This is a genomic window from Corynebacterium sp. MSK004, assembly GCF_030232515.1.
Lineage (GTDB): Bacteria > Actinomycetota > Actinomycetes > Mycobacteriales > Mycobacteriaceae > Corynebacterium > Corynebacterium hesseae.
On sequence record NZ_JASPKB010000001.1, the window covers coordinates 1 to 57,063 of the forward strand.

At 60.6% G+C, this 57,063-nt stretch carries 54 protein-coding genes, 1 tRNA gene and 1 pseudogene (1 of these 56 only partly in view); 20 read left to right on the forward strand and 36 right to left on the reverse strand.

The features are described 5' to 3' along the window. Positions 1–731: 731 nt before the first annotated feature. Positions 732–1,397 (forward strand): hypothetical protein, encoded by a 666-nt coding sequence (locus tag QP999_RS00005; protein ID WP_101732514.1) that lies wholly within the window; start codon positions 732–734, stop codon positions 1,395–1,397. Here the strand turns inward: QP999_RS00005 and QP999_RS00010 are convergent. Then, complete coding sequence (locus QP999_RS00010; RefSeq protein WP_284847314.1) at positions 1,387–1,770, reverse strand: hypothetical protein; 384 nt, start codon at positions 1,768–1,770, stop codon at positions 1,387–1,389. The genes QP999_RS00005 and QP999_RS00010 overlap by 11 nt on opposite strands. A gap of 9 nt (positions 1,771–1,779) precedes the next feature. Here QP999_RS00010 and QP999_RS00015 point away from each other — a divergent pair, with 9 nt between their 5' ends. The 4 genes from QP999_RS00015 (at position 1,780) to QP999_RS00030 (ending at position 6,606) form a co-directional block, all read left to right on the forward strand. Next, on the forward strand, positions 1,780–2,265 hold the full coding sequence (locus QP999_RS00015; protein ID WP_284847315.1) for a hypothetical protein: 486 nt from the start codon (positions 1,780–1,782) through the stop codon (positions 2,263–2,265). Further along, the gene (locus QP999_RS00020) at positions 2,262–3,320 is read left to right on the forward strand and encodes a site-specific integrase (RefSeq protein ID WP_284847316.1); all 1,059 of its coding nucleotides are present in this window, start codon (positions 2,262–2,264) and stop codon (positions 3,318–3,320) included. Before QP999_RS00015 ends, QP999_RS00020 begins: the two co-directional genes overlap by 4 nt. Before the next feature lie 125 nt (positions 3,321–3,445). Next, on the forward strand, positions 3,446–4,372 hold the full coding sequence (locus QP999_RS00025; protein ID WP_284847317.1) for a tyrosine-type recombinase/integrase: 927 nt from the start codon (positions 3,446–3,448) through the stop codon (positions 4,370–4,372). 146 nt (positions 4,373–4,518) lie between these two features. Next, positions 4,519–6,606 (forward strand): hypothetical protein, encoded by a 2,088-nt coding sequence (locus QP999_RS00030; protein WP_284847318.1) that lies wholly within the window; start codon positions 4,519–4,521, stop codon positions 6,604–6,606. A 231-nt stretch (positions 6,607–6,837) separates the two neighbouring features. Here the strand turns inward: QP999_RS00030 and QP999_RS00035 are convergent. Both QP999_RS00035 and QP999_RS00040 read right to left on the reverse strand, forming a co-directional pair. Beyond that, a tRNA-Met gene (locus QP999_RS00035) sits at positions 6,838–6,914 on the reverse strand. 157 nt (positions 6,915–7,071) lie between these two features. Next, positions 7,072–10,050: a UPF0182 family protein gene (locus tag QP999_RS00040; protein WP_070520226.1), complete on the reverse strand. Its 2,979-nt coding sequence runs from the start codon at positions 10,048–10,050 to the stop codon at positions 7,072–7,074. Positions 10,051–10,173: 123 nt separating this feature from the next. On the opposite strand from QP999_RS00040, the gene QP999_RS00045 reads away from it, so the two are divergent. The 3 genes and pseudogenes from QP999_RS00045 to QP999_RS00055 form a co-directional block, all read left to right on the forward strand. Beyond that, on the forward strand, positions 10,174–10,764 hold the full coding sequence (locus tag QP999_RS00045) for a PPA1309 family protein (protein WP_101735981.1): 591 nt from the start codon (positions 10,174–10,176) through the stop codon (positions 10,762–10,764). Between the two features lie 93 nt (positions 10,765–10,857). After that, complete coding sequence (locus QP999_RS00050) at positions 10,858–11,538, forward strand: beta-N-acetylglucosaminidase (RefSeq protein WP_284847581.1); 681 nt, start codon at positions 10,858–10,860, stop codon at positions 11,536–11,538. A 168-nt stretch (positions 11,539–11,706) separates the two neighbouring features. Further along, positions 11,707–11,826, forward strand: a pseudogene (locus tag QP999_RS00055) (IS3 family transposase); the annotation flags it as partial. A gap of 44 nt (positions 11,827–11,870) precedes the next feature. Here QP999_RS00055 and QP999_RS00060 read toward each other — a convergent pair. Together QP999_RS00060 and QP999_RS00065 are read right to left on the reverse strand one after the other, a co-directional pair. Beyond that, positions 11,871–12,458, reverse strand: coding sequence for a hypothetical protein (locus QP999_RS00060; protein ID WP_284847319.1), 588 nt, complete (start codon positions 12,456–12,458; stop codon positions 11,871–11,873). A gap of 268 nt (positions 12,459–12,726) precedes the next feature. Then, positions 12,727–13,803, reverse strand: coding sequence for a YlbL family protein (locus QP999_RS00065; RefSeq protein WP_070532446.1), 1,077 nt, complete (start codon positions 13,801–13,803; stop codon positions 12,727–12,729). Between the two features lie 93 nt (positions 13,804–13,896). Between QP999_RS00065 and QP999_RS00070 the strand changes: the two genes are divergently transcribed. After that, entirely contained in the window at positions 13,897–15,315 is a 1,419-nt protein-coding gene (locus QP999_RS00070; RefSeq protein WP_284847320.1) for a zinc-dependent metalloprotease, read from the forward strand. On the opposite strand, the gene QP999_RS00075 is transcribed toward QP999_RS00070, so the two are convergent. After that, the gene (locus tag QP999_RS00075) at positions 15,312–15,809 is read right to left on the reverse strand and encodes a M48 metallopeptidase family protein (RefSeq protein ID WP_070520212.1); all 498 of its coding nucleotides are present in this window, start codon (positions 15,807–15,809) and stop codon (positions 15,312–15,314) included. The genes QP999_RS00070 and QP999_RS00075 overlap by 4 nt on opposite strands. Positions 15,810–15,883: 74 nt before the next feature. On the opposite strand from QP999_RS00075, the gene QP999_RS00080 reads away from it, so the two are divergent. Further along, positions 15,884–16,714 (forward strand): hypothetical protein, encoded by an 831-nt coding sequence (locus QP999_RS00080; protein WP_284847321.1) that lies wholly within the window; start codon positions 15,884–15,886, stop codon positions 16,712–16,714. Here the strand turns inward: QP999_RS00080 and QP999_RS00085 are convergent. The 8 genes from QP999_RS00085 to QP999_RS00120 all read right to left on the reverse strand — a co-directional run bounded on the left by QP999_RS00085 (position 16,711) and on the right by QP999_RS00120 (position 29,009). Beyond that, on the reverse strand, positions 16,711–18,765 hold the full coding sequence (locus tag QP999_RS00085; protein ID WP_070624436.1) for an ATP-dependent DNA helicase UvrD2: 2,055 nt from the start codon (positions 18,763–18,765) through the stop codon (positions 16,711–16,713). The two genes, QP999_RS00080 and QP999_RS00085, sit on opposite strands and share 4 nt — an antisense overlap. After that, a complete protein-coding gene (locus QP999_RS00090) occupies positions 18,737–19,468 on the reverse strand; it encodes an NAD(+) diphosphatase (protein WP_070624435.1) in 732 nt (243 codons plus the stop codon). The genes QP999_RS00085 and QP999_RS00090 overlap by 29 nt, the downstream gene beginning before the upstream one ends. Further along, positions 19,468–20,580, reverse strand: a complete 1,113-nt coding sequence (locus tag QP999_RS00095; RefSeq protein ID WP_070520204.1) for a potassium channel family protein — start codon at positions 20,578–20,580, stop codon at positions 19,468–19,470. The genes QP999_RS00090 and QP999_RS00095 overlap by 1 nt, the downstream gene beginning before the upstream one ends. Before the next feature lie 42 nt (positions 20,581–20,622). Then, on the reverse strand, positions 20,623–23,835 hold the full coding sequence (locus QP999_RS00100) for an ATP-dependent helicase (protein WP_284847322.1): 3,213 nt from the start codon (positions 23,833–23,835) through the stop codon (positions 20,623–20,625). Continuing rightward, positions 23,828–26,896 carry an ATP-dependent helicase gene (locus QP999_RS00105; protein ID WP_284847323.1) on the reverse strand — a complete coding sequence of 1,023 codons (3,069 nt, stop codon included), beginning with the start codon at positions 26,894–26,896 and terminating at the stop codon, positions 23,828–23,830. Before QP999_RS00105 ends, QP999_RS00100 begins: the two co-directional genes overlap by 8 nt. A 111-nt stretch (positions 26,897–27,007) precedes the next feature. Further along, on the reverse strand, positions 27,008–27,781 hold the full coding sequence (locus QP999_RS00110) for a hypothetical protein (RefSeq protein WP_070520200.1): 774 nt from the start codon (positions 27,779–27,781) through the stop codon (positions 27,008–27,010). A gap of 32 nt (positions 27,782–27,813) precedes the next feature. Further along, positions 27,814–28,755, reverse strand: coding sequence for a DUF3152 domain-containing protein (locus QP999_RS00115; protein WP_284847324.1), 942 nt, complete (start codon positions 28,753–28,755; stop codon positions 27,814–27,816). A 32-nt stretch (positions 28,756–28,787) separates the two neighbouring features. Further along, positions 28,788–29,009 carry a DUF3107 domain-containing protein gene (locus QP999_RS00120; RefSeq protein ID WP_070520196.1) on the reverse strand — a complete coding sequence of 74 codons (222 nt, stop codon included), beginning with the start codon at positions 29,007–29,009 and terminating at the stop codon, positions 28,788–28,790. Between the two features lie 104 nt (positions 29,010–29,113). On the opposite strand from QP999_RS00120, the gene QP999_RS00125 reads away from it, so the two are divergent. Continuing rightward, positions 29,114–30,502 carry a DEAD/DEAH box helicase gene (locus QP999_RS00125; protein WP_070532469.1) on the forward strand — a complete coding sequence of 463 codons (1,389 nt, stop codon included), beginning with the start codon at positions 29,114–29,116 and terminating at the stop codon, positions 30,500–30,502. Continuing rightward, entirely contained in the window at positions 30,499–31,800 is a 1,302-nt protein-coding gene (locus QP999_RS00130) for an Rv3212 family protein (RefSeq protein ID WP_284847325.1), read from the forward strand. Before QP999_RS00125 ends, QP999_RS00130 begins: the two co-directional genes overlap by 4 nt. A 10-nt stretch (positions 31,801–31,810) precedes the next feature. On the opposite strand, the gene QP999_RS00135 is transcribed toward QP999_RS00130, so the two are convergent. Beyond that, positions 31,811–32,269 (reverse strand): hypothetical protein, encoded by a 459-nt coding sequence (locus QP999_RS00135; RefSeq protein WP_284847326.1) that lies wholly within the window; start codon positions 32,267–32,269, stop codon positions 31,811–31,813. Between the two features lie 590 nt (positions 32,270–32,859). On the opposite strand from QP999_RS00135, the gene QP999_RS00140 reads away from it, so the two are divergent. Next, the gene (locus QP999_RS00140) at positions 32,860–33,117 is read left to right on the forward strand and encodes a WhiB family transcriptional regulator (RefSeq protein ID WP_010189168.1); all 258 of its coding nucleotides are present in this window, start codon (positions 32,860–32,862) and stop codon (positions 33,115–33,117) included. A gap of 85 nt (positions 33,118–33,202) precedes the next feature. Then, positions 33,203–33,277, forward strand: a complete 75-nt coding sequence (locus QP999_RS13430) for a 50S ribosomal protein bL37 (RefSeq protein WP_100227335.1) — start codon at positions 33,203–33,205, stop codon at positions 33,275–33,277. A gap of 59 nt (positions 33,278–33,336) precedes the next feature. On the opposite strand, the gene rsrA is transcribed toward QP999_RS13430, so the two are convergent. Continuing rightward, positions 33,337–33,609 carry a mycothiol system anti-sigma-R factor gene (gene rsrA, locus QP999_RS00145; protein WP_070520186.1) on the reverse strand — a complete coding sequence of 91 codons (273 nt, stop codon included), beginning with the start codon at positions 33,607–33,609 and terminating at the stop codon, positions 33,337–33,339. Beyond that, positions 33,609–34,214, reverse strand: coding sequence for a sigma-70 family RNA polymerase sigma factor (locus QP999_RS00150; protein WP_284847327.1), 606 nt, complete (start codon positions 34,212–34,214; stop codon positions 33,609–33,611). The genes rsrA and QP999_RS00150 overlap by 1 nt, the downstream gene beginning before the upstream one ends. 37 nt (positions 34,215–34,251) lie before the next feature. Here QP999_RS00150 and ybaK point away from each other — a divergent pair, with 37 nt between their 5' ends. Next, positions 34,252–34,755 (forward strand): Cys-tRNA(Pro) deacylase, encoded by a 504-nt coding sequence (ybaK, locus tag QP999_RS00155; protein WP_284847328.1) that lies wholly within the window; start codon positions 34,252–34,254, stop codon positions 34,753–34,755. 188 nt (positions 34,756–34,943) lie between these two features. Here the strand turns inward: ybaK and QP999_RS00160 are convergent, their stop codons facing one another. Together QP999_RS00160 and QP999_RS00165 are read right to left on the reverse strand one after the other, a co-directional pair. Next, complete coding sequence (locus QP999_RS00160; RefSeq protein WP_210386357.1) at positions 34,944–35,633, reverse strand: hypothetical protein; 690 nt, start codon at positions 35,631–35,633, stop codon at positions 34,944–34,946. Between the two features lie 124 nt (positions 35,634–35,757). Further along, positions 35,758–36,420, reverse strand: a complete 663-nt coding sequence (locus QP999_RS00165) for an SOS response-associated peptidase (protein ID WP_070597306.1) — start codon at positions 36,418–36,420, stop codon at positions 35,758–35,760. On the opposite strand from QP999_RS00165, the gene aroA reads away from it, so the two are divergent. Beyond that, a complete protein-coding gene (gene aroA, locus QP999_RS00170; protein WP_070530829.1) occupies positions 36,419–37,723 on the forward strand; it encodes a 3-phosphoshikimate 1-carboxyvinyltransferase in 1,305 nt (434 codons plus the stop codon). The two genes, QP999_RS00165 and aroA, sit on opposite strands and share 2 nt — an antisense overlap. Continuing rightward, entirely contained in the window at positions 37,716–38,738 is a 1,023-nt protein-coding gene (gene rsgA / locus QP999_RS00175) for a ribosome small subunit-dependent GTPase A (RefSeq protein WP_070530831.1), read from the forward strand. The genes aroA and rsgA overlap by 8 nt, the downstream gene beginning before the upstream one ends. 228 nt (positions 38,739–38,966) lie before the next feature. Here rsgA and QP999_RS00180 read toward each other — a convergent pair whose 3' ends face one another. From QP999_RS00180 to QP999_RS00195, 4 genes are all read right to left on the reverse strand, one after another. Further along, positions 38,967–39,413, reverse strand: coding sequence for a hypothetical protein (locus tag QP999_RS00180; RefSeq protein ID WP_284847329.1), 447 nt, complete (start codon positions 39,411–39,413; stop codon positions 38,967–38,969). A 53-nt stretch (positions 39,414–39,466) separates the two neighbouring features. Next, positions 39,467–39,808 (reverse strand): hypothetical protein, encoded by a 342-nt coding sequence (locus QP999_RS00185; protein ID WP_070597299.1) that lies wholly within the window; start codon positions 39,806–39,808, stop codon positions 39,467–39,469. Positions 39,809–39,893: 85 nt separating this feature from the next. Continuing rightward, a complete protein-coding gene (locus QP999_RS00190; RefSeq protein WP_180952063.1) occupies positions 39,894–40,400 on the reverse strand; it encodes a DUF6912 family protein in 507 nt (168 codons plus the stop codon). A gap of 12 nt (positions 40,401–40,412) precedes the next feature. Further along, on the reverse strand, positions 40,413–40,823 hold the full coding sequence (locus QP999_RS00195; protein WP_070522579.1) for an HAD-IA family hydrolase: 411 nt from the start codon (positions 40,821–40,823) through the stop codon (positions 40,413–40,415). Between the two features lie 123 nt (positions 40,824–40,946). Here QP999_RS00195 and QP999_RS00200 point away from each other — a divergent pair, with 123 nt between their 5' ends. Then, entirely contained in the window at positions 40,947–41,468 is a 522-nt protein-coding gene (locus QP999_RS00200; protein ID WP_284847330.1) for a hypothetical protein, read from the forward strand. On the opposite strand, the gene QP999_RS00205 is transcribed toward QP999_RS00200, so the two are convergent. From QP999_RS00205 to QP999_RS00245, 9 genes are all read right to left on the reverse strand, one after another. Further along, positions 41,465–41,824, reverse strand: a complete 360-nt coding sequence (locus QP999_RS00205) for a hypothetical protein (RefSeq protein WP_070564902.1) — start codon at positions 41,822–41,824, stop codon at positions 41,465–41,467. The two genes, QP999_RS00200 and QP999_RS00205, sit on opposite strands and share 4 nt — an antisense overlap. 146 nt (positions 41,825–41,970) lie before the next feature. Then, positions 41,971–44,523 (reverse strand): preprotein translocase subunit SecA, encoded by a 2,553-nt coding sequence (secA, locus tag QP999_RS00210; protein WP_284847331.1) that lies wholly within the window; start codon positions 44,521–44,523, stop codon positions 41,971–41,973. Between the two features lie 276 nt (positions 44,524–44,799). Continuing rightward, positions 44,800–45,444, reverse strand: a complete 645-nt coding sequence (gene hpf, locus QP999_RS00215) for a ribosome hibernation-promoting factor, HPF/YfiA family (RefSeq protein ID WP_070522571.1) — start codon at positions 45,442–45,444, stop codon at positions 44,800–44,802. Between the two features lie 171 nt (positions 45,445–45,615). Then, positions 45,616–46,296 carry a ComF family protein gene (locus tag QP999_RS00220; protein ID WP_070522568.1) on the reverse strand — a complete coding sequence of 227 codons (681 nt, stop codon included), beginning with the start codon at positions 46,294–46,296 and terminating at the stop codon, positions 45,616–45,618. 21 nt (positions 46,297–46,317) lie between these two features. Beyond that, on the reverse strand, positions 46,318–48,027 hold the full coding sequence (gene lpqB / locus QP999_RS00225; protein ID WP_070522565.1) for an MtrAB system accessory lipoprotein LpqB: 1,710 nt from the start codon (positions 48,025–48,027) through the stop codon (positions 46,318–46,320). Continuing rightward, positions 48,024–49,676: an MtrAB system histidine kinase MtrB gene (mtrB, locus tag QP999_RS00230; protein ID WP_070530846.1), complete on the reverse strand. Its 1,653-nt coding sequence runs from the start codon at positions 49,674–49,676 to the stop codon at positions 48,024–48,026. The genes lpqB and mtrB overlap by 4 nt, the downstream gene beginning before the upstream one ends. A 90-nt stretch (positions 49,677–49,766) precedes the next feature. Continuing rightward, entirely contained in the window at positions 49,767–50,453 is a 687-nt protein-coding gene (gene mtrA / locus QP999_RS00235; RefSeq protein ID WP_070522560.1) for an MtrAB system response regulator MtrA, read from the reverse strand. Between the two features lies 1 nt (position 50,454). Then, the gene (locus QP999_RS00240) at positions 50,455–51,075 is read right to left on the reverse strand and encodes a dTMP kinase (protein WP_070522557.1); all 621 of its coding nucleotides are present in this window, start codon (positions 51,073–51,075) and stop codon (positions 50,455–50,457) included. 33 nt (positions 51,076–51,108) lie between these two features. After that, the gene (locus QP999_RS00245; protein WP_070522555.1) at positions 51,109–51,462 is read right to left on the reverse strand and encodes a DUF4259 domain-containing protein; all 354 of its coding nucleotides are present in this window, start codon (positions 51,460–51,462) and stop codon (positions 51,109–51,111) included. Positions 51,463–51,839: 377 nt separating this feature from the next. Between QP999_RS00245 and QP999_RS00250 the strand changes: the two genes are divergently transcribed. Continuing rightward, positions 51,840–52,772, forward strand: coding sequence for a DNA-directed RNA polymerase II (locus QP999_RS00250; protein WP_284847332.1), 933 nt, complete (start codon positions 51,840–51,842; stop codon positions 52,770–52,772). A 30-nt stretch (positions 52,773–52,802) separates the two neighbouring features. Here the strand turns inward: QP999_RS00250 and manA are convergent, their stop codons facing one another. Next, positions 52,803–54,032: a mannose-6-phosphate isomerase, class I gene (manA, locus tag QP999_RS00255; RefSeq protein ID WP_284847333.1), complete on the reverse strand. Its 1,230-nt coding sequence runs from the start codon at positions 54,030–54,032 to the stop codon at positions 52,803–52,805. 9 nt (positions 54,033–54,041) lie between these two features. Next, positions 54,042–54,995, reverse strand: coding sequence for an exopolyphosphatase (locus tag QP999_RS00260; protein WP_232770576.1), 954 nt, complete (start codon positions 54,993–54,995; stop codon positions 54,042–54,044). 29 nt (positions 54,996–55,024) lie between these two features. Between QP999_RS00260 and cobA the strand changes: the two genes are divergently transcribed. Then, positions 55,025–55,753: a uroporphyrinogen-III C-methyltransferase gene (cobA, locus tag QP999_RS00265; protein WP_284847334.1), complete on the forward strand. Its 729-nt coding sequence runs from the start codon at positions 55,025–55,027 to the stop codon at positions 55,751–55,753. A gap of 22 nt (positions 55,754–55,775) precedes the next feature. Here cobA and QP999_RS00270 read toward each other — a convergent pair whose 3' ends face one another. Together QP999_RS00270 and QP999_RS00275 are read right to left on the reverse strand one after the other, a co-directional pair. Then, positions 55,776–56,792, reverse strand: coding sequence for a sulfite exporter TauE/SafE family protein (locus QP999_RS00270; protein WP_070522543.1), 1,017 nt, complete (start codon positions 56,790–56,792; stop codon positions 55,776–55,778). Then, positions 56,785–57,063: the final stretch of a sirohydrochlorin chelatase gene (locus QP999_RS00275; RefSeq protein ID WP_070564874.1), read on the reverse strand. It continues 414 nt past the right edge of the window; 279 of the gene's 693 nt are visible here — the last part of the coding sequence; its start codon lies off the right edge, out of view; it ends in the stop codon at positions 56,785–56,787. Before QP999_RS00275 ends, QP999_RS00270 begins: the two co-directional genes overlap by 8 nt.

Sequence of the window (57,063 nt, forward strand, 5' to 3'; positions counted from 1 at the left end):
GAAGCACTCACATCAGCTACACTGACCCGAGCAGCATAGCTAACCCCCGACGTGTCTACTTTCCGGGGGTCAGGCCCAAGCCCGTCGATTGCTAGAGAGTTTCAATCGGCGCTTCAGTGACGTTCTGATGGAGGAACAACAGCACGCTATCAACTGAGGGGTGGGCATTGTTCGTGCCCGCGCCCACTCCTTGAGCGCGTGTCATATTGACTCACGCGCCACTGAACACACTCCGCGCCTACCAAATCGCATCACTCTCAAACCACTTCAACTCGCGCCCGAAGACACAAACGCGCACGAAAAGATTTTTCAAGAAATTTTTCTCCCTGCTCACACGCTGTTTTCCTACGTTCTCGCGCACTTGCAAAACGCAATAATGCGATATCGCCAGTTTCACGCTCCGGCGCTCGCTGGTTGATTAATACCACCTCACCACCAACCCCATCCTGCACCAACGCACACTTGCGAACCGAAACAGACGTGTAATTAATCGTCTACCTGCACCTACTAGGTAATTGCGCTTTATATTTATTAACACCTACTAGGTAGTCACACCCGTGCCACCTCGAACGATCCACCAGTGCGCACCAACAAGCACGATCCGCACATTTCGACGTATCTAAATCCTTTGTCCTGCGGTTGAGTTGTTCATGTCACCGCAACGACACACAAACTTCTTGACAGTCGAGAAGTGTTGCGGACCGACGAACAAGTAAAGGAATTGTGTACTGATGAAAACGACTACAACTAACAACCGCTCCCAGCAACAACGAGCAGCGAAGAAACCACCAGTGTTTCCCGTGCAGGTACGAATGGCGCACTCGGAAAAGTGGAACATCCGTGGAAATCCGAAATCCACCCACAATCCTGATCACCCGATTGTGGTCCTAGAAGATGACCCAATCTCGCTCATCGAGCAGGTATGCGAACTCGTTCCTCCTATGCCAACAGGGAAGAAGGGACTGATCTATACCGATTGGACCACCAACGTTCACCCAACAGAACTTCTTTTTAAGATCGGGAAAGATGCCGAATCGGGAAACACCTCGCTCAACAGTCCTGTGATCTACTCGGGATCGCCTTCGATGCAATACAACGGCGGGATCTTCCTCTATCACGACGGAACACTAGATGACATTTGGCATCAATTGGCTTATGCGCTGCACTCGATTGCAGGTGGTGGGTTTATCGTTCTGCCGGATGCATCTGGGTTTGCGAAGTTTTGCATGATCGCGGTGATGAACGGGTGGGAGAACTTCTTACCCGGTGAGTCATTTGCTGACTTGGCTGCTCGCTTAGACGAAGAGGAGGGGCGCGAGTCTGAAGGTGTATCTCAAAATGACTTACGCCCCATACCTGCGCCAATCCCACCCGCGCCACATGCCACTACCGGCTAAAACGCTTCCGGTATTCCTCCCAGCGCTTCCGGTCACGCTCTTGCAAGCGCTTGTGCTCATGCTCGCGCCAGAACTCCGGCGCGTCCTTATACGGGCGCGCCTTCTCCGGTGCCCATAACGGGCGCGACATAGCGACCTCTAACCGGGCAATAGTTTCACTATCCGCCCATCTCCTGGCACGAATCATGTCCATGATCACCGGAAGATCCACGCCGACCATTTCAGCGAATCGCTTGTAGGTAGGCGGGGTAATCCGCCCGCGCTCCATCTGGACATGGATCTCCCGATCCAGGTTGCGCGCAAGGGTGATCAGTTTCCAGTCCAGCGGGGACGGGGAGAACTGTTCTTCCAATTCCTCATCAGTCAACTGCATCCAGTTCGGATGACGTTTTCCGAACGGCATCCGCTTTTTACGTCCGGGGCTACCCGGTTCTACCTCACTCATCAGGAGGTGATCTCCACACAACAACTATCCATAAAGAAAGGCTTATCTATGCTCAACATCAAACCGTGGCTCGCTGATTTTCTCGGCGTGCTGCCCCCACAAACGAAAACCGCTGGTGTGTTCAAGTCGCGCCAGAAGTTCCCCATTAATCCAGCGCTCACCCCGGATGACGCGCCCAATGGATGCGTGAGAAATCCCGGAACTGCGGGCGAAATCGTGCATGGAATTAATCACTCCCGCCCGTTCCAGCGTTTCCAGCATGCACTCTATATTCCTTGCGACCTCAACGGCGCGAGCAAGCACGGGGTCATCAACTTCGACCTGGCTAAATCGCGTCCCCTGATTACACCCCGCGAGATCGCGGGGACGAGTGGTTGGAGCGCGTCCGGACATGCCCACCAGTCTACGGGGGTGGCAGCATGAGCACGCAATACACACTCGATGACGCGCGCAACCAGGTAGGCGCTTACGTCCCCTCCCCCACTACGGTCTCCCCTGACGATTGGGAGCAATTGCGCCCCACGATCACGAAAATGGTCATAGACGTGTTCTCCTACGCCGACAAGAACCCTCACACGGTGAAACTCACGCGCGATAACGTGACGAACTTCCTCACTGTGCTCACTGGACACACCGCGCGCATCCTTGCAGAACACGGCAGTCTTGACGATGTTGACTTATTCGATCCGGAAACCATTGCATGGAGCGTGAATCAACTACATCTCAAGCAAGCGACGAAAGAAGAACGAAAACGACACCTCACCACTATTGGCAACGTCCTTACCGCTATCGGAACACGTACCTGGAAAACGAACGCTCGTCACACTGATGAGCAGTACAAGCCGTACTCACCCGATGAAGTATCCGAGATAATCCGTTCGCTCGATGCACAATCAACGCCCTTAAAGCGCGAGTGCGTGCGCGTGGCGGTCACACTTGGACTTGCAGGTGTGACAACCGATGAAATCATTCTTATTCGCGCTCGTGATGTGCATGACGGTTTTATCGTGTCCGTTGACGTGAACGGGCGAACACACGCGATTGCCCCGTCACTGTCTGATCGTTTTCTTCAGATCGTCCACGAACGTGAACCCGATGAGTTTGTGTTCTGCCCCTCTCGCAAGCGAGATCCACAAGCGGTGTCCGAATACATGTACCGATTCAAACGTGGACCGAATCTTCCGCCAGTCAACGTGCGAAGACTCGTCGCGACATGGCGTGTCAACCTAATCAAGAGCGGGATTTCATATGAAGCGTTCCATGCTCTTACAGGCAAGTCCATGCACATCTACCAGCGCACCCGTGCGATTGCACCACTTGATACAGGCGCTCTCGTGGAGTTTGCAGCGATTGCAACGGATTTAACGCTAACCGGAAGAAACGTGGTGTCCGACTCTCGTGTGCATCGTCCGGAAGAGCCAAGTACCAAAAAGTGTCAACCTACGGAGTTGACAATAATCGAGGGAGGGCGCAATTAATGCTCCTGACCTTGACATATCCCATTGTGGCATGGCAGACTCTAGTAAGTTTCGTTCCATTTGGAACGTGTTTTGCGCTAAAGGAGTCCTTCACACTGTCCGAGTTGTTATCCGCATCCGTTTACATGAGCACTTACCAGCCAACCGTGCTCGACATGCATGATTGGCAACAGGTTCGCACCTTCGTGTCTGAGTGTGTCGTGTCCACCTACCCCGAAGCATCCGGCGATACGTTACGCAAGATTGCACTCGGGGTTGCACGACTTGCAATTGACGCACTTCACCACGGCTACGATCTCGTACCCGAGCAGGTGTTTGACGCGGACTTCATAGCCTTTCACGTTTCGAATTTGAATCTTTCCACGCATACGTTGTCCTCGTTGGAGTCTAAGTTGGAAAAGGTTGGGCGCACAGTCTCGATGACGTGGAACGGGAGAGATGATAAAGTCTCCTACCCCACCAGCCTTGCCAACGAGCCTTATGACGATAACGAGGTCGCTTACTTGAACCAGTGGGCGAGCGCGTTAGCGACGGATCGCGCTCGCGAGAACGCTCACGTTCTGCTTGCGCTTGGACTGGGCGCGGGACTGCGTAACTGTGAGGTCGATTCGCTCACGGTTAAGGACGTGGAGATTACTCGCGCGGGTGTGGTGGTGTATCCACACGGCTATCGCGGGGCGGGGAAACGTTATGTTCCCGTGTCGGCTGATTACGCTGACACGCTCTGTGATGCGATAGCAGGACGCGCGCAGGATGAGTTTGTCTTTCTGCCGGGAGATCGTGTTACTGGGCGCTCGTGCGCGTCTGATTTCGTGCGACGGGTGCGCTTAGCGCACGTTCCGGTCACGTTATCGAGAATGCGTACCACCTGGATTGTGCGATTGATGAAAGCGCATATTCCGGAAGCAGCGATTTGTGAAGCGTCAGGTTTGCGCGATCTTCAGCATTACGTGAAGTATCGCGAGCGTGTAGGGGCGGTAAGTGCGCGAGCCTTTGAAAATCAGATCCGCTACGCGGGTACGGACACGCCCCCAGCATTGCGTGCGATCTAGGCGCGTGCGTTGGGCGCGGGTGCGTGCTCGTGATTCATTTTGACTCACACCACCCCCTCCCCCACCCGGCACACTCCCTTACCTAACCACAACTTCATTATCGAACATACCAACGAATTAATACCAAGAAAGGAGGTGTCCGCGAGATGCCACAACCTCAACCCATTACGATCTACTCATCCACGATCCATGTCAGCCAGATTCAGGCGGTGGCACAAATCGTGGACACTTCCGGCGCGGTCGAAATGATCACTGCATGGGTAGACGAATCCCGCGCAGACAAACACCCAGGTGGCGCGAAACCATACATTTCCATCCGCACGGCACTGATGATCATGCTCGCGCTCGGCGTGGAAGCGTCCCCGCTACTAATCACCGAAGGCTCGCGTCTGATTTGCGGGCGCTTGTCCGAACAAGCATGGGAAGAAATTGGGCTCGCCCCGAAAGACTTCAAAAAATACGACCGTTTCACCGAAGATGAGCGACGTGTCTGGTATCACCGCTTGCGCCGAACGTTGGAAACGATATTTTCCGTCGTTGACCCCTACCCGGAGACTTCCAATTACAAGCGCAAGGATAAGGATGAGTACGAGCGATTAAAGAAATCTCGCAACAAAGCCTTAGTGATTACGCGCAAAAAGCGTGCGCACGTTCTTATGAATGCGCTCATTGAAGCAAGCCGTGCCACGTTTGGGCAAGATCGATTGTCCGAGTGGAAGGGCGACGTGTGTGTTGATGGAACGTCCACGGTGATTTCTCGCAAGGGCAACACGAAACATTCCACCCGTACCGCTGCTGACGCTGACGCGGGCTGGTACGTGCGCGAGGGTGATCACAAATCGGACGGTTACGATGACAAGCGCAACGTGTTTTGGGGCTATGAGTCCACACTAGTGTCCATGTTTGGCTCCGGCTTCGGTAGCACGTACCCGGCGCTGATCGCTGGTATTGGTTTTGACCGTCCTGGCAAGCGCATTTCCGAAAAAGCGCTTTGGGCGATGGATAACGTGATTAAGGCGGATACCCCGTCCGGTCACTTCGTTGGCGACCGCGCATATTTCCCGAACGCTGCACCTCAGAACTTGCAAATTCCGCTTCGCCAACATGGGTACAAACTCGTGGGCGATTACAAGCGTGGAAATCAGCAGTATTACGGCATCCAGGGAACGCACGCAGGTGCGGTGTTGCTTGATGGTGTCTGGTTTTGTCCGTCCATAAGTGCGAAAGAGCATTATGTTAACGCGCGGGAAAAGCGCGACAATGGGGAAATTACCGACGAAGAATACACCGCAATTGTCGAAGACCGCAAACAGTATGCACTTGCGTCCAAGGGGATTGATAAATCGACCGGCAACCAGCGTTTTGCATGCCCTGCGAAGGGGAAATGCCCGTCGGTGTCGTGTTCGTTGGCGAAGAAGATTCCGTCGAAGCAAAAGGATGTGCGCAAGCGCCCGAAGGCGTTATTGCCAATTCAGCCTGTCCACCAGCCGACGAACCCCGGACAGATTTGCACTCAGGGGACGATCACGATCCCGTTGGAATGGGAGCAGAAAACTGCTTCCGATAAGCGTTCAAGTTCGCGCGGGGTGAAGGAGAACACGGGCGCGGGCGCGGGAGTGGCTTCTGGTGAAGATGAATCACTGGCTGGCGCGTTCGACACGGTTGAGGATGTGCTCGCACACTTAAAGAAGGTAGACGCTGAGCAGAAACCACACAGCGCTACGAATACGCCTGGCGATGATGCAGGTACTGGTGAAGGTTCAACTCCCCGCCGTCCGCGTTTGAAGACTCGTGCGCGCAAGGTCACGGTTGGTGAGGACGGTACTGGGAGCGGTGTAACCCACATTGGCACGGGAGCGTCGAAGGTGGGAACGTTCGCGAAGTTGGAGCAGCAGGGACCACATCATGGCTCAAAGGCGTGGCATGAGTTGTATGGCACTGGGCGAAACATCATTGAGACTCGTAACTCCATGCTGAAAAATCATGGTGGTTCTGGCGTGGGGCTGGGCGCGTCCACTACTCGTTTGTTGCGTGGTTGGGTAAAACAGTTTTTCCTTTTGACTGTTGGCGCGGTGAGCGTGAACGTGCGCTTGATTCAGTCATGGTTGCGTGGTGAGGGCGACCCAGCGAAGAAGCCAACTGGGCGCGGTCCCGGACAACCGCCGAAGCAGCGTGTGAAACCGTCGCCGTTGGCGGATGTGGCGACTGGTAACGATCCGCCAATGGTCGCGTAGGCGTTGGGTGTGGGAACCCGGCGCGGGCGCTGTTTTAGATCGGGAGGGCGTGGAAATTGGGGTGGTGCGGGTGCGGGGGCACGTAGTATGTGGAATGCGCGTATTATCCCGGTTTGGCGTGCGGGAGAACGGTTTAATAACAGAAAAAGCACCCGGTGAAGGGTGCTTTTTCTGTTTCTGGGGAGTTTCGCGAATCTGGACTAACCAGTTCCGCGAATCCCTCCGGGAAGTTGGTAGCGGGGGCAGGATTCGAACCTACGACCTCTGGGTTATGAGCCCAGCGAGCTACCGAGCTGCTCCACCCCGCGTCGAGATGTACTTCCGAACATCAAGCGCTTCAGCACACTGTGGTTAATCACTGGGATTGTTACCCCGTGTGCCGGCGACTCATGTAACTATACAGACGCCATGGCGCCTACCCAAATCCCCTGGGCAGGCGCCATTTTTCTGGACTATGCGGAGCTACTACTGAGACTGCAGCGAGCGGTACTCCTCCACTGCCTTGTCCAGCTCGTCCAAGGCCTTGCCGTACTCCTCAAAGGAACCGTTCTTAGCCTTGTCCACGCCATCGAGAGCCTTGTTGATGGCGTCGATAGCCTCGCCTTCACTCGATGCCTTCGGAGCGGAGGCCGGTGCGGAAGCGTCGGAGTCCTTGGAGTCAGCCGCATCCTTCTTGTCACCGCCAGCGTTTCCGGCCTGGTCACCGTCCTTGCCGGTATCGCCTTCGATCTCCGTAATGTTCTGAGCGGCCTTCGGGTCGATTCCAACCTGGTCGAGGGCCTCACCGATGGTCGGGGCATAGCCCACACGGCCCTTGTAAGAGACCAGCACGCGCAACAGCTTCGGGAACGCGGACTCTTGGCCCTTACGTTGCGAGTAAATCGGCTCGAGGTAGAGGATCTCCCCATCCCCCACCGGCAGCGCCAAGAGGTTACCGTTCTTCAGGTCATTCGACCCCTGCCACAGCGTGCGGTCACGCGCCACCTGGTCGGAAGACATCATCGCGTCCTGTGCCTGCTTCGGGCCCTGGGTCTGGGTATTCGTCGGCAGCACACGCACGGTGATGTTGCCGTAATTGTCCGGGTCCGAGGACACCGCCATGTGTGCGGAGAGGAACTGACGGTTCAGGCCACGGTAGGAAGTGATGAGCTGGAAGCTCGGCTTCTTGGTCTCCGGATCGGCAGCCAGCACGTAGTACGGTGGCTGGTTCAGACCCTGGGATTCACCGGCGGTGGGGTCCTCCGGCACGGACCAGAAGGCATCGTTGTTGAAGAAGACGCCCGGGTCATCCACGTGGTACTTGGCCAGCAGATTGCGCTGCACCTTGAACATGTCCTCCGGGTAGCGCAGGTGCTGGCGCAGTTCGTCGGAGATCTCCGACTCTGGCTTGACGACGCCCGGGAACACACCCTCCCACGCCTTGAGCACGGGGTCTTCGGTGTCGAACTCGTAGAGATCGACGGTGCCATCGTAGGCGTCGACAGTCGCTTTGACCGAGTTGCGGATGTAGCCCACCTGGTCGTTGACCAAGCGCTGCGTCGTGCCCGTCGGGTTCTGAGTGTCCTGGGTGGTCTCCGTCAGGGAGGTGCGCTGCGAGTACGGCAAGGAATCCAGTGTGGTGTAACCGTCCACGACCCACTTGACGCGGCCGTCGATAACCGCCGGGTAGGTGGAGGAATCCGTGGTCAGCCATGGGGCGACCTTCTCCACGCGCTCGCGCGGATCGCGGTCATAGAGCAGCTTGGATTCCGAGCCAACACGGTCCGAGAGTAGGAAGTTTAGCTCCTGGTATTTCAGGGCGTAGGCGGTGCGGTCGACGATGTTTCCGATGTCTACGCCGCCCTTACCGTCGTAGGTGTAAGTGGAGGTATCGGTATCGTATTCCACCGGTTTATCGCCGGTCTTGCCCACGATGGCGTAGTCCATGCCATCCTGTGCGCTAGCGATCACAGGGCCGAAGTAGGTGCGCGGCTGGTCAACCTTGATGCCGAGGGATTCCTCAGCGTTCTTGGTCTCGCCCTCGCCTTCGGCGTCCTTGCCCGCCTGGGTCTGCAGGTCAGCAACAGTGAAGATGGGGAAACCACCGCGGGCGGAGCCGGCGTCACGAGCCACCTCATCGACGGTATTTGCCTGCGCGGCGATAAAGCCGTTGCCGTGGGTGTACACGGTGTGGCGGTTGATCCAGTTTTGCTGGTTCTCCTGCAGCTCGTTGGGGTCCAGCTCGCGCGCGGCAACCACGAAGTCACGCAGCTCGCCGTCGATTTCATAGCGATCCATGGCTAGCGTTTCTGGGAAGCCGTAGAAGTTCTTCAGCTGCTGCATCTGGGTGAACGTCGGCGCCAAAATGTCCGGGTCCAGCAGGCGCAGGTTGGAGATGGTGGAGTCATCGGAGGCGACCTTGTCATCGGAGACGTCGTCAGCACCCCAGTTCTCTTCGTAGGTCACCTTGTCATCGGTGAGGCCATAAGCAAAACGCGTGGACTCAATGTTGCGGGAGATGGACTCCGCCTCTTTTGCCTGGCGGTTCGGGTTCACGGAGAAGCGCTCCATGATGAGCGGCCAGCCCTGACCAATAACCAGGGAGGACAGCACCATGAGCACCACAGCGAGGCCCGGGATGCGCAGGTCCTTAATCACCACTGCGGAGAAAATTGCCACGGCCACGAACACGCCGATGATCATCAGAATGATCTTCGCCGGCAGGTAGGCGTTGATATCCGTGTAGGAGCCACCCGTAAACAGCGAGTGCTGGTTATACAACAACTCATAGCGGCCCAGCCAGTATCCAGCCACCTGAAGCAGCATCCAGATTCCGGCGGTCACGGCAAGTTGAGTGCGCGCCGACTTAGACAGCGAACCACGCACACCCGCGGCGCGGTTACCCAGGCGAATGCCACCGAGGATGTAGTGCCCCACCAGTGCGATAAGGAAGCACACAGCGACCAGCATGGAGAAAGCATTGACCAACATCGACCACACCGGCAAGCGGAAGGCGTAGAAGCCGAGATCGTGGTTGAACTGCGGGTCAGCCACCCCAAAGTCATGGGAGTTCAGGAAGAGCATGACGGTGCGCCAATTTGCCTGGCCCAGCAGGCCAGAGACAACGCCGACGAGGACTGGGATGACCTTGAGGAAGACCCTCATCGTGCTTTCAATGGATTTGCGATATTGATAAACCGGGGAATTGAAATCCGCCATGTCCATCGAATCGCCGCGCCCGCGCCAGACAATCAGCCCTGCTACGTAGGTGACGGCCGCCGCCACTAGTCCGAAGAAGATGAAGAGCACGATGCGCGTGATCAGGGTCTTGGTGAAGACCCCGCGGTACTCAATCGCGCCGAACCACTTCCAATCCGTGTAGAAGCCCACGAGCATGGGGCCAATGAACAAGAGGACCGCGATGATGGCGACAACCCACGAGAGAAACTTGGGCGGACGTTTCATCGGGGCGGTGGGTCGGTTGAGTCCGGAAGCCAACTCCAGCTCCAATCAAGTGTCGTGCGAATATAGAGGTATCAAGCTTCTAGTCTAGAGAAGCACTATGACCGTCAACGAACAAGGACGCTTATGAGTTCCCAACCTTCCTCCCAGCCCGCTGTACACCGCGCGCTCAACAAGGCCATGCGCGAGGCCGTGGATTTCATCCACGCCGAGGGTTGGGATGCACCTCCTACCCTTTTTGCTCTCGTCCCCACTGAGCTGGTGGCCGCACAGCTCGGTGACGTCGATGACTCCTCTCCCCTCACCCTCGTGGTGCAGGAATTGCCGGAGGGCATCGAGCCGGGCTCGGAGCACCTCGCGGACTACGTCTCGCGGCTGGCGTGGCCGCGGGAGATCGCCGGCGTCATCCTGGCACAGGAGATCATGTTCAAGGACACCGCGGACGCCGCGCTTGGCGACGCCCGCCCCGCGCGCCTCTTCTCCGGAGTCCTGCGGGCTACCGCCATGGCCAGCAGTTCCACAGCCGATTCGGAGGATATCGACGAGGACGGCGCCGAACTCACGCTTCTTCAGCTGCGCCCCACGGAGGAGGAACTGGCAGAAGCTGGCCCCTTCGCGCAGGACGATATTCAGCTGCGCGGCGGCCCGAACGTGGCACCGGGGGTCATCGCCGCCCTGCGCTACGGATTGGAGCAAGATCCGGAGGAGATGCTCTAATCGGCTCAACCTCTCATCGACTAAACTCAGTCTGCAGTGGCCATTAACGCTCAGCTCTCGGGGCTGGGCACGGAATCGATAGAGGAGTCTCTCGTGCGCTTGACATCTCGCTTCACCGCCGCAGCATCGGCCGTGCTTGCCACCGGCTGCCTGCTCACCGCATGTGGGAAGGACGATGCGCCCTCCCCCGAGCCGGCTCCTGCAAGCGAAGAAACCACTGCAGCCGCGGAGAAATCCAGCGCGCCGGCCCCGGCAACCACTGCCGAGGAATCCGAGACGCTCTCTCCTGCCGCATCCGAGACTGAGACCAGCTCGGGCGCGGAGGATGAATCCTCAACCCGCAACCCCGCCGACCGAAAAGACAAAGACAAGGACTCCAGCGAGTCCTCTGAACCAAGCGGCACATTCACTGATTCCGTGGAGCAGGCTTATGAGATCTTCGGTGGGCTCGTCCCGGAGGAGATCTTCGCTCAATTCGACCGCTGCGATCCCAACGGCGTGACGGATTCCTTCAACTGCTCCGGTTCCGAGGTGGGACAGTTCCAGTTCTTCAAGTCCAAGACCAAGGCTTCCCAGACCACCCAGGTTCTCACCGAGCTGCGCAGCTCTCGTGTCATCGAGGACAGCGGCAACCGCGTCGTGGGCTGGTCCATGCTGGGCAACACGGCCATCCTCACCGTCGTGGACAACGATGAAGGCCTCATCATGCAGCAGATGATCTCCACGGACCAGGACGATCCGGAAGAGCGCCTTACAGAGCTGGGCTTGGTCTAGGCTCACACTTTTCGTGCCGCCCCGGTGAGGTTAGGTGCGGCCTAGCCTTCGCAGGTCTCGACGGGCTTGCCCGCCCATTGATGTCACCGCAGGGCCGGGGGCTCGACAAGAAGCACTCGAAACTGCCCTACCTGCCAAAGGTTCCGAACTTGCCTAAAGGCGTTTTAGCACGCGATCAATGACTGTACTCACTGGTACAACAACGAACGGTTCCAAAAGCGACTCCAGGGCCTAACTCCGAAGCAATACCGGAATCAGACTCTTGAGCCTCCAACTGCCTCGAATTAAACCAGTCCAACTTTCGGGGCAAGTCCAGAAGTCACTCTGCTTAATTAGAGCTGAACCGACATGTAAACGTCGTATAGCTTTTGTGACCACTCCTCATAGGTCTGGTACTGACCATCCTTGCCCTTGGCGGTATACATATATTTCGCCATCTCGGAGACTCCCTCGTTCGAGAGCTCTGCACATTCGGTCATAGAGAGGTTAGGGCATTCATTTTGAAGCCGAGCAGAATACTCGTCGTAGATGGCTTGGTAACCATGAGTGGAACCTTCCTGAGAACCGTCTTCAGCGGCGGGAGCCTCGGCGGGGGTTTCTTCTTCTACAGGTGATTCATCGATGGGGGCTTCTTCGGCAGTTGCAACAGGGGCGTTTGCAAAGTACAGGGTCACTGTTTCATCAGAAAACCATGCCTCCGCCACTTTGCGTTCGCTGTCGGAACAATCAGACGATTCTTGGTCGTTCTCCGTCCCTTGCACTGCATCCACTCTCCAGCCTGCTTCTCGAACCTTTTCACAAGCTGCAGAAATGGTAAGTCCATTAACGTCAACTTCCTGGAGCTTTTCCTCCGATGAACATGACGCAAGGGTAGCAACAAGAGCAATTGCCGAAATGCCTGTGGCAATCTTTTTAATCATTATTAAAGAATCCTTAAATTCGAGAGAGGGTTAATTGCGTACCTTCGAATTCGATGACACGCGTTCTTGAATGAAAGAGCGTGTGCTTCTAGAAGAAACCGCTGAAATATTAATATAGCTGCCAATGCCTTAGGAATCCCATTATTGACCCCTGTAATGTCTGAAGCGTCTTGGGTTTAGTTCGACTTCATTGAACGGCGCTACGGATCTTGGGTGTGAACGAGTTCCACTCTGGGCGGCGAGTTTGGGCAGTGCTAGTCCTACGTACTTAGCCTTCGCAGGTCTCGACGGGCTTGCCCTCTGCAAAGTCGTGCATGGCTGTGATGGCGTCATCCAGCGTGTGGACCTTGGCCACCACCATGTCGCCGGTGCCACGGCTGACCGCCTCCGCGCAATTATCTGCAGGTGCGAGGAAGAGCTCGGCGCCCGCTTCCTGCGCGGCGTGTACCTTGTGGACGATGCCACCAATGGGGCCGACCTCGCCGTCCTCACCGATGGTGCCCGTGCCGGCAACAAACCGGCCGCCGGTGAGATCCTCATCGGACAACTTGTCGATCACCGCCAATGTAAACATCATTCCGGCCGACGGTCCACCGATGTCCTGTAGGTTGTAATCCACGGTGATGTCTTCGGTGGGCACTGAGGTCATGAGGATGCCCAGCAAAGCTACGTCGTCGTGCTCTGGGTGTGCGCCGAGGGTCACCGGGACTGTCTTTTCCTCGCCCTTGCGAATAATCCCCAGCTTCACCTCATCGCCGGGCTTAAGAGCGCGGATCTTCTCCTGTATCTGGCCAGGCTCCGTGACCTTGTCGCCGTTGACGGCGGTGATGATGTCGGCGTCGTCAAGCGCGCCCGCAGCGGGACTGTCGTCGAGCACCTGTGCTACCTCGATACGCACGGGCTTGTGCAGGTAGTCCATGGCTGCGACGGTGGCCGCTGACTCAGACTGGGTAAAAGCCTGTTGATTGGCTTCCTGAACTTCCTCATCCGTCTTGCCTTGCGGGATGACGCTGCCGATGGGGACGATGGTGTCATCGGTGAAAAGCCACCGCCCCAAAGCTTGAGCCAACGTCATGTTGGTGCGAACAGAGACCGTCGTCATGTTGAGATGCCCCTGCGGCTGAAACGTTTCCGGGGCCTCGACGTTGACCACCGGCTCCCCTTCCACTTCACCCAAGGTGTCCAGGGTAGGACCTGGTCCTTCGGCGGCGTACGGCACCGACAGGGTGATATCGGTGCCGGGGATGTGGTCGACGCTGAGCAGGGTTCCCGTCAACACCACCGGAATGGCTCCCCACGTCAAGGTGGACAGGCGGCGGGTTCGGGGGTTCTGCGAAGATTTCACGGAGGATCAGCCTACAGCCTCGTGATGCTTGTTCGCTCTCAGCGTTGCCGTGGTCCTAGAATCCGCACTAGGAAACCTAGTAGATTAGGCCCCATGAGCAACGGATTCGGTTTTTCCTTCCCCAATAACGACGATGACGATGATAACGATCGTCGCGACCAGAACCCGTTCGGCGCCTTCGGCTTCAGCGCGGGCAACGGTGGCCTAGGAGACTTGTTGAATCAGTTTGGCCAGATGCTCTCCGGTATGGGTTCTTCCATGAATTCCCCGGAGGGTGCCGGCCCGGTCAACTATGACCTGGCCAAGCGCATCGCGCACCAGCAGATCTCCGGCGATAAAGAGATCAATGATAAAGACCGCACTGCAGTGCAGGAAGCCGTGCGGTTGGCGGAACTGTGGCTGGATGATGCCACGATTCTGCCCACTGCCTCCGGCACCGTGACCGCGTGGAATTCTGCGCAATGGTTGGATGAGACTCTGCCGATGTGGCAGCGCATGGTCACCCCGGTGGCGGAGCACATGAACTCCGCGCAGCTGGAATCCCTGCCGGAAGAAGCCCGCGAGATGATGGGGCCGATGACCTCGATGATGAACTCGATGTCCGGCATGAACTTCGGTATGAAGCTAGGCCACGCCCTGGGTGACTTGGCCGCACAGGCTCTTACCGGTTCTGACTTCGGCTTGCCGGTCTCCCCCGCAGGCACCACCGCACTCTTGCCGCACAACATCCAGGCCATAGCGCGCGATCTCAACGTTCCGGGCCAAGAAGTGTTGGTCTATATCGGCGCCCGCGAGGCCGCCCGCCAGCGCCTGTTCAAGCACGTGCCGTGGTTGGTTGAGCGCCTCGTCTCCTCCGTGGAGGAATACGCCATGGGCTTGGTCATCGACACTTCTCACATCGAGGAAGCCACACGCGAGCTCAACCTGGAGTCCGGTGACCCGCAGGCCATCCAGGATGCGATGAACAAGCTGCAGGGCATGGACCTGTCCCCGCGCATCACCTCCCGCAATGCGGGCGCGGCTTCCCGCTTGGAGACTCTCCTGGCACTCGTCGAGGGCTGGGTCGAGCACGTAGTGACCGAGGCCCTGGGTGAGCGCATCCCGTCCACGAAGGCGATGAATGAGGCGTGGGCTCACCGCCGCTCCACCGGCGGCTCCGCAGAAAAGGCCTTCTCCCAGGTCGTTGGCATTGAGCTAAACGCGCCGAAGGTAGAGGCGGCAGCTGAGCTGTGGCGCCGCGCCACCGTCGCAGTGGGCGCCGATAAGCGTGACTCCGCCTGGGACCACCCGGACCTGCTACCTACCGCAGAGCACCTGGAGAACCCGGCTTCCTTCATCGACGGTTTGCTCGATGACACCCCCGACGAGGGCTTTGAAGAAGAGTTTTCCAAGCTGGAGGAGATGCTCCGCCAGCAGGACGCCAGCGCCAGCGATGCTGCTGACGAGGACAAGAACACGGACGCTGGCGAGGATAAAGAAAACAAAAAGGACAAGCCGGAAGACGAGAACTAGCGGAAGCGCTGGTAGGCCTCGAGGTATCCCTTCGCGCGCTCGGCTTTGGGGGCTCGATCGGCCCACTCCCAAAACTCCGGGCCATGGCCCGGGATGAAGGTGTGTGTTAGCTCGTGGATGATGACGGCGTCGAGGACGTAGTCGGGAACATCCTGCAGCCGGTCAGAAATCCGAATATCTCCCGTTGAGGTAGTGCAACTACCCCAGCGGGATTTTTGGTTACTCACCCACCGGATGGATCCCACCGTGGCGCGGCCCTCCAGAAAGCGGGCGTTCAGGGTACGGGCGCGGGAGGACAAGGAGTCGTCGGAAAGCTGCGAAGAGCTGTGCTTCTTGCGGACCTTCGCCACGATGCCATCCACTGCTTCACGTTCCTCCGCCGCCGACATCCAGGCGGGGATACGCACCTCCACGACGCCATCAACGACGCGGGCTTGGACAGTGCGGCGGCGCCGGGCGGAGCGGATAACGCGTACCTCGGGATTGCTCGACATGACAGGGCATTCTACCTGTGGTGCAATGGTGGCTAAACACGGCTGGGGTGGATTAAGAACGGGGAGGAAAAATCATGGGTGCTAAGACGTACATGTTGGCGCCAGAAACCGTGGTCATTGAACGCGAGCCTGGAATTCTCCAGTGTGGGATGGATGCCACGCGCGTCGGGGTCTTCGAAGCCCACCCGCAGCTGGCGGGGCTGCTCAACCGGCTGCGCACTCCGCTGACCCGGCAGACCATTGAAAAGTCCATCGAAAACACAGGCGTTAGCGCCTCCGCTGCTCGCAGTCTGGTCGATGATCTGATTAGCTATCGCGTTCTGTGGCCGGCTCCCCGTCCCCAGCGCGTGGCGGTTTTGGGAACCTCGGCCCTGGCCAATGAGCTGCGCGACGTCCTGCTTAGCGATTCCTTCCAACCCCGTTCCCCTCTCCACAGCGAAACCCCCGCCGAGTACATCGCGAACGTGGCCGGGCACCTGCCTATCGTGGCCGTCGATATGTTGGATGGCGCCACGGAATGGGCACAGGCACTGAGTAATTCCCCGGCGACCTGGCTGCCAGTGTCCATGCTCGATGCCCGCGGCATCATCGGACCGGTCCGCGTAGCTGGAGCCGGTCCCTGCCCGATGTGCGCGCACCTGCACCGCATCGAAGCCGACGAGCAGTGGCACGAGGTGGCTCACCGCGCCGCAGCGGTAGAGCCACCTGGTGACCCCATCGTGCGCACGGCGATAGTGATGCATGCGGTGGTGACCATCCGCCGACTCTTGGGAAGACCCGCCCCGCCAGGGGCACCAGGCGGTAAACCGCTAGCAGGTGAGCTCACGGAGATAGACCTCTACGGCATGGAGCAACGCCGCCTGCTCATTGAACACCCGCGCTGCACGTATTGCGCCGGTGTTTAAGCGCGGGCAGACGCGATGATCTGCAGCACCTCCGCGCCATAGCGCTCCAGCTTAGAAGGGCCCACCCCGGAGATATCGAGCAGCTCCGCCTCGTTTGTGGGAAGCGCCTCCGAGATCGCTTGCAGGGTGGCGTCAGAGAACACGACATAAGCAGGTACCTGAGAGTCCTTCGCCACGGACGCGCGCCACGCGCGCAGTGCGTTGAAGACATCCTCATCGCCCTCGTATTCACACCACTCGTGGCGGCCTAAGACCTTTTCCGCTGGGCTGCTGAGCTGGCCCGAGCACACCCGGCAGCGGCGCGGGCGATAGCGGCGGTTGGAGGATTGGCTTTCTTCGATTCCTGGCACCACGCCATCCAAGAAACGAGTGCGCTCACGCGAAGCCCGCGAGCCGGTGGTCTTTGCCAGAGCCCACGACAAAGCTAGGTGCTCGCGCGCACGAGTAATGCCGACATAAAACAGCCGGCGCTCCTCCTCCACGTGCTCATCGCCGGCCTTGATGGCGTGGTTGATGGGTAGCAGTTTTTCGGTGAGACCAACGAGGAAGACCGCATCCCACTCCAAGCCCTTGGCTGCGTGGATGGTGGCCAAGGTGACGCCCTCCATCGTGGGGTTGTGCTTGTTTTCGGAACGGCGGTGTAGCTCACCGAGCACGCCGGGAAGATCGATGCCCTCGTGGTCCTCCACGATTTGTGCGATGAGATCCACCAGTGCGGTGAGCGACTGCCAGCGCTCACGGGCCTGCGCGCCCTGCGGCTCCGTGGCGGACAGTCCCAGCTCCACGAAGGCCGCGCGCGCCACGGCCACCGGATCGTTCGGCAGATCATCGCGGCGCGTGGCGGCGATGAGCACGCGGATGGCCTCCAAGATCTCTGGGCGGCGGAAGAAGCCTTCGCCGCCGCGCACCTGGTAGACCACTCCGGCGTCGGCAAGCGCCTGCTCAAACTGCTCCGACTGCGCGTTGATGCGGTAGAGGATCGCAATCTCCGAGGCCTTAACTCCCTGGTTGAGCAAGGTCAGAACCTGGCCCGCGACCTCCTTGGCCTCGATCTCCTCAGACTCATAGGCCTTAAACGTGGGCTCGGGCCCTGGCTCGCGCATACCCTGCAGCTCCAGACGGGTTCCCGCAGCGCGGCCTGAAGCCTTTGAGATAACTTCGTTGGCCAAGTTCGTCACCTGCGGGGTGGAGCGGTAGTCTCGCTGCAACTTCACCACAGTGGCCTGCGGGTAAGTGCGAGAAAAATTCAGCAAGTACTCCGGGGAAGCCCCGTTGAAGGAGTAGATGGTCTGGTTAGCATCACCCACAACCGTCAGGTCATCGCGCTCCCCCAACCACGCCTCCAACACTCGCTGCTGCAGCGGCGTGACGTCCTGGTACTCATCCACCACGAAGGTGCGGTACTGCTCACGGAATACCTCAGCCACCGAAGGAACGTTCTCGATGGCACCGGCGATATGCATGAGCAAATCATCGAAATCGAGGTACATGACATCCGGAGTGGCCTTCATGTCCTCATAGCGGCGAAAGACCTCCGCCACCTTGGCCGGGTCCCCCGGTGCCTCGCGGTCCGTGGATTCGATGATGCCGGGATAGCCCTCGGGGCTGATCAGCGAGGACTTTGCCCACTCGATTTCCCCCAGGAAGTCACGGATGGTGTCCTTGTTGTTGTCCAATCCGAGTGAGCGCACCGCGCGCCCCACGAGGCTGAACTTGTTGTCGATGAGCTGCCAAGGCAGATCCCCCGCAACCTGCGGCCAAAAGTACTTCAGCTGACGGCGCGCCGCGGCGTGAAAGGTTTGGGCCTGCACTCCCCCGACGCCCATGTGATTGAGACGCTCACGCATTTCGCTTGCGGCACGAGTAGTAAACGTGACGGCCAGAACGCGTTGCGGGTTGACGAAGCCCTGGTCCACCATGTGGGCAATGCGATAGGTAATCGTGCGCGTTTTGCCCGTACCGGCACCCGCGAGGATGCAGACCGGACCGCGCGGCGCCGTGGCTGCGGCCCGCTGGTCTTCATCAAGCAGGGACAGATCCGGTCTCATCACCGTGGAACCACTCCATAATCATCGTGTGTGCAATTGAGCCCTTGCGGGCAATGGTCAGTTCTGGCAGTTCAGCGCGGGACACCCACCGCACTTCCGCGAGCTCTCCGTCAGTATCGCACACGGGCCGGACATCCTCCGTGACCGCGGAAAAGCCCACCATCAGCGAACCGCTCGGTGGCCAGGGTTGCGAGCCCCAGTAGGTAACTGATTCAACGCGGCGACCGGTTTCTTCCAAAGCCTCGCGGACCATGGCCTCTTCGAGGGTCTCGCCGGGATCAACATAACCGGCAATGAGCGAAAAGAACCCTGAACGGTGCCGGTTGCGAGCCAGAAGAATACGGTCCGTTTCCGGGTGGCGGATGATGCCGATGACGGCCGGATCGAGGCGCGGGAAAACGAGGCGCTCGCCATCGTGGCCCACAGCCCCCGGGGCAGGATAGGACAGCTCACGCCCAGTGCGCGGATCAAAGCGCGCTTCACGACGGTTACGAATCAGGTGCAGCGCTTTGAGAATATCGCGCTGGCCGTTGAAGAAGGTGGCATCGCGCAATGTCCCGAGCCGTTCGGCGGACTCAGTGTCCATGAGGAAAGCATGGATGGCCCCGGCTGTCACCACGATATCCCCCGCCGGCTCAGCCAGGTAAACAGGTTGCCCTCGTGGCGTTACCGGAACGCGGCCGGCTTCGGTGACGGGCAGGAACATTAGTTGCCTTCGTCCTCATCTTCATCGGTATCTTCCGCGGCTTGCTGCATCTCGTGCTTGATGTAGAGCAGGCGGTCACCGGGCTTGAGCGCGTAGGCATCTGCCGTGTCGACGCGGTGCAGCTCGTTATTACGCAGGACGGCCAGGACAATGTCCGCGAGGTGGCGCGGGTTGGAGCCCACCTCGAATTCGCGTACAGCGCGCTCGGCCACGGAGAAGCCCTCATTCGGAGAGAGGAGGTCCTCCATCATCTCCACCACCGTTGGCGTCACGGTGGCGAGGCCCAGGAGGCGGCCGGCCGTTTCCGCGGAGGTGACCACCGAGTCGGCACCGGACTGCAGGAGAAGGTGGCGGTTTTCGGATTCGCGCACAGACGCGACAACCTTGGCCTTCGGATTGAGCTCGCGCACAGACAACGTGCACAGCACCGCGGTATCGTCCGTGGACGGCGTCACCACCACGGAGGAGGCGTGCTGCGCGCCGGCGATGCGCAGGACATCCTGTTTGGTTCCGGAGCCATAGATGGTGACAAGGCCATGGTGCTCGGCGCTGGCTAGGGCCGCACGGTTATTGTCTACGACCACGATTTGGGAGGCTGGGACGTCATCGGCGATAAGCGCGGCGACCGCACCGGCGCCCTTGGTGCCATAGCCGATGACGACGGTGTGGTTACGCAATTGCTTTCTCCAATTCTGGATTTCAAACGTGCGACGGGCTCGATCCGTCAGAACCGACAAGGTAGCACCGACCAACAAAACAAGGAAGAGCAGGCGGGCCGGAGTAACAATAACGAGGTTGATAAAGCGCGCCGTGGGGGTCACAGGGACGATATCGCCGTAGCCCACAGTGGTCAACGACACCGCTGAATAGTAAGCGGCATCGAGGAAGGACAGGTCTTCGCTGTAGCCATCGCCGTCGAAAAAGACGACGATGGTGACGAAGACCAACAGCCCCATGGCCCAAATAACGCGGCTTGCCAGCTGTTTCCACGGGCTGGTGCTCTGCGTGCGCGGAATCGTGATGACGTCGATCAGCGCATGATCTGGCTGCGAGGTCAGCTCAACCTGCGACAAGAAACGCGATGTAAAGCGTTTACCTAAGTGCTTGGGCACGAAGTGCCAACCTCCCTAGACAGTGCGGATTTCCTCGTGAGACTACCTTAGACTCAACCCCGGTGGCGTGGAAACTGCGGAGCTTAAAAGCTCAGCCAACCGTGCTCCGGTGGGCAAGTCATCCGGCTCCAAGAGATAATTCTCATGCACGTAGAAGAACGCCGCGCGGACGGTCTCCACGCCGTGGATGCGCCGCCATGCTTCTGCGTAGACAGCCAGCTGAATCTGCGCCGAGGCCAATGCGGCGCCCTGCGGGCGGCGGCCGGTCTTCCAGTCCACGATGAGCCAGGAGCCATCCGGCTGCTGGAACACCGCGTCCATGCGGCCGCGGACAACCGAGTCCCCAATGGTGATCTCGAAGGGGGCCTCGACATAAGCGGGAGTGCGCTGTGCCCACTCGGAGGCCAGGAAAGACTCCTTGAGGGATTCCAAGTCATGGTCCGGTTCGTCGTGCGAGCCTGGCAGCTCGTCCTCCCCCAGCAAGGCTGGGGAACCGAAACGATCCTCCAGCCAGGCGTGGAAAGCTGTGCCGCGCTTGGCATAGGAATTGGGCTTGAAGGGAATGGGGCGACGCTGGCGGCGCGCGAATTGGGTGGGATCCGCCGACATAGCCACCATGTCGGAGGCCGTCAGCTCGCCAGGCAGTTCAACATCGACCACGGGGGCTTGAAGGGCCTTGTGTTCTTCGATGAGCGCACTCGCCTCCTGCTCCCAGAGCCCAAAGACTTCGCCATCACGCAGCGACGGTAAGTCCTCCATCGCCGCGCGCACCGCGTCTGCTGCTTTCAGTGCTTCCGCTTGCGGGGTCAGCGAGGGAAAAGACGCCTCGTTAACCGCGCCTTCCGCTTCTTCTTCCGGAACCTCGGGGACCTCCCAATGGACCACCAGATCTGGGTGCTTATCCGCCAGCAACTGCAGGTAGGAATAGGGCCCCTTCTTGTTCTTGCCCTTCATCCTGTTGGTGCCGGAGCCCGTCACCGTCAACGTGGACTCCGTGCGGGTCATGGCCACGTAGAAAAGACGCGCCGCTTCCTCTGCCTGGAACTCGCGGTTTTGTTCTTTGAATGCTGTGCACGCCTTGTCGAAGTCGGTGCGTGTCACCGCATCCTCGGGGACATCAATGACGTCCTCATCGCCCGGGGCCTTCTCGATCTTGGTCAGGAAGGTTTCCGCCTGCGCCTTGTAGCTCGAGGAATCCGCATGTGCCACGCACACGTGCTCCCATTCCAAGCCCTTGGCCTTGTGCACTGTCATGATCTGCACGCGGTTGCGCACGAGCGGGACCTCTCCCAGCTCGAGTCCATCTTCCTTCTCCTTAGCCAGCTCAAGGTAGTCCAAGAGGCCGGCCAGGCCATCCCCGTGGAAGCCCGCGACGAAGTCAGCGAAGGCGTCGAGGTGCGTAGTCCCACCAGCCTTACCGGAAGCGAGGACTTCGGTGCGCAGGCCGAAGAGCAGCTCAATGTCGGCGAAAATGTCATTCAACGACTTACCCAGGGAATAGGTGCGCAAGTAACGCAGCTTGGAGGAGACCTCCTCCAAGCGTTCTAAGCCTTCCACGCTGTAGCGATCGCGCTCGCCGAGGTCTGCGAGGGCGTCGGCAAGCCCCAGCACCTGGTCCGGGCCCTCCGCAGTGATCTCCTCGACCTGGATAGCCAGGTGCTCCAAAGGATCACCGCCCTCCCACCGCGTGCGGCCCTCGGTGGTGCCTGCCAGGTTGCGCTGACGCGAATGCAGCGCCTGGATATCGGCGATGCCCAAGCCGCACATCGGCCCGGTCAGCACGCGCAATGCCGCTGCGCTGTCCTGTGGACGCACCAAGAGCGTAGCCACCGCCACGAGGTCTTGGATCTCTGGCTGCCAGAGAAGCCCACCGAGGCCGAAGATTTCATTGGGCACGCCAACCTCATCCAAGGCAGCGGCGATCAACGGCGATTGCTTATTGGTGCGCACGAGCACGGCGGCGTTGAAATCCTCGCCTTCCGGCGTGGACTCATAGAGCTGACGAAGATGCTCAGCGATGAAAGCGCGCTCCTCGTCCTCCGAAGCGAAGTAACCCAGCTCAACCGTGCCGGCCGGTGCGGTGGGCTTGGGCGACAGCTCATCCACGGGGCGCTCGCCGGGGCTTGAGGAGAAGAGCTCCGAAGCCACGTCATTGGCCAGCCCCAGTACCGTCGAAGGGTTGCGCCAGGAGGTGGTGAGCTGATCCTTCGGCGCCGGGGTGCCGTCCGGCTGCGGAAAGTCCGTGACAAAAGCCTCCAGGTTTTCGGCCGTCGCGCCACGCCAGCCATAGATGGACTGCATGGGGTCACCGACCGCAGTAACGGATAGTCCCTCTCGCTCGCCGCCAAAGAGGGAGCGCAATAGGATGCGCTGCGCGTGGGAGGTGTCCTGGTACTCATCCAACATGATGACGCGGTAGCGCGCGCTTTGTTGCTCACCCAAAAGCGGGAAGTTTTTGGCCAGGGTAGCGGCGATGGACATCTGCTCACCAAAGGTGATCACCCCGCGCTCCGCCTGTTCTTTCTTGAGTGCTTCCACCAAGGGCAGGTACTCCAAGCGCAGGCGCTGGATATCCAAGTACTTCTGCAAGTCTTTGCCGAACTCGCCTTTAGTCCGCTTGCTCTTTTCTAGATCCTCAGCGGTTTTTCGGAAGATATCCTCGTGCTCATAGAGATCCTGTGGATCTTTGAGCTCCCCGTCCATCGTTTCCGCGAGCTTGAGCAAGGTCGCGGTCACCGTGGCCACCGCGTTATCGGTGCTCAGCGAGCCCGTGTAGTTGCTGACCACCTCGTGGGCGATGGCGTAGCGTTCCGCCTCCGTGATGATGCGGGCATTCGGCTCCACCGGCATGAGCAAGCCATACTCGCGGACGAGATCGCCTGCATAGGAGTCATACGTGGACACGTTGGGAGCGATATTCTCCACCGCCTCAGCCGCCGGGCTGCCCGGGGCAAGGATTCCAGAAGAACGCAGCGTCAACAGCTGGCGGCGGATGCGTTGCTCCAGTTGCTGGGCGGCCTTGCGGGTAAAGGTGAGGCCGAGGACCTGCTCCGGCCGCACCAGACCGTTTGCCACGAGTGAGACCACGCGTGAGGCCATCGTTTCCGTCTTACCAGCGCCGGCGCCGGCCACGACGAGTTTCGGACCGAGCGGGCCATCGATAACAGCGGCCTGTTCCGGGGTGGGAGGAAAAGGCTTGCCCAGCGCGGCAGCAAGCTCCTCAGGGCTGAAGTGTTGAGCCGGATTCTTAGGCATTGGTCACCAGACCTCCTTCATTCATCACAGGGCAAATAGAGCGGATCGGGCAGCGATCACAATCGGCGTTTTCGCGCGCGGTCAGATCCGGTCCGCGCAGCTCAGCCACGAGCGCGGGCAGCATTTGTGCAAATTCCGCAAGCTCTTCTGGGGGCTTGGTGGCTTGTTCTCGGGTGGGCACGGAGGCAGCGCTCGACCGCGGGAACACCAGAACACCACCGCCGCGCGGCAGGCCATCACCGGTCCGGATGGACACGTCATGGGATTCGCTACCTGGTTCTGCTGCAGCCCCGACGAGCTGGCCGTGTGCTAGCGCCAATTGATACGTCATGAGCTGAGTATTGTCCTGAGCGCTGGTCGCCGACGGGACTTTTGTCCCCGTCTTGAGATCCACCACAACGTAGTCCTCGCCGGCTTTTGCCAGCCGGTCGATGAACCCACGGATGGTGACTTCGGGGCCAATATCCACGGTGACGGGGACCTCGACACCCACGGGCTCGAGCGAGACTGAACTCGAGAGCACCCAGCCATGGGTGCGGTCGATGAGGCGTTCAAAGTCCGCGCGTTCAGCTTCCCGGTGCCACGCTGGGCCTTCCACAAGCGAGTCGAAAGCATCGAGCACCAGCCGCTTCGCAGGCTCTGCGGCCGCGCCGCGGCCTAAAGCCTCCAAGAAGGCATGCGCCAGGTTGCCCCGCACGAGGTTGATGTTCGAGGAATCATCTTCCACCAGCTGCCCCAACACGGCGTTGAGCGGGCACGTGAGCAGGGCATCGACCCGAGACGGCGATACTGTGCTCGAACCACGCAGCGGAAGCTCGGAGGCCACGCCGCGCGCGGCCCACCAGTGATCGGGATGCGCCCCTGGGACCCCAGCCTTTGCCAAGCGTGCCAACTGCCGTACTGCTTGGGAGCGCTCCGCCTCTCCGGTTTCCGGATCGGTAGCGCAGCGGCGTAGCTGCGCCACGAAGGAAGGCACTGACAACACCGAGACATCGAGGGGATCCACTTCCTCATCGCCACGTGAACCGCTGTGCAGTGTGACCGGGCTCGGATCCGGAACCTCGAGGCCCAACTCCCGCGGCCAGGCCTGGCGCGCCAAGCGCTGGCCGGCCTCCCGGCGCGCTTGTGCCCCGGGAACATCGACTCCGCGTGCAGAAAGGAATTCGTCGATGAAGCGGGAGGGTTCCTCCACCACATCGCCCTCCGGCGAATCCACCGCCACGATGAGCAGGCGGCTCAAGTGGCGGGTGGTAGCCACGTGGAAGAGGCGGCGCTCCTCCGCTAAGCGCCCGGACACGTGGCTCACCGGTGTGCCGGGCGTAATGTCGCGGTCGATGAGATCAATGAGGTCTTCTTGTCCAAAGAGGGAGCCGGTCTCCCCCACCGAGGGCCATGTGCCCTCTTGAACGCCCGCCACAATGACGGTGTCCCACTCGCGCCCCACCGCGCCGTGCGCAGTGAGGATCTCTACAGCATCGGGCAAGGCCGCGCGGCGGTCGCGCACGCCGGTAGGCAGCTCCTGCTCCGTGATGTGCAAGATGAAGGATTCCAACGATGCCGCCGGACGGCGCTCGGCGTAATCACCGGCAGCGTCGAACAGCGCCATCATCGCATCCAGGTCGCGGTCTGCCTGGGAGCCCGCGGCACCACCGCGCAGAGCCGCTGCCTGCAGGCGCGTGTCCAAACCGGTGGCCTGCCACACCTCCCAGAGGACTTCCTCAACGGCAGCTCCCGCACGCAGGGCCGCGCGCCCAGCAGACAGCACCCCGCGAATGCGCGCCAGAATCGCTTCCTCGCGCTCCGTGAGGAGGTTGTTGAAGTCCGGCAACTCACCGTCCAGCAGCTCACGCAGCGATTCCATTCCGCGCTGTTCCGGCTTCCAACGGCGCAGGCCGCGGATGAGTCGGCGCAATGTTACCGGGTCAGCTCCACCGACAGGCCCAGTAATCAGGTCCTCGAGCTCTGCAGGATCGAGTTCATTCTCCAAGGCGCGCAACGCCAGGAGCACTGCTTTGACCAAGCGCTGCTCAGCAAGCACGACGTCCGTGGGATTGATATGTACCGGCACGCCAGCGCTAAGCAGTGTGCGACGGGCGGGACCAATATCCCCGGTGGAGCGCACTATCACCGCGATATCGCGCCATTGCACCCCGTCTTCGAGGTGGCGGCGGCGAACCGTATTAGCCAATACATCACGCAAAGTACCGCGGGAATCCACAACGCTGACGCACGCCGGGGAAGGCGTGCGGTGCGTAGAGCTCAGACGCAGCTCGTTCTCTGCCTCCCAAGTGGTGAGGAATTCCGAGTTGGCACCGCGGAAGGCAAAGACCGCTTGGTCGGGGTCACCACCAATCACTGTGAGGCGAGCGGTCTTTGCCAGCTCAGCAATCAATTGCCCTGAGGTCGGGTCCAGCAGCTGGGCATCATCGACCACGATGGTGTGCCATGGATGCTCACGCAGCAGCTCCGGGCGCAAAAGAACCTGGCTAACCAGCTCCGCAGCGGAATAGGAATGCGAACCCGCCAGCGCCTGGGTGCGCTCATATTCGCGCAGGAACTCGCCCGCGGCCGCCCACATGGGCCGGGAGTAGCGCTGTCCCAGCTCCTCCAAATCTGAAGGCCCCAGGCCGCGTTCGATGGAGCGCAGCAACAGGTCACGCAGTTGGCGCGCAAACCCCACGTACTCAAGGGCTGGGCGCATCTCCTCCGGCCACGCGCCCCTGCCATCGGCTGCATGACCCTGGAGCAGCTCACGGATCACCGCATCCTGCTCAGCGCCGGTAATGAGGCGCAGCTCTTCCTCGCTGCCTTGGCGCAGGAGAGCAAAAGCCAGCGAGTGCACCGAGCGCACCATCGAGGTCTGCGCGGCGTAGTCATCGAGGTTCTCAGCTAACTCGCGGCGCAGCAACGAGCCGGATTCCTTGGACGGGGCAACGACAAGGATGCCGGAGGCATCGGCGCCGGCGTTCAGTTGTGCCAAGACAACGTCGATAAGCAGGCTCGATACTCCCGACCCCGCCGCTCCCAGGACTCTCCACGTGCCCTGTTGCGGCAATGGCACGTCCCACCTGCGTGAGGCGGCACGACGTCTCCGGGGAATAAGGCGGACATCCGGCGAGGGGGGAAGCGTGACGCCGGTACGTGTGGGGGAATCGCTGCTGTACTTCACGCCCTACAGTCTGTCAGATGTTGCGGACACGAGGGCCGCTTCTACCCTTTCGATGTTCGAACGCACGGTCGCCTTTGACCGCGGGTGCAGGATATTGACGTAACGGCGGTATGCCACAGCACGCAAGAGCAACTGCTGTATACCGGGTACTGACGCAAAGCGAGCACAAATCTCATCGTCCACCGCCCCCGCAATGAGGCCATCCACCATGACCACCGCGGCGGACCAGCCCACCGGGCGCGGGGCCGCGGAAGGCACAATATCAGTCAGCGCCGGCGGGTTAGCCCCGGAGAACACCGTGGTCCCCAGGACATCCACGTGCGCGGTGACCAGTGGAAGCCCTGCAAGCTCAGTATCGGAATAGGCCTCACCGCTCTCCTCCCAGGCAGCCCTCTCTGCCCGCGCAAAAACATCTTCGCGCCTATCCAGGGTGGGCAGTGGCGCCAGCGCTAGGGCCTCATCGAGCCGCAGCGCCAACTGCGCGGTCTCATCAATGCGCCCGCGCAACTGCCCCTCCACGAACTGCGTGGCCTTCCACCCGGCAGCTGTGTAGCGCCCATCCGCCGTCAGCACCGGGCGGGCAATGCGCGCTCCCGGCAGGCTGAGCTTCTCGCGCACCTTGGCGGACCAGCTGGTCCACGCGCGAGCTTCGGCAAAAACAATATCCCCGACGCGAATCCCGTTATCCCAGGCAGGCCCCACGAGCTCTCCCTGCGTTCTGCGGGGATGGAACTCAGCGTTAAAGGCTGCAAGAACGGGCTCAGGAGGCAGTGGCATTGGGGAAACAGTCCTTTTAGCTTCGGGCCGATTTACTCGGGTTTAGTGTGATCGGAACTTGCGGGAGTCGGATAGGGCCAGGGGTTCGGCTCACAGGCGACATCCTCATCCGGATAGATCTCGTTTGGCTCTTTCTCAAAGAGCTGCGCGTTGTTCAAGCTCAGCGTCTGCTGCATCATGACCGGTGCGAGTTTACCGGCGCCGCCACAGGGCTGGTGCGCGGCGAATCCGATGGCGTGACCAAACTCGTGGTTGATCAAGTACTGGCGGTAATTGCCCAAATCCCCCTCAAATGGTGCAGCGCCCCGGACCCAGCGGGACTCGTTGAGGTTCACCGTGGACTCCCCGGTAATGGTGGTATGGCACGAGGTTTCTGATTCCAATTGCGCGCCGCACAACTTCGCCGTGGTCCCCAGCGAGGTCAGGCGGATGTGCGTATCGGGATTGTCATCAGCCTTGACGTGGATGAACTCAAAGTCGCCGTTGGCGGTCCACCCGCGGGGGTCGGCCAGGGTGGCGTCGACCAGCGCTACGACGGCCCTATCGCCGCCATAGGCGGAGGTGTCCACACCATTTTCGATTTCGACTGAGAACCGGATGGTTTGCTTCCCGCCTTTACCCGCATGCATAGAGGATGGGCCCGCGTCGCGGTAGCTTTCGTCTCCTTGTTCAGTGAAATCACCGCCGGCGGGCAAGCCATCCTTGGCCGCGGCAACTGCACTGGCATTGGCGGGATCAGGCCCCTTGGGGGAGGGTGCGTCAGCAGCCGCAGTGCTTGCCGACGTCTCCCCTGCCGCCGAGACCTCCGCTTCCTGGGCCGGCGAACGAAAAACATCAACCAGCACCCACACCGTGATGACGACCATGACGGGGATCGCCACCACTCGCCACCAGCCGTACTCGCGAGCGAAACGCTCCACCGCCGAGACGAACTGTGGGCGCTGCTTAAGTTCCGCGGGATTATCCATGGCCATTTAGGCTACCCGCTGAGGCAGCGAGCGCGTACTTAGCCTGCGAATCCAACGGTGTGGGCGCGCACGGTGCCGATTTCCACGTAGACCACACGCTCGGTCCGCACGATATAGGTGCGGCCCTTGGTGTCCTTCAATTCGAGAGTGGAGTTCTCCCCCAAGGCGTTGTTGATGGTCTGGGTCAGCTCTTCTCGCTCACCATCCGCGTGAATGACCAGTTCGCGGGCGGTATCGGCGAAGCCAAATTTGATGTCCATGTGGTGTCTACTCCCTTAAATCGTGTTCTTTAGTCCGTGCCATGAGGCCTGCGCCCCCGGCGCTCTAATGGCCCCACTATAGCCACGTCCTCTACTATCAAGGTGTGCTTGCCCCGAAATCATCCCGCGATTCCCGCGAATCCCCTACCTTTGCCGAGCTCGGCGTCGCCGTAGAGATCTGTGATGCCCTCGCTGAGAACGGGATTACGCACACCTTCGCCATCCAAGAGCTCACCCTGCCCATCGCCCTGAATGGCCACGACCTCATTGGCCAAGCGCGCACCGGCATGGGAAAAACCTATGGTTTCGGTGTGCCGTTGCTGGATCGCGTTTTCGATGACGCCGACATCCCGGAGCTCGACGGCACTCCCCGCGCACTGGTCATCGCGCCGACCCGTGAGCTGGCCATCCAGGTCAGCGGGGACCTCAAGGTTGCTGCCGCCAATCTTCCGCTCAGCATCGTCACCCTGTGTGGCGGACGTCCCTATGAAGAGCAGATCACACACATCAAGAGGGGCGCGGACGTCGTCGTGGGCACTCCGGGCCGCCTGCTCGATCTCTGCCAGAAGAAGCACCTGTCCTTCGACCAGGTCAGCGTTCTGGTTCTGGATGAGGCCGATGAGATGCTGGACTTGGGCTTCCTGCCGGATATTGAGAAGATTCTCTCCCTCCTGCACGGCAACCCGCACCAGACCATGCTCTTTTCCGCCACCATGCCCGGGCCCATCGTGACGCTGGCCCGCACCTTCCTCAACAAGCCGGTCCACATCCGCGCCGAGTCCGGCGACGCCCAACAAACCCACTCCTCCACGCGCAAGGTCACCTTCCAGGCACACCGCATGGACAAAATCGCGGTCTTGGGAAAGATCCTGCAGGCAGAAGGCCGCGGGCGCACCATCATTTTCACGCGCACCAAGCGCTCGGCAGCCGCCGTCGCAGACGAGCTAGCGCAGCGCGGCTTTAGCGTGGGCGCGGTCCACGGCGATTTGGATCAAAAGGCTCGCGAGCGCTCGCTCTCCGCCTTCCGCGAAGGCACCGTGGAGATTCTGGTGGCCACGGATGTCGCCGCTCGCGGCATCGACGTCGATGATGTCACCCATGTCATCAACTATCAGGTGCCGGATGACCCCATGACCTTTGTCCACCGCATTGGCCGCACCGGTCGCGCTGGCCACACCGGCACGGCGGTAACGCTCGTTGGCTACGATGAGCTGAGCAAATGGCAGGTTATCAACGATGAGCTTTCTCTGGACCAGCCCGAGCCGCCACAGTGGTTCAGCACCTCTCCTGAGCTTGCGCAAGCGCTCGATATTCCCGAGGGCGTTTCTGACACCGTTGGTCCGCCCACCAAGGTGCTGGGCGCAGCGAAGCGTTCGGGCTCGCGCGGGGAATCGCCGCGTGGAGGCTCCTCGCGTTCCTCGGCGGCTTCCACCCGCGCCTCTCGCCGCACCCGTTCCCGCAAACGCAATCCCCGTCAAGGAGGGCATCGATGAGCACCGAGCACACCCAGGAAGCCCAGCTGGATAAGGCCCGGGCAAAGGTCGACTCGTCGAAGAAGGCTCCCATCCTGCGCTCCACGAAGGCGGACTGGATTGCCGTGGGCGCCATCAGTGCGGTCTGCGCCATCGCCATCGGCGGCGCGGTCATCACCGCACCCATTCATAAGGCGGAGCTCACCCCGGCGGTAGACGCCGCGTCCGACGATGAACCGGCGCTTCTCGATGCCATCCCGAGCTCCCTCACCGAAGCCTTCAGCCTTCCCAACACTCTCGTGCCGGGACAGGCTCGCGCGGTATCCTCCAACGGCCTGTTAATCACCCATGACGGCGATATGCTCAGCGCCTCGAACGCCTCCGGCGACGAAGTCTGGACCTATCAACGCCGCGATGCCGACCTGTGTTCGCTCACCACAGCGTGGAACAAAATTGTGGCTTCCTATGACGCAGGCAATGGTTGCGGCGATGTAGTGGCGATCGATGCCGCCACCGGCCAATACTCCGATACCCGCAGCGCCCGCAATTCCGAGGAGGTGGTCCCCATCATGTCGAATGACCGCGTGGGCACCGTTTCCGCAGAGCGCGTAGAGCTCTGGCGCTCGGATCTTGTGCGCTCGGTTGAGTACGGTGACGTCGACGCCAAACAGGAGCCGAACCTACAGCCCCACGAGGACTGCGCCATCACCTCAGCGCTGACCCGCACCGAAACACTGGGTGTCACTGAAACCTGCCCAGATTCCCCGGACTCCACGTGGCTGCGCATCCAAAATGCCACTCCTGAGGATTCCCGTTCTCCGGAAATTACAAAGGACATCGAAATTGAGGATCCTGGTGCGCGCCTCATCGCCTACGGCCAGGAGGCGGCCGCAGTCTTCCTCCCTGGCGATTCACCGCGCATCGTCTCTTATAGCTTCGAAGGTGAAACACTGTCTTCCACGGACGTTGAGCCTTCGAAGTCCATCACCAACGCCGCGTCCCCCTTTGCGCCCGCGATTGCGGATCTTCCGCACCACATGTCGTGGTTCGACGGCGCGCGTCTCTACCTCTTTACCCCTACAGAGCTCAAGGTGGATCACATTCTCGAGCAAGCAGTGGGAACCGGCGTCGCAGTCGACGAACGCCTACTCGTCCCCACTGGGGAGGGGATCGACGTGGTGAACTGGTCTACCGGGAAAACCGAGAAGACCATCCCTGTTGACCGTGACGGCTATTCCGGCCCGATTTCGCTAACGCTAGCGGGCACGGTCATCGTTGAGCAGCGCGGCGACACCGCTGTGGCGCTCACCGCCGCCTAGGCATGCCCTACTAAAAGTGGCTTTCAGCCCACTGCGCCGTCTCGGGCCGCGCCATAAGCAGGTATAGGACGAGCCCGGCGCTTGCCAAGGTCACGATGCCTAGCAGCGCTGAGCCGCCGCTAAACATCTGAAAAGCCATGGCGCCCAGGATGAATTCCACCAGCACGATGGCTCCGCGGCCCCAGCGTTTGCCTTTGACGAAGGCCCACGAGCCGACGATGACAAAGCCGAACACGATAAAGATGAAGATGGCAGTGCCCAGGCCCACGAAGCTCGATGCGCCGGAATCGGACACCATGGAGCCGTTCTCAGCGCCAGCAACCTCACGGACGATGAGGAAGATGCCGAAAATGATAACCGCGATGGATTGGACCACGGCGATGCCGGCAGCCGCCATCACCGCACGCGGTGCACGGTTTCCGGCAGCTCGGTCAGGTGTCGTTGAGGGCTGGTTCTTCTTCTTATTCACGGGCGTTTAGTCTACTTCCCTGCCCCATGGTTTAGGCAGTCTCCACGCCAAAGCTTCACCCACTGCCAATTCAATTGCCCAATTCAATTGCCGCAGTACTCGCACTTCCTGTACTCAGCTTCGACTTTCCTCCTGCTGTGTTTTCGGGGGCAGCGAGGAGGTTGATGGATTTGACGCGATCCAGGTCACCACACTCACCCCAATCTCCCCGTCACCGCAGGTAGAGACGCTACTGACAGGCTTCTTACAGCCGCCCACCCATTAGAAAAGTGCAAATTGGAAGAATTTATTTAGTGACGTTGGACACTTTTAGCCCTTTACCCCTAGCGGACTTTGAGTAAACGTGTCATTATTCTCAGGTAGCAAAACAACGAGCTGTTAAATCAGTTCTTAACTCGGAGAATCCTTCGAGTTAACAGAAAGTGAACCACGGCGGCGTCGACGCTGGCCCTAACTCGAGACAGGGCCCCACTGACCGCAGACCAGTCCACTTACACCCAGTAGCACTCAGTTCAGTTCACCACCGTGGACTGCCCTTGGTGCGCCCACTTCACCCACTGCTGTCAAAAATTTGTTAGGAGATTTCAATCATGGATTGGCGCCACGAAGCCGTTTGCCGCGACGAGGACCCGGAGCTCTTCTTCCCTGTCGGTAACTCCGGCCCCGCACTCACCCAGATCGCTAAGGCCAAGCTGGTCTGCAACCGCTGCCCAGTTGCCTCTTCCTGCCTCAAGTGGGCCCTCGAGTCCGGCCAGGATGCCGGCGTGTGGGGCGGCCTTTCTGAGGAGGAGCGCCGCGCTATCAAGCGCCGCAACCGCAGCCGCGGCCGTGCCCGCGTATCTGCCTAAACAGACACACCCCCGATTAACACCCAGGCATACCCTGCCGCTACAGTTGAATAAGTTCATTCACCCTTAACAGAAGGAGTACGCGATGAGCAAGCGTGGCCGTAAGCGCAAGGATCGCCGCAAGAAGTCCGCTAACCGCGGCAAGCGTCCTAACGCATAACGTCAGCATTCAGGGCTCGTTCCTCACCCCACCACCGTGGGCGGGAACGAGCCCTTTGCTTATCCCCAGGTAATTTCAGTCCTCGTAATCTGCACGCTAATGCGCTGGCGCAGCGACTGCGGCGCGGCCTGTCCCCCACAGCACTTGCGTACGAGTGCCCGAACTACTTCCTCGCTCTCAAGGCGTTGCTGGCAGGCATCGCACTGCGCAAGATGCTCGCGGATTGCCATAGCTCGCGCGTAGCTCGTCGATTCATCGAACAGCTCCCTAAAGAGCGCTTCAACCTCCGGAGAGTTACACGCACCGCAATTGCGTCCTGTTGCGCGTTCCATTACTTCTCCTCCATCTCTGGGTGGTTGCGACCAATGCCTTTTTCACGTGCTACGTCCTTCAACGCCGCGCGGAGCAGTTTTCTTCCGCGGTAGAGGCGGCTCATCACGGTTCCCAACGGTGTGCCCATCACGTCCGCAATTTCCTTATAGGCCAGACCCACTACATCCGCGTAGTACACCACCATGCGGTAGTCCTCCGGTAGGTCATTCATGGCCTCGGAAATCTCCGAATCCGGCATCTGCTTGAGGGCCTCGACCTCCGCCGATTCCAGGCCCGTGGAGTCATGCCCGGCCGTGGTGTAGAGCTGAAAATCACTCAGCTCATCCGCTGAGGATTCCACCGGACGGCGCTTGGCCTTCCGGTAGGAGTTGATGTAGGTATTCGTCATGATGCGATACAGCCAGGCCTTGAGATTCGTCCCCTGTTTGAAGGAATCAAAATTGCTATAGGCCTTGAGGTAGGTCTCCTGGATGAGATCCTCTGCATCCTGGGGGTTGCGCGTTAGGCGCATCGCTCCGCCATACAGTTGATCCAGCAAGGGCAAGGCTTGCTCCTCAAACAATCGCTGTTTCTGAAGCGTCTCGCTCGTCGTTTCGGTGGCCATGCTCACCATCCTAGCGCTCCGGACTAGGGTGGATTCTATGGCCAAGAAGACCCCGCACGCCGCTACCCCCGCTCTCAAAATCCTCGAAGAGGCAGGCATAGACCACAGAGTCTCCACCTTCGACGGTGGCCGCGAGCACTTCGGCGACGCAGCCGCGGCGGCGCTCGACGTCGAGCCTGAGCGCATCTTCAAAACCCTCGTCATCGATCTGAGCGCCGGCAAAGGCCCCAAGCGCCAGCTCGCCGTGTGCGTCCTTCCGGTTACCTACCAGCTCAGCCTCAAGAAGGCCGCCGCTGCTTTCGGCGCTTCTAAGGCCACGATGGCCGCGCCTGCCGACGCCTCCAAATCCTCCGGCTACATCCCCGGCGGCATCTCCCCGCTGGGACACAAGCACATCCTCCCGACAGTGGTTGATGAAACGGCGCTGCTTTTCGACACCATCTTTTTCTCCGGTGGCAAGCGGGGACTCGACATCGAGATGAACCCGGAGGATCTCCCCCGTGTGCTCGACCTTTCCTTCGCTGACGTGCTCGCCGCCTAAACCTCACGCGCTAGAACTGTGATGTCTAGTGGCTTTTTGGACGTTTACGGCAGTGAAATAGCCGTACTAGTCAAAAATCTTGACACCACGGGGACGTGCCACCTATAGTCAGAGTCAGAAAGTAAGGACATGGTCCCTTGCTATGACTAAAAAGGGTCTTCTGGACGTATGCGCCAGATGGCTCTTTTTTATTGACCAGGACGCTTATTAAATACCTTTGATACCTGGCTTCGGGACGACACCCACGTTGCAATTTGGTGATCCATCGAATCAATCAATTCAAACGCTCTCCGCGATTCGACAATCACGTTCACATTCAGAAGACTGTCCATGTGAGCGACTTTATTACGCAAATCGTTACAGTGCGATACGTTCCAATACGTAATCGATCCGTCGGGGTCGGTCACATTAGGGAACGCAGACTTAATAGCCTGATTCCATAAAACTTGTCGTCCTACATTCTCGGGTGCAGCGTGATTAGCGTTAGGGTGATGATTCGGTAGTAGCGTACGCCAAAGACCGAAAGTCGTATGGGAAAGCACATCATCATGAGTGATAGCACAACCGTGACGAGGATGAGATGAAGGACGGCAATCTACCGCTGCTTGTGCACGCCTAATCGCCTTTTCCCTCTGGGAGCCGACAATCGAACGCAAGGGGCGAGGAGGCGGATCAAGTAGCCAGCTTTGAGGACCATTATTACGGGCATTCCAAGCAAGCAATTCCTTGTCAATTGCGTTTCTCAGAAAGATTTCTGTTAACGCCAAAACATCTTTAACAGCAGACGATAACTCTGCATGCCATCCATATAACGCCAGCGCGCGCTTACAGTTCCCGCCACACTCATCCAAAAACGGTTGCATGCGAGCATCCGACAATCGGTCGACAATATGCCTTCTGTCCATACCAGTATCCAACCACATGTCTGGCAAATTCCACCGGCGTTAGCCGGTCGCCTTACGCCACTATGGACATAACACTCACACGCTAAAACAGGGTGAGCTAGAACAGGGTGGTCGACGGTGGTTCGTCGATAAGCTCTGCGTAGTCGTTGCGCACATTACCCACCGCCGGATCCGCGGGGCGTGCCTGAAAGCCCCGCACGGTGCTCGGCTCCAGAAGCGCCTCCCCCGCCAGCCAGGGCGCGATTTCCTCCGTGGTCAAAAACTTGGGCAGCCGGTGGTGCAGCCATGCCATCTCCTCCGTGGCATCCGTGGTCACCATCGTGGCCGACAGCCTATCCATACCCGTGGCCCACAGCCCTGCTGCCCACAGCAGCCCATCAGGGCCGGTGACGTAATAGGGCTGCTTCTTGGATTTCTTGTCCTCCCCAGCCTTCCACTCGTAATAGCCGTCCAGCGGGATGACGCAGCGCTGTGCCTTGAAGGCATCGCGGAAGGAGGGCTTCTCCGCCACGGTCTCCGCGCGTGCGTTGAATAGCGGCGGGCCGTCCGGATCTTTCTTCCAGTGCGGAATAAGCCCCCAGCGTGCGGGCTCCACGCGAGCGGTATGCTCCTCAGCTCGGACGATGGCGATGGTCTGGGTTGGGGCGATGTTATACCGCGCCGGTGGCAGACCTTCCGGCGCGTGGACCTCCGTGATGGACTCCCACGCGCCTACTTCCTCCAGTAAGGACTCGGTGAACAGAACAAATCTTCCGCACATGCCCTTTATTATGGACTACATGTCTGAATTCTGGAGCGCACCCCAACCGTCTGGGCCCTTGTCCTGGACGCAAAACCTCCCCGGGTCAAAATCGATGACCAACCGCGCCCTCATCCTTGCTGCGCTGGCTGACTCCCCGTCTATCATCTATAACCCGCTGGTCTCCCGCGATACCAACCTGATGAAGGAGGCCTTGCAGGCCATGGGCGTGGGTATCTCCGAACAAGGCCCGCATCTTCATGTGACTCCCGGAAAGCTGCATGGAGCGAAGGTAGATTGCGGCCTGGCCGGCACAATTATGCGCTTTTTACCACCGGTGGCAGCGCTAGCGGATGGCCCCGTTGTCATCAACGGTGACCCATATGCCCGCAAGCGCCCTATGTCCACGATGACCGCGGCTCTGCGTGAGCTGGGCGTGGACATTGTGGGCGACAGCCTGCCGCTGACCATCACCCTCCACGGCGTTCCGGAGGGCGGCGAGGTCACCATCGATGCCTCCGCCTCCTCCCAGTTCGTCTCCGGTCTGCTCCTGGCCGGAGCACGCTACCGCAAGGGACTAAGCGTGCGCCACGAAGGCGGCACAGTGCCCTCCCAGCCACACATCTTGATGACCGTCAGTATGCTGCGCGAAGCCGGTGTCCGCGTCGAGGTGGGCAAGGACACCTGGGACGTGCACCATGGTGAGATTGAGGGCCGTGAGTGGCGCATTGAACCGGATCTTTCCAATGCCACTCCGTTCCTTGCCGCTGCCGCCGTCTCTGGCGGCAGCGTGAGCATTCCGAACTGGCCGGAGGAAACCCACCAGCCGGGTGACGCCTTCCGAGGCATCCTGGAGCAGATGGGCGCGAAGGTCGAGTATGTCCCCCAGGCTCCCGGCGAGGCGTCTTACTTAAAGGTGACCGGCCCGCAGGAAGGCCCGCGCAGCCTGCGCGGCATCGACCTCGACATGGGCGATATCGGTGAGCTCACCCCCACCGTGGCTGCGCTGTGTGCTCTGGCCTCAACGCCATCGACGCTGACTGGCATCGCACACCTGCGTGGCCACGAGACGGACCGCCTGGCGGCTCTCGCTGCGGAGATCAACGCCCTTGGTGGCAACGTCACCGAGCTTGACGACGGCCTCCGCATCACCCCTGCCCCACTCCACGGCGGGGTATGGCATTCCTACGCGGATCACCGCATGGCGACAGCCGGAGCCATTATCGGATTGGCCGTTGACGGCGTCCAGGTCGAGGATATTGATACCACGTCCAAGACTCTGCCTGGCTTTGCTGATATGTGGGAGGCCATGATCCGTGGCTAGGCGCGCAAGCAGCTACGACGAATCCGACGTCCGCATCCGGCCCGGAAAGGGGTCGCGACCGCGCACGAAGGACCGCCCGAAGCACAAGGATGCCAAGTTTGGCATGGTCATCACCAAAGACCGCGGGCGCTGGGGTGTCGCGCTTGATAACGACGGCCCCGTGGTTACCGCTATGCGCGCCCGCGAGATGGGCCGCACTCCGGTCGAGGTTGGTGATCGGGTCGGCGTCGTAGGCGATACCTCGGGTAAGAAAGACACCCTCGCACGCATCGTGAAGCTCGAGGAGCGCCGCTCCGTCCTGCGGCGAACCGCGGATGACACCGACCCTTATGAGCGCATCGTGGTAGCAAACGCCGACCGCCTACTTATCGTGAGCGCCGTGGCTGATCCGCCGCCGCGCTCCGGGTTCGTGGAGCGCGCCTTGATCGCTGCCTTTGCCGGAAATATCCAGCCGGTGCTGTGTCTGACGAAGACAGACCTCACTGATCCCACTCCGTTTGCACAGGAGTTTGCGGATCTGGATGTCACCGTGGTGGAGGCTGGCGTCGACGACGGGCTGGAGCACGTCTGTGCGGCCATCGACGGCCACGTCACCGCTCTCATCGGCCACTCGGGCGTGGGAAAGTCCACCCTGGTGAACCGGCTTGTCCCCGATGCCAACCGGGAGACCGGCGAGGTTTCCGCCGTGGGTAAGGGAAGGCACACGTCGACGCAGTCGGTGGCGTTGCGTTTGCCCGCTGAAGGAAGCACGCCACACGGCGGCTGGATCATTGATACCCCCGGCATCCGCTCCTTCGGCTTAGCCCACATTGACGCGGAGAACGTCATCGAGGTCTTCGACGATCTTGCCGAAGCCATCGAGGACTGCCCGCGTGGCTGCACGCATGCTGGGCCACCTGCGGACCCCGAATGCGGGCTCGACCTAAGCATCGAAGAGGGCACGGCTTCTGCGCGCCGTCGCGATGCAGTGCGCACCCTGCTGGCGTCCCTGCGCACCAATGTTGACTGGGCTTAAGGCCCAAAGGGCCTTAAGCCCGAAGCTTCCTAAAGGAAGGGGCTTGCGCGTTCTTAAGGCACCGAGGCTTTAGATCGGGAGCATTGCCGTCAGCTGCGGCGGCAGGACGGTCTTCAGGTAGGGGCCTGCCGCGCGAAGAGCCATGAGGATCACGGCCAAGCCACCGGAAACCCCGAGGATGACAGCGCCGCCCGTGTCAATGTTGGAGGAGGTGTTGCCACCGCCTTCTTATTCCTTATTGAGCTCTTCTTTCTTCGCACAGGCGTTGAGAGCTTTAACGTAGTCGGGCGCAATCTTGCGGAAGGCCTCCACCACCGCAATGTTGTTCTTGGCGCGCTTGGCGGATTCCTCACCACCGAGTTCAGCGTCTACCTCATAGCCAGCTAGGGCACGGTAGAGCTCTTCCGACTGATTCTCCACGTCACGTGCACGCTTTTCGGCGTCCTTGGGAAGAATCTTAAGGCCATCCTTCAGCAGGCTGCTATCGACATCGTTGTCCTTCGACTCCGCATTCTTAAGATCGCTCGCCTCCTCCTCGCTCAAGGTAATGGTGCACTTTTCATCCTTGATGGAAGTGGTCACGGCTCCGGCCGTGGGGGCAACGGCACCGCTGGCTAGGACAGCAACAGACACAGTAGAGACGGCAACTACCCGGCGAAGACGAGAGGAAGACATGCTGAGGGGACCTTTCGATCAGGCTGACTATTACCCCTGCAGGCTATCAGCATTTAGCCCAGCTTGGGCAGGTAATCACCGAACTCCTTGTACGCGGCCAGACCGATGCTCACGATGCCGAAAAGGATGGCGATAATAACGCCTGCCGGCCCCTGCGAAGAGCCCTCAAGAATTCGCAGCCACGGAGTCTTAGGCATCACGGCCATGTCGGGGTCCGGATTGCTGGGGTCCGGTTTGTTGTTAGCAGTTCCTTGAAGAGAGCTCCCCTGCGCGGTCTGGTTAGTCTGCACTGTCGGCGCTACTGCTTCCTCAGCTCCGGCAGCTGGCGCTGAGACGAGAGATGCGGTGCTCAGGGCCGCAGCGGTGACAAGGCTAGCAAAGCGAGTTGCCTTCATGGTGGTGCTCCTTTTCTGGCGACGACAATAAAGGCTCAGATTAGCACCATGCATGAGCCCACGGCGATGAAAGCCCAGAAAATGCTTAGAGAAGCTCCACGAGGATAGGCAATTCGGTCGGGTCATAGAAGGCCATGAAATTATCCAGGGCATCACCGACGGCGAGCTCAGCATCTTCGTCACCAAGGTCGGCGTTATCGATGGCGTCGATAGCCTTGGCAGTAGCGGCTTCGGACTCTTCGATGTCCACGTGGATGGCCTGAAGATTGTCCTTCGTGATGGTCGCGGGATCCAGCGCCACGACCGGTTCCCCCATGTCCGGCTTCGGGGTCACCACGGACTCGTCCACGTCGACGGAAATGACGACTCGGCGGTGCGGAAACTTCTCCTCATCACCGATAGCCAAGAGCCTCAGCGAAGCCATAGATGCTTCGAGGAAAGCGGAGTATTCGATCTCTTCCTCGTCACCCTCGGTGTAGAACTCGCGCAGCGCGGGGGTTAGCGCAAAACCCCAACCGCTGCGGGCAGCAAGCTGGCCGGTTTCCTCGAGCTCAGCCAGCATGGAAAAGGTTGCTGGCAGGAAGACGCGCACATCCTTCGACACTTAGAACTCACCTTCAATGTCGAAGACTGCCTGAACCTCTACGCTCGTGCGGTCGAAGACGGTGTAGAGCATGCCGACCATGCCGTTTTCCACCGCCGCGCGCACGTTAACGATGGAGTCATCCACCATGACGCAGTCATTAATCGGCAGATCAATGGCATCCGCTGCGGCTTGGAAAGCAGCGCGCTCCGGCTTCTCAGCGCCGACCTCACCAGAAAGCACAACGGCATCAACGATGCCGCGGTATTCCCACTCACGAATGTGCTCAGCGCCCGGGCCGCCCGGATCGTTGGAAAGGATTGCGGTGGCAACTCCGTTTGATTTCGCGGCGGCGAACAGATCCCGCCAGCGCTTGACGTCTTCTTCGGTGCCGTCAAGAACGCCTACAAAATCGACGATGAGTCCACGCATATTATCTACCCTTCGCATTGAACTGTGTTTATCGTCCGAAAGTATAGCGAACATACCGCCTGCCCGCTCTCACCGGCTTATGCACTGCAGTGCTCTAGCCGCATATAGGCCTACCGTGGCACAATGAACGTGCGTCCACCTTCCTTCACCGCGCCCGCCCCGAACCTAGCCTTCGTGCACTCCTCCGCCCCGCTTATCGCGGAAGAGGACGCGATCCCCATGTACACCCCCATCCCTGGCATGAGCCATTTGCAGCTGTATGTCGCCCCACAACGTATCCGCTACGAGCGTCAACCTACTGCGGGTGACCTCGCTACGCGGAAAGAGATCCACGGGCTTGTAGTCATAGTTCTAGAAGTTGCCGCCGCGCTGCGGCCTTTAAGCCACCTCAACAACCCACGTTTTGCACCGGAAATTGCAAGCCATGTCCGCGCTTGGCGGAAGGCCCAGGCGTCGTCGGAGTGGCGCGGAGGGATGGCGCTGCGTAGCTTGCATGCGCGCTCGAATGGCGAGTTCTTCGGCTCGGTACTCATGGGATCGACGCGACGCGCCTTTACCGGCGCCGCCGTTGGACGGCACCTGAGTTCCTTCCGGTTGCTTTCAGTCGGCATGCATCCCCACGGCAACGGGGAGCCGGAAGTTTAGAAAAGCGACCCCAGCTTGATCAAGATTGGCGTCCAGTCGATGCCCGCGAATGCAGCGGAAGCACTCACCAAAGCCAAACTGATACCGCCGAACATCGTGGCCCCCACTACCGGTGATTTCTTGGTGGTTTCTTCCGCACTTTCCGGCGTGGCCACTGCGCCACACTCGGTGGGAACAATGTCCTGGGAGCTGAGTACCGTGTCCTTGGCGGATTCATCTCCATGCGAGCTCAAAACGGAAGAGAGCTGGCACTGTTCTTCGGGAGCAAGCTCCACAGCAGATGCAGCCGCGCCGCCACCCAGCAGGGTGGCAGATGCGAACACGGATAGACCTACTCGCACAGACAAGCGGCGCATACTAACTCAACCTCCGAAGAATAATAATTACTAATTTGCCAGTATATACCTAAGTGCCTCCAATAAAAAAGACGCCGCGGGGAGCACTTCCCACACGGCGCCTCACTGCACCTCAGCGCTCAATAACGCTGTGGCGTTGGCATTTACTAGGCTTCCGCCTCGTCCGCGGCGTTCGCCTCTTCCTGCGCCTTGAACTGCTTACGCAACATAAACAGCTGGCGCACAGTTTCTTCCTTCACAGCTTCGTTCATGGCGTTGAACATGTCGCCGCCCTCCTTCTGGTATTCCACCAGAGGATCACGTTGCGCCATTGCACGCAGGCCAATGCCCTCCTTGAGGTAGTCCATCTCATAGAGGTGCTCGCGCCACTTCTGATCAATGATCGGCAAGATGATCATGCGTTCTGCATTGCGCATCTGGCTCTCGCCGCCGATGGCGCTGACGGACTCTTCAAGTTTGTCGTACTCGGAGTTGGCATCAGTCACCAGTGCATCGCGCAGCTGCTCGGCGGAGATTTCGCCGGCGGAGCCGTACTCGGTACCGTCGACAAGCTCCTCATGCGTCTTGGTCGGCCCATACAGGGACTCCAAGGCATTCCACAGCTCGTCCAGGTTCCAGTCCTCCACATAGCCGGTGGCCGTAGCACCCGCCACGTAGGCAGACACGGTGTCGTCGATCATCTCGCGGATGTTGTCCTTGATGTCGCTGGCCTCAAGGATGTCGTGGCGGGTGGCGTAAACCACCTTGCGCTGTTCGTTCAGCACCTCGTCGTACTTGAGCACGTTCTTACGCATCTCAAAGTTCTGGTTCTCAACCTGCGCCTGTGCGCCCTTAATAGAGTTGGACACCATCTTGGCCTCAATTGGCACGTCATCCGGCACGTTGAGGCGGTTCATCATGTTCTCCATGGACTGGCCCACGAAGCGCACCATGAGCTCATCACGCATGGACAGGTAGAAGCGGGTCTCGCCCGGGTCACCCTGGCGTCCGGTACGGCCGCGCAGCTGGTTATCAATACGACGCGACTCGTGGCGTTCGGTACCCAGCACGTACAGGCCGCCGGCCTCGCGGACCTGGTCACCCAGCTTCTTGGAGTGTTCCTTTTCGCGATCGATTTCGGCGTCCCAGGCCTCTTGGTACTTCTCTTCATCTTCGAAGGGATCGAGGCCGCGATCGCGCAGCTTTTCATCCAGGATGACCTCGGGGTTACCGCCGAGCACGATATCGGTACCACGGCCGGCCATGTTGGTGGCTACGGTAACGGTGCCGGGGCGGCCGGCACGGGCGACAATCTGGCCCTCTTCCTCGTGGTGCTTGGCGTTAAGCACCGAGTGCTTGATTCCGCGCTTGCTCAGCAACTGGGAGAGGTATTCGGAGCGCTCCACAGAGGTTGTACCCACCAGCACCGGCTGACCTGCGGCGACGTGTTCCTCAATGTCATCAACCACCGCGGCGAACTTCGCCTCTTGGGTCTTGTAGATACGGTCGGAGTGGTCGATACGTTGGTTCGGCTTGTTGGTCGGAATCGGCACCACATCGAGACCATAGATGGAGTGCAGCTCGGCTGCCTCGGTCTCTGCGGTACCGGTCATGCCGGAAATCTTCTCGTACAGGCGGAAGTAGTTCTGGAGCGTAACGGTGGCCAGAGTCTGGTTCTCGTTCTTAATCTCCACATCTTCCTTAGCCTCAATGGCCTGGTGCATGCCCTCGTTATAGCGACGGCCAGCAAGCACGCGGCCGGTGAAGCTATCCACGATGAGAACCTCGCCGTTGCGGACGATGTAGTCCTTATCGCGGGTGAAAAGCTCCTTGGCCTTCAGGGCGTTGTTGAGGTAGGACACCAGCTGGGAATGCTCTGGGGCGTAGAGGTTCTCAATGCCCAGCTGATCCTCAACGAATTCCACGCCTTCCTCCAGCACACCGATGGTGCGCTTCTTGTGGTCCACCTCGTAGTGGATACCTTCGCGCATCTTCGGCGCCAGCTGGGAGAAGACGCCGTAGAACTGGGAGGAGCCGTCAACCGGACCGGAAATAATGAGCGGGGTACGGGCCTCATCGATAAGGATGGAGTCAACCTCATCCACGATGCAGTAATTGTGGCCGCGCTGGACCGTGTCGTTGAGCGAGCGGACCATGTTGTCGCGGAGGTAGTCAAAGCCCAGCTCGTTGTTGGTGCCGTACGTAATATCGCACGCATATGCTTCCTTGCGATCCGCAGGGCGCATCTCAGAAAGGATGACGCCCACGGTAAGGCCTAGCCAGCGGTGGACACGGCCCATCATCTCGGCGTCACGCTTGGCCAGGTAATCGTTGACCGTCACGATGTGCACGCCCTTGCCCTCCAGCGCGTTGAGGTAGGCCGGCAGCAAGGAGGTCAGGGTCTTGCCCTCACCGGTGCGCATCTCGGCGACGTTGCCGAAGTGCAGGGCTGCACCGCCCATGATCTGCACCTTGTAGTGCTTCTGGTCGAGCACTCGCCAGGCTGCCTCACGCACGGTGGCAAAGGCTTCGAGAAGAATGTCATTCATCTTCTCGCCGTCCGCCAGACGCTTCTTAAACTCGTCAGTCTTAGCCTTTAGCTCATCATCCGACAGCGCCGCGAATTTATCTTCTAGGGCAATAACATCATCTGCAATTTTAGCCAGGCGCTTGACGGTGCGTCCCTCACCGGCACGGAGCAGCTTGGAAAGTCCAAACACGTCTAGATAATCCTTCTTGTCGCGACAAATAAGTTAACTCGTCGCCATTGTACTCACTAGCTTTTCTGTAATGATTCGCCACCCAACCCAAAGTGCGAATCCGGCCACTGCCCGGCACCCCTCTTGCGGCCGCCTCCTCCCCACGCAAAGCTCAGCAGACAGGGATTAATGGATGTTAATAGAGACTTAAGAAAGCTCCCTGTCCCCGCTGCGCGCGTGCGCTGCGGGGCAGGGAGCCTGTGGGTTGGGGCGCTAAGACCCTTGAAGGCTTAGGCCTTAAGCATCAGCATCCGTCAGGGAGATGAGACCGTAGTCGAATGCGTGGCGGCGGTAGACCACGGAAGGCTTGTTGTTCTCTTCGTTGATGAAGAGGTAGAAGTCGTGGCCAACCAGCTCCATCTCGCTGAGTGCATCATCAACAGACATCGGGGTGGCGGGGTGCTCCTTGAAGCGCACAACCTGGCCCGGGCGAACGTCCTCGACCGTCTCTGCGTAGGGGTCGATGTAGCGCTCTTCCTTGGCCGGCTTGGCTGCTTCAGCCTCGGCAACCAGCTCAGCGGCAATCTCACCAGTACCCTTCTGAGCGCGGTGGCCGGACTTCACGTTCTCGCGACGTACCTTGACCTTGCGCAGGGAGCGCTCCATCTTGCCCAGGGCGGTTTCGAGCGCCGCGTAGAAGGAATCTTCCTTGGCCTCGGCGCGTGCGATGTGGCCCTTACCAGTGGCGGTGATCTGCAGGCGCTCAGCCTCGGACTCGCGGCGCGGGTTCGGCTCGTGCTGCAGCTCCACGTGGAAGAACGTCAGGGTCGGATCAAGACGCTCGATCTTGGCCAGCTTTTCAGTGACGCGGTCCTGGAAGTGCTCCGGAACCTCCACGTTGCGGCCGGTGATGGTGACCTGAGCGTTGGTCTGCTGGGACATGAAATGCCTCCCTATTCTCGTGGGGACTGAATGACTGCACATTCTGCGGACGCTCACAGCCCTGTGATGAGGGGCTTGATGCCCGCTTCCCTGTGACACCCCTCATGCTACCACTGGTCATAACCAACCCTGTCAGTGGCCCCCTCTGCGCATGCTTGGCGACGCCCCTCCCTACGCATCTGCCAGCACAATCGCGCCGGCCACATCACCCCCGATGGCCCACACGCGAGCGGCGCTGGCGCGAAGAGTTGCGCCGGTCGTGATGACGTCGTCGACAAGCAGCACACTGCGTCCCACCAGTTCGCGGGCACAGGGCCGCAAGAGCACTGCCCTGCGCATATTGTCGGCGCGTTCCGCCGCGCCGAGCTGCGACTGGTCCGCACTACCTTCGGCTGTGCTCAAGGCATTGACCACGTCCCAGCCCGGAAGCCGGGCGGACGCCGCCTGGCACAGCGCAGCGACGGGATCACCACCGCGCTGGCGGGCCGACGACGCGCGTGTGGGTGCCGGCACGAGCAGCGCGGTCTCCGGAATATCGCCGCGTGCGCGCAGGTACTCGATGCCGGCAGCCAACACCGCACCGAGGTGAGCTCGCACCGCCTGGTGCCCGCGTTCCTTCATAGCGATGATGACCCCACGGCGAGTATCGGAATAGGGGCCAAGGGCCCAGGCCGGGAAACCTAGGGGTTGCGGGCGTTCCACGCGGCGTGGCACCTGTCGAAGGTGTTCCTGGCAGGCCGTGCACAGCACCCCGCCTGCGGTGGTCTCACCGCCACACCCCGCGCACGGGCGCGGCAGGAACAGTTCCAGAAGTGCGGCGGCGGCCTCCCCTATCCCCCGGTTTTTCGGCATGCGCCCCACTCTAGCGCGACTCTAGCGCGCGATGATGGGTGAGGAGCGCACGCCCTGCAGACCTTCGACCTCACGCCAATAGGAGCGCTCGGACCCGCCCGCAGGAAGCTGCAACAGGGCGTGCGCATCGGTGACGTAGTGCGTCGACGGTGAGGACGCCACCGCCACCACGGGCGCGGTAATGTTTCCGGTAGGCAGTGTTGTTGCCGAAGAACCATCTTGCTCGATGCGCCACACCGGAGAGTTCGAGGCGGAGGTACCCACGAGCAGGGAGCCGTCCGTCTGCCACTCCACCGACAGCGCCGAACCGGTCAGCTCCGGGCCTACTTGGTGGACGTTGACTATGCGGCGCTCTCCCGACGTCGCGCGGGCAACCACGCCGGTGTACACGCTGCCGTCGATAATCATGGCGATGCGCGCTCCCGTGAGTGACAGACGGATGACCGAAATCTCTCCCTCCACGTTCTCCAACGCAGAGGTGTCGACCTCGGCGGTGCTCAGCTCTCCGGTGGCTGGAGAACGCGTCACGCGGACCACGTGTTTGCCGTCGACGACGGTCCACGCCACCTGGCCGCCCACCTCAAAGGTGGGGCGGGCCAAAGTCTCGCCCTTGATCGAATTCTCGAGCTCGTGGCCCAGCTCGCCCATCGTTAGCTGCGACTCCTTCTCGGAGCGCTTGCGCACGGCGGCCACCATCCCCTCATCGGAGATATCGGCGGACTGAATGTCATGAATCTGCCCGGCCATGCCTGGCACCTCGGCGCTGCCTTCACCCTTAACCTCAAGCAGCGAACCATCGTTGACTGCATAAAGCTTGGGCACCGATTGGGCGGCTACCTCGGGGTTAAACTCCGCGAAATCATCAATGGTCATCTCCTCCATGCCATCCACAAGCGGGCTGCCATCGATGGTGGCGCGGACGGAGTTCGTGATCTCGGCGTTGTTGAGGGTCCACACCAGCTGGGCGGCGAACTTCAGGCGCTCCTCCTGAGTCATCGAGGCCATGCCGCTGAACTCATAGACTCCATCATTGATTCCCAAGAAGGTGGCGTCCTTGGGGATCAGGCTGGAAGTTGCCGGCGCGATATCGGAAGATGGCCCCTGCAGCAAAAGCGTGACCAGCTCCGAGGCAATCGAATCCTTTCCCGAATAAAGCCAGCGACGATCAGCCACAAGCAGGCGTTGAGTCGTATCGAAAAAGTACAGCGACTGCGGGCGATAGCGATTGCGCAATTCAGTGCGCTCAATCACGGCACCGGTAGGCAGATCCGTAATGCGCCATTGCCCATTGAATTGGCGCAGCCGAACGGTCGCCTCAAGACGCGAGTTATCGGGGACATAGGCCCCGCCATTGGCCAGACGGCCGATGATATTGCCGCGCACCGAATACTCCAGGGCACCGTCCTCCATGTTCGAAGTCACCAGATCGATGGAATCCACCACGAGAACGGTGTCAGTAGGGTCCCAAGAATTGGCTATCTCAGAGGAAAGGAAGGTGCGTGCGGCAGCGTAGTTGCCGGTGGGAATCGCCACGGCCGAATAGAAGTCACGGACAAGCAAATCAGGTTCGCTATCGGCGCGCGGCTCGACGACGGCATCGTCGGCCCGGTCATGCGGTTCGAAGGTACTAATCACCTGCGGATCGGTGTTATGCGGCAACGTCGAACAACCAACGAGAGCGGTGAGTGCGACGCAACTGAGTACTGCGAGCGGGCGGCGGGCTGGAATCATCGCTGAGCCTCCTCCTCGAAGTCGGACACGCTGTCTTGGTTAAAAGGCGGCTCCACAGCGCGGGCCTCACGCTCGGAGGGCCACACAATCCCGTTGTCCGTTTCTGCTTTAACCGCAGGAGCCTCCGGATCAGCGCTCAGCTCAAGAGCGAATTGTTCCTCTGCTTCTATGGGCTTCGGTGCCCCCGGCACTTCCAGAGCAATGGGCTCGGACTCCACCTGCTGCCCCGGAGTGCGTGGAAGGATCAATCGGAAGCGCGAACCGACGCCGTAGTAGCCGATGGCGTCGAGCGTGCCCCCATGGAGCACGGCATCCTCGCGAGCGATGGCAAGGCCCAAGCCGGTTCCACCAGAATGGCGCTTGCGCGAAGAATCCGCGCGCCAGAAGCGGTTGAACACCAGCTCTTCTTGGCCTTCCTTGAGACCCACACCGGAGTCGGTGACGGCGATGCCGACGGCATCCTCAGTCGCGCCGACGTCCACGATGACGGGATTGCCCTCAGAGTGGTCGATGGCGTTCGCAAGCAGGTTGCGCAGGATGCGCTCGACGCGACGCGAATCGCATTCCACGGCGACGGGTTCCTCCGGCAAATGAAGGACGACCTCCACTCCGAGCTCCGAGGCGAGGTGCTCCACTTGGCTCAGCGCGGAGTCCACGCAGGAGCGAATGTCGATGGAAGCCGTGGAGAGGTCAGCCACGCCGGCATCGTGGCGAGAGATCTCCAACAGGTCCGCGAGCAAGTCCTCGAAGCGATCCAGCTCCTTGATGAGCAGCTCCGCCGAGCGCTTGGTGTAAGGGTTGAATTCATCCGCATCTTCCGCGATGACATCCGCCGCCATGCGCACCGTTGTCAATGGCGTGCGCAGCTCGTGGGACACGTCGGAAGTGAACTGCCGCTGGAGATCGCCATACTCCTCCAGTTGGGTGATCTGCTTAGACAGCTTATCTGCCATGTCGTTAAAGGAGGAGGCGAGGCGGCCCATTTCATCGTCTGAGTTGACCACCATGCGCTCACGCAGGTGGCCGGCAGCAAAGCGCTGCGCAATGCGCGAGGCGGAGCGAATCGGGACGATCACCTGCTGGGTTGCCAGCCAGGCGATGCCGACGAGGAGGACAACCACCACCACTCCGGCAGCCGAGAGCAAACCACGCATGAGAGCCATCGTGGATTCCTCAGATTCCATGGACAACACGAGGTAGACCTGGGTATTCGGAATGTCGCTTTCAATGGGCGTGCCCACCATCAGCGCGTTATAGGTTGCTCCCGATTGCTGGTCCACCGTGGCGTATTGCTGCACGACTTGGCCCCGGCCAACGAGCTCGCGCATCCCGCCGGGGATGCGGTAGCCCTCCGGGGACGTTGTGGCCGTGCCGTCGGAATTCTCCACGACGATGACCGGTTCATACACGGCCTGGGCGTCGGGTTGTTGCGCCGATAATTGGCCCAAGGCGGCGCGTGCAGAATTGATGCGCACCTGCGTTGAGTTTGCCGTACCGGTGGCATCGATCTGCTGTTCCACGGCCACGCGGGCGCGATCAAGCTCCTGAAGCGCCGTGTCCTCCTTCTGGCTCACCAGCTGCTGCGTCAGCACCGACACCAGCGCGTAGGCCAGGATGATCATGACCACCGTGGAGGCCACCAACATCATGCCCAGGACACGTGTCTGCAGGGAGGTGCGCCAGCGCTCGACGACGCCATCCCGGACTCGCCTTAACCAACCAAAAATAGCGGCAGTCCTTTACTCGGCGGTTTTTCCAGTCTTGTACCCCACGCCGCGCACGGTGAGGACGATACGGGGATCCTCGGGGTCGTGCTCAATCTTCGCGCGCAGGCGCTGGACGTGCACGTTGACAAGGCGTGTATCGGATGCGTGGCGGTAACCCCAGACAGATTCAAGCAGCGCCTCGCGAGTATGCACCTGGCCGGGCTTGCGCGCCATCTCCAGAAGAAGGTCGAACTCCAGCGGAGTCAGCGAGATTTCCTCGCCGCCCTTGCGGGTAACGGTGTGCTCGGGGACGTCGATAAGCAGGTCCCCCACCTCAATAATTTCTCCCGTGCCCCCATCGATTCGACGCAGGCGCGCGCGGATACGGGCGATGAGCTCCTTCGGCTTGAAGGGCTTGGTGATGTAATCATCCGCACCCGATTCGAGGCCGAGAACCACATCAACGGTGTCTGTCTTCGCCGTCAGCATGACGATGGGCACCGAGGACTCAGTACGAATGGCGCGGCAAATATCCACGCCATTCATGCCCGGAAGCATGAGATCCAACAGGATCAGATCCGGGTCATGCTCGCGGAAGGCCGGGATCGCCTCATTTCCATCGTTAACGGCAATAGGCTCCAGCCCTTCTGCCTCGAGCACGATGGTGAGCATTTCGGCGATTGCCGGGTCATCATCCACGACCAAGATTTTCGGTGCCACTTTATTGTTCTCCTACAAGCTCCTTGACAGCTTGGATAATCATATCGGCATCCGCGGTGGCGATCCACCGCCCTGCCCACTGCTGCTCTGCTAAGCGACGGTAGGCGGCCGCCGTGCGAGACTGCAACGCGGCATCGCGCTCATAGCGGTCGCGGTTGCGCCCTTCATCCTCTGCTGCACGGGCCACGGCTCGCTGGCCGGCAAGGGCGACGTCGGTATCCAAAAAGATCTGCAGCTGCGGCACCGGCAGGCCGAAGCGTTCAAACTCGAGCTCATAGATCCAATCGACGATGAGCTCACCGCCAACCCGCGCCGCGGAATACGCGGCGTTGGAAGCCACATAGCGATCCAAGATGAGCAGGGTATCCGTGGACTCAGCGGCGGCAAGGAGCTGCTCTTTGGCTCCGTGCCGATCCAGCGCAAAGAGCGTAGCCATTCCATAGACCGAATCGGTCAGATCCCCCATACGCCCATACAGGGCCTCCTGCGCGAGCTGCGCATGGATGGACTCTTCGTAGCGGGGAAAGCTCAAGACTTCGACATCGCAGGCTAGTTCTTCCCGCAGGCGCTGGGTAATGGTGTTTTTACCCGCGCCATCGATTCCTTCAATACTGATCAGCATGCTGTTATATCTAGCGTGTACCTAGTACTGCCGTTAGGACAGGGCCTCAATAAAGGGTTCGAGGTCGTAGTCTTCCTCGACCTCTTCGAGCAACTCCAGGGCATGTTCGTTGAGGTTTTCGCTGCCGGATCCGGCGAGATCCCGGATGAAGGGATAGTCTTCGACGACTTCCCCGGCGCTGAACGGGGCGCCTGCCCAGATCGCGGCTATCGTGGCCGCCGCCAAGGCGTTACGCTGCTCCTCCTCGGTCTGTTCTTCGCCCGAGACCGCAAGCGCGCAGGCATCATCTACCGCGGCAACGATTTCTTCATCCTCGAGGTCTGCCAGTTCATCCAGGAAGTCGACGTTGACCTCGTCGGCGAAGATGTCCTCATCCCATGAGCTCATTGCTTTCTCCTTCATCCTTAAGTGAATTAGGGGTCTGTGTTTTTATCCGCGTTCCTGTATCCACGGTGGGCCGGTGCAGCTTTACGGGCGGGCGCTCCGCGCAGCCGGTATCTAATCCAATTTCTACCATTCTTTAGATGCCCTCATGCAAGGCTTCGGTCAAGAGCGCGGTTTTATTACGGTCACATCGCTCCGTGCCGTCTTCCGACTGCCCCTCCTCCTGTCCTCCTCCATATGTTGCATTTCACCCACTGCCCTATACCACGCCTGAACGGGGAATTTTGCCCAGGCCATTTACTATCTCCAGATTCGTGTTATCGTTGTTACCGACTTGTGACATTTACGCAGGCTTTTGTGCAGGAAGGAGAGCGCCCCGCATGACGAGCAGTTCACGCCGCATCTTGGTCTTTGTCGCGGCCGGCCTCCTCTGTGCCGTCGCCGTAGGCGTCGCAGTGTGGCGCATGAGCGCGCCCGAATCCGTCGTGTCTAAGCCCTCCGCTGCCACCGCCGTGTCGAGCACCGCGTCTTCCGCTCCCTCGACAACGCATTCCTATACCACCACGGCTGCCCCGACATCCACGCAACCGAAGCAATCGAAAACTAATGTCGCCGCGCCGGCGGAGGATCCCTACCTGGCACCGAATGCCGTGGTGAACCGCACGGAGCCGGTTGGCCCCACGGCCGTCTACCGCCCGGACAATGTTTCCTCACTGCAGAACCAGCAGCCGCAGGCAACTCCGAACAATCCGTACCCGCAGGCGCCGGTCAGCACGGCCCCTGCCGTGCCGCCAACGGACGGCTCTACTCCGGCCTCCAAAACACCGATTCCGGGTACTCCTCAGCAAAGCTCCGAGCCCACTCAGCCGTCGGCCACGCCGGAATCTCAGACCGCCGTGCCGCAAGAGGGCCCAGTGGAGGACCAGGACGGCAACCAGCCCGCTGAGCAGCCGCAACCCAAGGAACCTACGCCCTCGCAGAACACTGGAGTTCCTAAACCCCTTGACTCCTTCATCCCGCACCCCGCCGGGTTCACTCAGAACGCGCCCGCGCCTGATGCGGAGCCGAAAGCGCAACAGGGCGAGCCTATCGATGCCGCTCCACAGGGCGGCGAGGTACAAGGCGCCGATGTAGTGGAAGCAGTGGAGCGCGAATCCGCGGCTTACCGCACCAACGAGGCCGCCCCGACTCCCGCCGCGCCGACGGATGATGCTCCCGCGGCGGCAGAGCCTTCCGCAGCGACCCCCACCGCTGCTCATTTAGCCGACAACGGCGAAACTACCGCCGCATCAGCATTGACGCAGTCCGCCTAATACCCGCGCCGTTAACTAAACGGCCGCCGACTAAACGCGGGCGATAAACACCTCGGCGTCTTCGCCACCGGTGGAACGAACGATGGCGGCCGGGTCGCTAGCGGGAATCCACGCCGCGTGACCCGCGCCAAGGCTGACGTTTTCTGCCTCGGCATTGCTCAATGCCACCGAGCCGGAGGTGCACAACACAATCATGGGGCCATCGCTGTCGACCTCGACGCTCTCCTCACCAGAAAGCTCGACGCGATCCAGCAGGAACTCCTCAATCGGCACTGGGTAGGACCATGCCTCTGCACCCTTTATGCCTCCTGTCTCGGCTGCGTCTTTCAGGTCCACGCGCGGATCTTCTGCCGCCTGGTAGGTGAGGACTTTAACCAGCTCGGGGACGTCAACAAACTTCGGGGTCAGGCCACCGCGCAGCACGTTATCGGAGTTAGCCATGATCTCTACACCCAGGCCAGAGACATAGGCATGCAGCTGCCCAGCGTCAAGGTAAATCGCCTCCCCCGGCTGCAGGACGATGTGATTGAGCAGCAACGCGCCCAACACGCCGATATCCCCCGGATATTGCTCGTTGAGCTTGGCCACGGTTGCCATCACGGTGGCCATCCACGGCTCGCCCGCCTGGTTGCCGCGCAGGCGCTCGCCCGCCGCTACCACCGCGCTGATCAGCTCCTTGCGCTTGGCACCCGGGATCGTAATCCACGTGGTAAACAGCGCGCGGAGGCTGTCGCCTTCAGCGGCAGGATCGGTGTCGAGCATGCCCTCGTAGTGAGCCAGTTCTTCGCAGTCCAAGGCCGCAAAGAGGCTGCGGGTCTGCGCTAGCGGACGGAAACCCGCCATGGCGTAGAACTCCGTGAGCGCCACGATGAGCTCTGGCTTGTGGTTGTCATCCTTGTAGTTGCGGTTTGACGCCGTGAGGTCGATTCCCGCCGCGTTCTCGCGGGCGAAACCTTCCTCGGCCTGCTGCTTCGAAGGGTGCGCCTGCAGCGACAGCGGCTCTGCAGCCGCCAGAATCTTCAGCAAGAAGGGAAGGCCGGCGCCATACTTGTCAGCCACCCGCTGCCCCAGCTGGCCTTGCGGATTCGCCGCGATGATCTCATCCAGCTTTTCTCCCTCAATCGTTGAGGGATCCGCCGGGTGCGCACCAAACCACAGCTCAGCAACCGGGCTTTGAGCCTCGGGCTCGCCGAGCAGCGTCGGAATCAGCGTGCGCGAGCCCCACGAGTAATTGCGGGCAGCACTGGTGAGCAACTTCATTGACTTCCTCTATTTCACGTCGTAGGCGGTCGCGGCATAACTGCGCGTAATCAACTGCAGCGCGCGAGCCAATTCCCCACAGGAGGTATCGGTGCTCGCCGCTGCGAACGAGTGGGGAAGGTTCGCCTCTTCCTGTCCCCATAAAACAACTTTCAAGGGTACCAAAGGCTCTTCCGCTTCAAACGGGTCATAGAAGATGTCCGTCGGATTTGTCTGCAGAATCGGCCCTAAGCCTTCCGCGTCGACGACGGTCCCTCCTAGCCCATGGACTGTCCACAGCGTGCCCGCCATGCGGGCAACGAGAGCGTCGAGGTGCACCCGCGTGCGCTCCTCCGAGAACGCATAGGGATCGGGTCCACAGCTGTGGATGATTCGGCCGCCTTCCACAAATTCACGCAACGCGCGCCCGGGGTTCGTCGTGGAATCGCGCTGCGGTGACAGCGCTTCCAGCTCGCGGTCCACGGCATCGGCAACGTCCTCCAGCCGGCGGGAGACCAACACCGGGTCTTCGCTTAACACCGCGCTCACCGCATGCACTGCCGTGATGGCGCGCACCGGTGAAATCCCTTCGGCCGTGGGAAGGGTGTCGATGACGACGGTGTCCTCGGGAGCATCCTCGAACTCATTCAGGAGAATCGTCGTCGCCCCTCGGCGCGCGGCGTCGTGCAGCGCGCGCTCTGCCCATGGGCTATCCCCCGCCACCACCACGACGTCGAGGGCACCGACAAAGAGCGGCAGCGATTCGCTGACCATGATGGGAACCTCAGCGGGCTCGGCTAGGCCCACGGCGACGTGGGCAGCGGCGCGGGAAACCTGGTCAGCGGCAAGGACGACGATGCTGCGCGGGCGCAGCCCACCCAGCACGCGAGCCAGCTCCGGTACGGCGGCGGCCACCACGCGAGCTTGCGCACCTTCGTGGGCGATGTCAAAGAAGCTCACGGATTCGGGATCATAGGAAGTCATAGGCCCGAGCATAGCTAGGATGAGTGGCCATGAGCATTCATCCGGTAGTCCTTGTCGGCGGCGGCCCTGGCGCGTGGGATCTCATCACCGTGCGCGGCATGCGGGCGCTGCAGGAAGCCGAGGTCATCGTGGCTGATCACCTCGGCCCCACCGCCCAGCTGGATAAGCTGTGTGATGTTGACGCCAAGGAGCTTATCGACGTCTCCAAGATCCCCTACCGCGCCCAAGTGGCCCAGGAGCGTATCAACGAGATTCTCATCGAGCACGCCCGGGCAGGCCGCCGCGTGGTGCGTCTGAAGGGCGGCGATCCTTATGTATTTGGTCGCGGCTTCGAAGAGCTCACCGCCCTTACCGCCGCGGGTCTCCCAGTGGAGGTCATCCCCGGCGTGACCTCGGCGGTGGCCGTCCCCGCGCTGGCAGGAACGCCGGTGACCCACCGTGGCGTCGTCCATGCCTTCACTGTAGTCTCCGGGCACCTGCCGCCAGGCCACCCCAAGTCCTTGGTGGATTGGGCAGCACTCGCGCGGTCTGGGGCCACGCTTTCGGTCATCATGGGTGTGAAGAACGCGGCGGCCATTGCCACCGCGCTGATCGACGCCTCCCTTTCCCCCCACACCCCCGTACACATCATCCAGGAGGGCTCCCTCAACGGTGAGCGGGCATTCCACTGCGAGCTGGCTCAACTAGGAGCCACAATGGAGGAAAACTCGGTGGCTCCGCCAGCGGTCATCGTTATCGGCGAGGTTGCTGGGCTCTAGTCAACGCCTATACGGCAGGTTTCTATGATCGCGGCGAGCTCACGCCGACGGGTTCTGAATCCTCCGCAGGAGTGCCGGCAGGAAAGCCATCGCGTCCGGTCGGCTCCGTGGTTTCGACAACACGGCTGCCGCCCCGCTGGGGCGCGGTGCTGGCACCGCTGTGCTCGTTTTCCTTGCCGCCAGCGCGGCGCGCACGGCGGGCGTTTCCCCACACAGTCACCGCCACGCCCAGAACGAGCGCGATGAACTGCACGATGAGGGTCTGCGGGTGCTGCAGGGCCCACCCCAAAGCTTTGGGGATGTTGAGCGCCACGATGGCAGTTCCGACGAATCCACCGAGGAGTGTGGGATTGATGCGGGAAATGAGCCACGCCGCAACCGGCGCAGTGATCGCCCCGCCGATAAGCAGGGCCACGACCGCGGCAGCGTTGGCCACGATTTCTTCCCAGAGGCCAACGATGAAGCCTGCCGTCGCGCCAAAGGTAACAAGGAATTCTGCGGTGTTGACGGTGCCGACAATGCGCCGCGGTTGTTCGCGGCCGACCGCCAACAGTGTCGAGGTGGAAATCGGCCCCCATCCGCCGCCACCCGAGGCGTCGACGAAGCCTCCCAGCACTCCGAGGCCGGCGAGGAAAGGAGTCGAATGCGGCCGGGATTCTCGCGGTGCGGCGCTGCGCGTTCGCGAAAAGCGCCAGACCAGGTTGATGCCCAAGGCGATGAGGATGGCGGAGGTTACGGGCGCGGCTGCTTCCAGTGAGAGGTTGGACAGAACCGCCGCCCCGATGAAGGCAGACAGGCCTCCCGGCACACCGAGCTTGAGCACGGTGGGCCAGTGCACGTTGCCGAAGCGCCAGTGGCTGATTCCGGAGACCAGAGTGGTGCCGAGCTCCGAGGTGTGCACTACCGCAGAGGCTGTTGCCGGCCCCAGACCAGCCAGCAACAGGATGGTGGTAGAGGTTACGCCAAAGCCCATTCCGATGCCGCCGTCGACAAGCTGCGCGGCAGCACCCGCCAGCGCGATGAGGATGAGGCTACGCATGGGCCACCTCCGCATAGCGGTGCGACACAATTCCGGCGAGCGCCTCCCCCAGGGGCGGGAGCACACACCTAGACTGGCCGCCGCCATCCCCGGAATCCGTGTCGAGTCGGTCTAGGAGCAGTCCTGGGCTCACGAAGAGCGGCACGACGACTTCCTGATTCCCCTCCGGCCCCACGGGCCGGCGCTCGCCGCGCGTAGCAAAAGAGACCTCCGCCGCGCAGCCGGTGAGCTCGCCCACGCGCCGCGCCAGATCAGCTACCGCAGCATTAGC

Excerpts from the sequence above, each read along its gene's own strand:
- QP999_RS00005 (WP_101732514.1), top strand. The coding sequence starts at position 732 with ATGAAAACGACTACAACTAACAACCGCTCCCAGCAACAACGAGCAGCG.
- QP999_RS00010 (WP_284847314.1), bottom strand. The coding sequence starts at position 1,770 with ATGCAGTTGACTGATGAGGAATTGGAAGAACAGTTCTCCCCGTCCCCG.
- QP999_RS00015 (WP_284847315.1), top strand. The coding sequence starts at position 1,780 with ATGACGTTTTCCGAACGGCATCCGCTTTTTACGTCCGGGGCTACCCGG.
- QP999_RS00020 (WP_284847316.1), top strand. The coding sequence starts at position 2,262 with ATGAGCACGCAATACACACTCGATGACGCGCGCAACCAGGTAGGCGCT.
- QP999_RS00025 (WP_284847317.1), top strand. The coding sequence starts at position 3,446 with ATGAGCACTTACCAGCCAACCGTGCTCGACATGCATGATTGGCAACAG.
- QP999_RS00030 (WP_284847318.1), top strand. The coding sequence starts at position 4,519 with ATGCCACAACCTCAACCCATTACGATCTACTCATCCACGATCCATGTC.
- QP999_RS00040 (WP_070520226.1), bottom strand. The coding sequence starts at position 10,050 with ATGAAACGTCCGCCCAAGTTTCTCTCGTGGGTTGTCGCCATCATCGCG.
- QP999_RS00045 (WP_101735981.1), top strand. The coding sequence starts at position 10,174 with ATGAGTTCCCAACCTTCCTCCCAGCCCGCTGTACACCGCGCGCTCAAC.
- QP999_RS00060 (WP_284847319.1), bottom strand. The coding sequence starts at position 12,458 with ATGATTAAAAAGATTGCCACAGGCATTTCGGCAATTGCTCTTGTTGCT.
- QP999_RS00070 (WP_284847320.1), top strand. The coding sequence starts at position 13,897 with ATGAGCAACGGATTCGGTTTTTCCTTCCCCAATAACGACGATGACGAT.
- QP999_RS00075 (WP_070520212.1), bottom strand. The coding sequence starts at position 15,809 with ATGTCGAGCAATCCCGAGGTACGCGTTATCCGCTCCGCCCGGCGCCGC.
- QP999_RS00080 (WP_284847321.1), top strand. The coding sequence starts at position 15,884 with ATGGGTGCTAAGACGTACATGTTGGCGCCAGAAACCGTGGTCATTGAA.
- QP999_RS00090 (WP_070624435.1), bottom strand. The coding sequence starts at position 19,468 with ATGTTCCTGCCCGTCACCGAAGCCGGCCGCGTTCCGGTAACGCCACGA.
- QP999_RS00100 (WP_284847322.1), bottom strand. The coding sequence starts at position 23,835 with ATGCCTAAGAATCCGGCTCAACACTTCAGCCCTGAGGAGCTTGCTGCC.
- QP999_RS00110 (WP_070520200.1), bottom strand. The coding sequence starts at position 27,781 with ATGCCACTGCCTCCTGAGCCCGTTCTTGCAGCCTTTAACGCTGAGTTC.
- QP999_RS00115 (WP_284847324.1), bottom strand. The coding sequence starts at position 28,755 with ATGGCCATGGATAATCCCGCGGAACTTAAGCAGCGCCCACAGTTCGTC.
- QP999_RS00120 (WP_070520196.1), bottom strand. The coding sequence starts at position 29,009 with ATGGACATCAAATTTGGCTTCGCCGATACCGCCCGCGAACTGGTCATT.
- QP999_RS00130 (WP_284847325.1), top strand. The coding sequence starts at position 30,499 with ATGAGCACCGAGCACACCCAGGAAGCCCAGCTGGATAAGGCCCGGGCA.
- QP999_RS00140 (WP_010189168.1), top strand. The coding sequence starts at position 32,860 with ATGGATTGGCGCCACGAAGCCGTTTGCCGCGACGAGGACCCGGAGCTC.
- rsrA (WP_070520186.1), bottom strand. The coding sequence starts at position 33,609 with ATGGAACGCGCAACAGGACGCAATTGCGGTGCGTGTAACTCTCCGGAG.
- QP999_RS00150 (WP_284847327.1), bottom strand. The coding sequence starts at position 34,214 with ATGGCCACCGAAACGACGAGCGAGACGCTTCAGAAACAGCGATTGTTT.
- ybaK (WP_284847328.1), top strand. The coding sequence starts at position 34,252 with ATGGCCAAGAAGACCCCGCACGCCGCTACCCCCGCTCTCAAAATCCTC.
- aroA (WP_070530829.1), top strand. The coding sequence starts at position 36,419 with ATGCCCTTTATTATGGACTACATGTCTGAATTCTGGAGCGCACCCCAA.
- QP999_RS00165 (WP_070597306.1), bottom strand. The coding sequence starts at position 36,420 with ATGTGCGGAAGATTTGTTCTGTTCACCGAGTCCTTACTGGAGGAAGTA.
- QP999_RS00180 (WP_284847329.1), bottom strand. The coding sequence starts at position 39,413 with ATGTCTTCCTCTCGTCTTCGCCGGGTAGTTGCCGTCTCTACTGTGTCT.
- QP999_RS00185 (WP_070597299.1), bottom strand. The coding sequence starts at position 39,808 with ATGAAGGCAACTCGCTTTGCTAGCCTTGTCACCGCTGCGGCCCTGAGC.
- QP999_RS00195 (WP_070522579.1), bottom strand. The coding sequence starts at position 40,823 with ATGCGTGGACTCATCGTCGATTTTGTAGGCGTTCTTGACGGCACCGAA.
- QP999_RS00200 (WP_284847330.1), top strand. The coding sequence starts at position 40,947 with ATGAACGTGCGTCCACCTTCCTTCACCGCGCCCGCCCCGAACCTAGCC.
- QP999_RS00205 (WP_070564902.1), bottom strand. The coding sequence starts at position 41,824 with ATGCGCCGCTTGTCTGTGCGAGTAGGTCTATCCGTGTTCGCATCTGCC.
- hpf (WP_070522571.1), bottom strand. The coding sequence starts at position 45,444 with ATGTCCCAGCAGACCAACGCTCAGGTCACCATCACCGGCCGCAACGTG.
- QP999_RS00220 (WP_070522568.1), bottom strand. The coding sequence starts at position 46,296 with ATGCCGAAAAACCGGGGGATAGGGGAGGCCGCCGCCGCACTTCTGGAA.
- lpqB (WP_070522565.1), bottom strand. The coding sequence starts at position 48,027 with ATGATTCCAGCCCGCCGCCCGCTCGCAGTACTCAGTTGCGTCGCACTC.
- mtrB (WP_070530846.1), bottom strand. The coding sequence starts at position 49,676 with ATGATGTTGGTGGCCTCCACGGTGGTCATGATCATCCTGGCCTACGCG.
- QP999_RS00240 (WP_070522557.1), bottom strand. The coding sequence starts at position 51,075 with ATGCTGATCAGTATTGAAGGAATCGATGGCGCGGGTAAAAACACCATT.
- QP999_RS00245 (WP_070522555.1), bottom strand. The coding sequence starts at position 51,462 with ATGAGCTCATGGGATGAGGACATCTTCGCCGACGAGGTCAACGTCGAC.
- QP999_RS00250 (WP_284847332.1), top strand. The coding sequence starts at position 51,840 with ATGACGAGCAGTTCACGCCGCATCTTGGTCTTTGTCGCGGCCGGCCTC.
- manA (WP_284847333.1), bottom strand. The coding sequence starts at position 54,032 with ATGAAGTTGCTCACCAGTGCTGCCCGCAATTACTCGTGGGGCTCGCGC.
- QP999_RS00260 (WP_232770576.1), bottom strand. The coding sequence starts at position 54,995 with ATGACTTCCTATGATCCCGAATCCGTGAGCTTCTTTGACATCGCCCAC.
- cobA (WP_284847334.1), top strand. The coding sequence starts at position 55,025 with ATGAGCATTCATCCGGTAGTCCTTGTCGGCGGCGGCCCTGGCGCGTGG.
- QP999_RS00270 (WP_070522543.1), bottom strand. The coding sequence starts at position 56,792 with ATGCGTAGCCTCATCCTCATCGCGCTGGCGGGTGCTGCCGCGCAGCTT.